The 57671-nt window shown below is 62.2% G+C and carries 47 protein-coding genes (2 of these 47 only partly in view); 23 read left to right on the plus strand and 24 right to left on the minus strand.

Annotation, left to right across the window (positions count from 1 at the left end; translation table 11 throughout):
* Positions 1 to 1087 carry the 3' portion of a Na+/H+ antiporter NhaC family protein gene (locus tag OQ248_RS20875; protein WP_085712531.1) on the plus strand. 233 nt of this gene lie to the left of the window's left edge, so the window shows 1087 of its 1320 coding nt (coding positions 234-1320); the start codon falls outside the window, past its left edge; it ends in the stop codon at positions 1085 to 1087.
* 92 nt (positions 1088 to 1179) lie between these two features.
* Positions 1180 to 2862, plus strand: a complete 1683-nt coding sequence (locus OQ248_RS20880) for a methyl-accepting chemotaxis protein (RefSeq protein ID WP_265813846.1) — start codon at positions 1180 to 1182, stop codon at positions 2860 to 2862.
* A 214-nt stretch (positions 2863 to 3076) separates the two neighbouring features.
* Here the strand turns inward: OQ248_RS20880 and OQ248_RS20885 are convergent, their stop codons facing one another.
* Positions 3077 to 4012: a LysR family transcriptional regulator gene (locus tag OQ248_RS20885; RefSeq protein ID WP_265813847.1), complete on the minus strand. Its 936-nt coding sequence runs from the start codon at positions 4010 to 4012 to the stop codon at positions 3077 to 3079.
* A 111-nt stretch (positions 4013 to 4123) separates the two neighbouring features.
* On the opposite strand from OQ248_RS20885, the gene OQ248_RS20890 reads away from it, so the two are divergent.
* The 3 genes from OQ248_RS20890 to OQ248_RS20900 all read left to right on the plus strand — a co-directional run bounded on the left by OQ248_RS20890 (position 4124) and on the right by OQ248_RS20900 (position 5309).
* Positions 4124 to 4612: a DMT family transporter gene (locus tag OQ248_RS20890; RefSeq protein WP_265813848.1), complete on the plus strand. Its 489-nt coding sequence runs from the start codon at positions 4124 to 4126 to the stop codon at positions 4610 to 4612.
* A 4-nt stretch (positions 4613 to 4616) separates the two neighbouring features.
* Complete coding sequence (locus OQ248_RS20895; RefSeq protein WP_265813849.1) at positions 4617 to 5072, plus strand: DMT family transporter; 456 nt, start codon at positions 4617 to 4619, stop codon at positions 5070 to 5072.
* Between the two features lie 69 nt (positions 5073 to 5141).
* A complete protein-coding gene (locus OQ248_RS20900) occupies positions 5142 to 5309 on the plus strand; it encodes a metallothionein (RefSeq protein WP_085686659.1) in 168 nt (55 codons plus the stop codon).
* A gap of 23 nt (positions 5310 to 5332) precedes the next feature.
* Here OQ248_RS20900 and OQ248_RS20905 read toward each other — a convergent pair whose 3' ends face one another.
* Both OQ248_RS20905 and OQ248_RS20910 read right to left on the minus strand, forming a co-directional pair.
* Positions 5333 to 5605, minus strand: a complete 273-nt coding sequence (locus OQ248_RS20905; RefSeq protein ID WP_265813850.1) for a hypothetical protein — start codon at positions 5603 to 5605, stop codon at positions 5333 to 5335.
* Between the two features lie 38 nt (positions 5606 to 5643).
* Positions 5644 to 5871 carry a DUF6555 family protein gene (locus tag OQ248_RS20910; RefSeq protein ID WP_064597962.1) on the minus strand — a complete coding sequence of 76 codons (228 nt, stop codon included), beginning with the start codon at positions 5869 to 5871 and terminating at the stop codon, positions 5644 to 5646.
* Between the two features lie 137 nt (positions 5872 to 6008).
* Between OQ248_RS20910 and OQ248_RS20915 the strand changes: the two genes are divergently transcribed.
* The 3 genes from OQ248_RS20915 (at position 6009) to OQ248_RS20925 (ending at position 8047) form a co-directional block, all read left to right on the plus strand.
* Entirely contained in the window at positions 6009 to 6797 is a 789-nt protein-coding gene (locus OQ248_RS20915; RefSeq protein WP_265813851.1) for a helix-turn-helix transcriptional regulator, read from the plus strand.
* 89 nt (positions 6798 to 6886) lie between these two features.
* Complete coding sequence (locus OQ248_RS20920; RefSeq protein ID WP_085712525.1) at positions 6887 to 7060, plus strand: DUF1427 family protein; 174 nt, start codon at positions 6887 to 6889, stop codon at positions 7058 to 7060.
* Positions 7061 to 7090: 30 nt separating this feature from the next.
* Positions 7091 to 8047: a zinc-binding alcohol dehydrogenase family protein gene (locus OQ248_RS20925; RefSeq protein WP_119428509.1), complete on the plus strand. Its 957-nt coding sequence runs from the start codon at positions 7091 to 7093 to the stop codon at positions 8045 to 8047.
* Positions 8048 to 8050: 3 nt separating this feature from the next.
* Here OQ248_RS20925 and OQ248_RS20930 read toward each other — a convergent pair whose 3' ends face one another.
* Together OQ248_RS20930 and OQ248_RS20935 are read right to left on the minus strand one after the other, a co-directional pair.
* Positions 8051 to 9073 (minus strand): purine nucleoside permease, encoded by a 1023-nt coding sequence (locus OQ248_RS20930; RefSeq protein ID WP_119428510.1) that lies wholly within the window; start codon positions 9071 to 9073, stop codon positions 8051 to 8053.
* Between the two features lie 14 nt (positions 9074 to 9087).
* Positions 9088 to 10047 carry a nucleoside-specific channel-forming protein Tsx gene (locus OQ248_RS20935; protein ID WP_265813852.1) on the minus strand — a complete coding sequence of 320 codons (960 nt, stop codon included), beginning with the start codon at positions 10045 to 10047 and terminating at the stop codon, positions 9088 to 9090.
* A 408-nt stretch (positions 10048 to 10455) separates the two neighbouring features.
* Here OQ248_RS20935 and OQ248_RS20940 point away from each other — a divergent pair, with 408 nt between their 5' ends.
* The 3 genes from OQ248_RS20940 (at position 10456) to mnmH (ending at position 23212) form a co-directional block, all read left to right on the plus strand.
* Positions 10456 to 20976 (plus strand): autotransporter-associated beta strand repeat-containing protein, encoded by a 10521-nt coding sequence (locus tag OQ248_RS20940; RefSeq protein WP_265813853.1) that lies wholly within the window; start codon positions 10456 to 10458, stop codon positions 20974 to 20976.
* 98 nt (positions 20977 to 21074) lie between these two features.
* Positions 21075 to 22109 (plus strand): selenide, water dikinase SelD, encoded by a 1035-nt coding sequence (selD, locus tag OQ248_RS20945; RefSeq protein WP_265813854.1) that lies wholly within the window; start codon positions 21075 to 21077, stop codon positions 22107 to 22109.
* The gene (gene mnmH, locus OQ248_RS20950) at positions 22109 to 23212 is read left to right on the plus strand and encodes a tRNA 2-selenouridine(34) synthase MnmH (RefSeq protein WP_265813855.1); all 1104 of its coding nucleotides are present in this window, start codon (positions 22109 to 22111) and stop codon (positions 23210 to 23212) included. The genes selD and mnmH overlap by 1 nt, the downstream gene beginning before the upstream one ends.
* Positions 23213 to 23350: 138 nt before the next feature.
* On the opposite strand, the gene OQ248_RS20955 is transcribed toward mnmH, so the two are convergent.
* The gene (locus OQ248_RS20955; protein WP_085712518.1) at positions 23351 to 24025 is read right to left on the minus strand and encodes a histidine phosphatase family protein; all 675 of its coding nucleotides are present in this window, start codon (positions 24023 to 24025) and stop codon (positions 23351 to 23353) included.
* Positions 24026 to 24309: 284 nt separating this feature from the next.
* Between OQ248_RS20955 and OQ248_RS20960 the strand changes: the two genes are divergently transcribed.
* Together OQ248_RS20960 and hemB are read left to right on the plus strand one after the other, a co-directional pair.
* On the plus strand, positions 24310 to 25008 hold the full coding sequence (locus OQ248_RS20960; protein ID WP_248743268.1) for a glutathione binding-like protein: 699 nt from the start codon (positions 24310 to 24312) through the stop codon (positions 25006 to 25008).
* 144 nt (positions 25009 to 25152) lie between these two features.
* On the plus strand, positions 25153 to 26127 hold the full coding sequence (gene hemB / locus OQ248_RS20965; protein ID WP_265813856.1) for a porphobilinogen synthase: 975 nt from the start codon (positions 25153 to 25155) through the stop codon (positions 26125 to 26127).
* A 4-nt stretch (positions 26128 to 26131) separates the two neighbouring features.
* Here the strand turns inward: hemB and OQ248_RS20970 are convergent, their stop codons facing one another.
* Positions 26132 to 27667: an FAD-dependent oxidoreductase gene (locus OQ248_RS20970; RefSeq protein WP_265813857.1), complete on the minus strand. Its 1536-nt coding sequence runs from the start codon at positions 27665 to 27667 to the stop codon at positions 26132 to 26134.
* Positions 27668 to 27851: 184 nt separating this feature from the next.
* On the opposite strand from OQ248_RS20970, the gene OQ248_RS20975 reads away from it, so the two are divergent.
* Positions 27852 to 28940, plus strand: coding sequence for a DUF1615 domain-containing protein (locus OQ248_RS20975; protein ID WP_265813858.1), 1089 nt, complete (start codon positions 27852 to 27854; stop codon positions 28938 to 28940).
* Between the two features lie 79 nt (positions 28941 to 29019).
* Here OQ248_RS20975 and OQ248_RS20980 read toward each other — a convergent pair whose 3' ends face one another.
* From OQ248_RS20980 to OQ248_RS21020, 9 genes are all read right to left on the minus strand, one after another.
* Positions 29020 to 29421: a hypothetical protein gene (locus OQ248_RS20980; protein ID WP_265813859.1), complete on the minus strand. Its 402-nt coding sequence runs from the start codon at positions 29419 to 29421 to the stop codon at positions 29020 to 29022.
* A 110-nt stretch (positions 29422 to 29531) separates the two neighbouring features.
* Positions 29532 to 31142, minus strand: a complete 1611-nt coding sequence (locus tag OQ248_RS20985; protein ID WP_265813860.1) for an ABC transporter ATP-binding protein — start codon at positions 31140 to 31142, stop codon at positions 29532 to 29534.
* 14 nt (positions 31143 to 31156) lie between these two features.
* Positions 31157 to 32179 (minus strand): ABC transporter permease, encoded by a 1023-nt coding sequence (locus OQ248_RS20990; RefSeq protein ID WP_085733580.1) that lies wholly within the window; start codon positions 32177 to 32179, stop codon positions 31157 to 31159.
* Positions 32179 to 33243: a microcin C ABC transporter permease YejB gene (yejB, locus tag OQ248_RS20995; protein WP_085733581.1), complete on the minus strand. Its 1065-nt coding sequence runs from the start codon at positions 33241 to 33243 to the stop codon at positions 32179 to 32181. The genes OQ248_RS20990 and yejB overlap by 1 nt, the downstream gene beginning before the upstream one ends.
* 1 nt (position 33244) lies before the next feature.
* A complete protein-coding gene (locus tag OQ248_RS21000; RefSeq protein ID WP_085733582.1) occupies positions 33245 to 35116 on the minus strand; it encodes an extracellular solute-binding protein in 1872 nt (623 codons plus the stop codon).
* Between the two features lie 110 nt (positions 35117 to 35226).
* Entirely contained in the window at positions 35227 to 37932 is a 2706-nt protein-coding gene (locus tag OQ248_RS21005; protein ID WP_265813861.1) for a TonB-dependent receptor, read from the minus strand.
* A 207-nt stretch (positions 37933 to 38139) separates the two neighbouring features.
* The gene (locus OQ248_RS21010) at positions 38140 to 38541 is read right to left on the minus strand and encodes a biopolymer transporter ExbD (protein ID WP_007959059.1); all 402 of its coding nucleotides are present in this window, start codon (positions 38539 to 38541) and stop codon (positions 38140 to 38142) included.
* Positions 38541 to 39245: a MotA/TolQ/ExbB proton channel family protein gene (locus tag OQ248_RS21015; RefSeq protein WP_007959058.1), complete on the minus strand. Its 705-nt coding sequence runs from the start codon at positions 39243 to 39245 to the stop codon at positions 38541 to 38543. The genes OQ248_RS21010 and OQ248_RS21015 overlap by 1 nt, the downstream gene beginning before the upstream one ends.
* Before the next feature lie 49 nt (positions 39246 to 39294).
* Entirely contained in the window at positions 39295 to 40077 is a 783-nt protein-coding gene (locus tag OQ248_RS21020; RefSeq protein ID WP_265813862.1) for a TonB family protein, read from the minus strand.
* Positions 40078 to 41156: 1079 nt separating this feature from the next.
* On the opposite strand from OQ248_RS21020, the gene OQ248_RS21025 reads away from it, so the two are divergent.
* The gene (locus tag OQ248_RS21025) at positions 41157 to 41780 is read left to right on the plus strand and encodes a glutathione S-transferase (protein WP_265813863.1); all 624 of its coding nucleotides are present in this window, start codon (positions 41157 to 41159) and stop codon (positions 41778 to 41780) included.
* A 12-nt stretch (positions 41781 to 41792) separates the two neighbouring features.
* Here OQ248_RS21025 and OQ248_RS21030 read toward each other — a convergent pair whose 3' ends face one another.
* Positions 41793 to 42233: a CBS domain-containing protein gene (locus tag OQ248_RS21030; RefSeq protein WP_085712511.1), complete on the minus strand. Its 441-nt coding sequence runs from the start codon at positions 42231 to 42233 to the stop codon at positions 41793 to 41795.
* Between the two features lie 188 nt (positions 42234 to 42421).
* Between OQ248_RS21030 and OQ248_RS21035 the strand changes: the two genes are divergently transcribed.
* Positions 42422 to 44782 (plus strand): DNA polymerase II, encoded by a 2361-nt coding sequence (locus tag OQ248_RS21035; RefSeq protein ID WP_265813865.1) that lies wholly within the window; start codon positions 42422 to 42424, stop codon positions 44780 to 44782.
* Here the strand turns inward: OQ248_RS21035 and OQ248_RS21040 are convergent.
* From OQ248_RS21040 to OQ248_RS21050, 3 genes are all read right to left on the minus strand, one after another.
* Complete coding sequence (locus OQ248_RS21040; RefSeq protein WP_265813866.1) at positions 44747 to 45217, minus strand: DUF1810 domain-containing protein; 471 nt, start codon at positions 45215 to 45217, stop codon at positions 44747 to 44749. The two genes, OQ248_RS21035 and OQ248_RS21040, sit on opposite strands and share 36 nt — an antisense overlap.
* 29 nt (positions 45218 to 45246) lie before the next feature.
* On the minus strand, positions 45247 to 46068 hold the full coding sequence (locus tag OQ248_RS21045) for an aldo/keto reductase (protein ID WP_085732241.1): 822 nt from the start codon (positions 46066 to 46068) through the stop codon (positions 45247 to 45249).
* 90 nt (positions 46069 to 46158) lie between these two features.
* On the minus strand, positions 46159 to 47307 hold the full coding sequence (locus OQ248_RS21050) for an aldose epimerase family protein (protein WP_265813867.1): 1149 nt from the start codon (positions 47305 to 47307) through the stop codon (positions 46159 to 46161).
* A gap of 245 nt (positions 47308 to 47552) precedes the next feature.
* Here OQ248_RS21050 and OQ248_RS21055 point away from each other — a divergent pair, with 245 nt between their 5' ends.
* The 5 genes from OQ248_RS21055 (at position 47553) to OQ248_RS21075 (ending at position 51589) form a co-directional block, all read left to right on the plus strand.
* Positions 47553 to 48302 (plus strand): hypothetical protein, encoded by a 750-nt coding sequence (locus OQ248_RS21055; RefSeq protein ID WP_265813868.1) that lies wholly within the window; start codon positions 47553 to 47555, stop codon positions 48300 to 48302.
* Positions 48303 to 48383: 81 nt separating this feature from the next.
* A complete protein-coding gene (locus tag OQ248_RS21060; RefSeq protein ID WP_265813870.1) occupies positions 48384 to 49598 on the plus strand; it encodes an MFS transporter in 1215 nt (404 codons plus the stop codon).
* A gap of 102 nt (positions 49599 to 49700) precedes the next feature.
* Positions 49701 to 50486, plus strand: coding sequence for a sulfite exporter TauE/SafE family protein (locus OQ248_RS21065; RefSeq protein WP_085732239.1), 786 nt, complete (start codon positions 49701 to 49703; stop codon positions 50484 to 50486).
* Positions 50487 to 50499: 13 nt separating this feature from the next.
* A complete protein-coding gene (locus OQ248_RS21070) occupies positions 50500 to 50844 on the plus strand; it encodes a hypothetical protein (RefSeq protein ID WP_265813871.1) in 345 nt (114 codons plus the stop codon).
* 181 nt (positions 50845 to 51025) lie between these two features.
* Positions 51026 to 51589, plus strand: coding sequence for a DUF4174 domain-containing protein (locus OQ248_RS21075; protein ID WP_265813872.1), 564 nt, complete (start codon positions 51026 to 51028; stop codon positions 51587 to 51589).
* A gap of 171 nt (positions 51590 to 51760) precedes the next feature.
* Here the strand turns inward: OQ248_RS21075 and OQ248_RS21080 are convergent, their stop codons facing one another.
* A complete protein-coding gene (locus tag OQ248_RS21080) occupies positions 51761 to 52909 on the minus strand; it encodes an AAA family ATPase (RefSeq protein ID WP_347710547.1) in 1149 nt (382 codons plus the stop codon).
* A gap of 542 nt (positions 52910 to 53451) precedes the next feature.
* Here OQ248_RS21080 and OQ248_RS21085 point away from each other — a divergent pair.
* Entirely contained in the window at positions 53452 to 53724 is a 273-nt protein-coding gene (locus OQ248_RS21085) for a hypothetical protein (protein ID WP_265815121.1), read from the plus strand.
* 60 nt (positions 53725 to 53784) lie between these two features.
* Here OQ248_RS21085 and ampC read toward each other — a convergent pair whose 3' ends face one another.
* Entirely contained in the window at positions 53785 to 54951 is a 1167-nt protein-coding gene (ampC, locus tag OQ248_RS21090) for a class C beta-lactamase (RefSeq protein WP_265813873.1), read from the minus strand.
* A 160-nt stretch (positions 54952 to 55111) separates the two neighbouring features.
* Between ampC and OQ248_RS21095 the strand changes: the two genes are divergently transcribed.
* Positions 55112 to 55987: a LysR family transcriptional regulator gene (locus tag OQ248_RS21095; RefSeq protein ID WP_265813874.1), complete on the plus strand. Its 876-nt coding sequence runs from the start codon at positions 55112 to 55114 to the stop codon at positions 55985 to 55987.
* A 118-nt stretch (positions 55988 to 56105) separates the two neighbouring features.
* Here OQ248_RS21095 and gudD read toward each other — a convergent pair whose 3' ends face one another.
* Both gudD and OQ248_RS21105 read right to left on the minus strand, forming a co-directional pair.
* Positions 56106 to 57449: a glucarate dehydratase gene (gene gudD, locus OQ248_RS21100; protein WP_207983349.1), complete on the minus strand. Its 1344-nt coding sequence runs from the start codon at positions 57447 to 57449 to the stop codon at positions 56106 to 56108.
* 14 nt (positions 57450 to 57463) lie between these two features.
* Positions 57464 to 57671 carry the 3' end of an MFS transporter gene (locus OQ248_RS21105; RefSeq protein WP_265813875.1) on the minus strand. Its footprint extends 1139 nt past the window's final position, so the window shows 208 of its 1347 coding nt (coding positions 1140-1347); the start codon falls outside the window, past its right edge; the stop codon is at positions 57464 to 57466.

A 57671-nucleotide genomic window follows, 5' to 3' on the forward strand; every position in this document is an offset into this window, starting at 1 on the left:
TGCGCTGGCCGACAAGGCGCTGGCAATGGTCGATCGTCAGCACGCATCCGGTGGCGGCAGCGTCAAATGGCTGCTGATCGGCCTGCTGTGGGTGGTGGCGATCGCTTCGCAGAACATCCTGCCGATCCACATTGCGTTCATTCCACTGCTGGTGCCGCCGCTTCTATATGTGCTGACCAAACTGCAGCTGGATCGCCGGCTGATCGCCTGCGTCATGACCTTCGGCCTGATCACGCCGTACATGGTGTTTCCGGTGGGTTTCGGCAACATCTTCCTCAACCAGATCCTGCTGGCCAACGTCAGCAAGGCCGGTGTCGACATCAGCCAGGTCAACGTCATGCATGCGATGGCCATTCCGGCGGCGGGCATGGTGTTTGGTCTGTTGATGGCGGTGTTTTTCAGCTACCGCAAAAAGCGTGTCTATGATCTGGAGAAGATCGAGCAGGTTGAACAAGTCAGCGTCGCCTACAACCCGATGACCATTGGCATTGCCGGTCTGGCCATCGCTGCTGCGTTCATTATTCAGTTACTGCTGGACTCGATGATTATCGGGGCGCTGGCCGGTTTCCTGATTTTCTCGGCGTCGGGCATCGTCAAGTGGCGCGAGACTGACGGGCTGTTCACCGAAGGCATGAAGATGATGGCGATGATCGGCTTCATCATGATCGCCGCCTCGGGTTTTGCCGAAGTGCTGAAGGCCACCGGCGAGGTGCGCACGCTGGTCGAAAGCGCGGCGGCGCAGATCGATCACAGCAAGGCCATTGGCGCGCTGCTGATGCTGCTGGTGGGGCTGATGGTGACCATCGGCATCGGTTCGTCCTTCTCCACGGTGCCGATCCTGGCGGCGATTTTCGTGCCGCTGTGCGTGCAACTGGGTTTCAGCCCGATGGCGATCGTCTGCATCGTCGGCACTGCCGGGGCCCTGGGCGACACCGGTTCGCCGGCCTCGGACTCGACCCTCGGCCCGACCTCCGGCCTGAACATCGACGGCCAGCATCACCACATCTGGGACACCGTGGTGCCTACCTTCCTGCACTACAACTTGCCGTTGCTGGCGGCCGGCTGGATGGCCGCGATGGTCCTGTAGGCCTGCCACCTTCACGGGGCTCACTCAACTTTTGCTTTCGCGTGCCGTTAACGCCTTTAACCACGCCAATAAAACCAAAAGAGTGAGCCCCCATGCGCCTGAGTCTCAAGGCTAAAGTCCTGTCCCTTGCCGTCCTTCCGGTCTTGCTCTTTGCGCTGGTGATCAGCCTGACCACGCTGTTCATCCTCCAGGAACAGGCGCACAAGGAAGTCGAACAGACCCGCGAACGCCTGCTCGGTGATGCCAAGGCCACTCTGGCCAGCTATGTCGCGGTGGCCATGACCACCATCAAACCGCTTTACGACGCTGCCGCCCCCGGTGACATCGAGGCACGGGCGCAGGTGATCAAGCTGCTGTCGGGCATCAAGTACGGCAAGGACGGCTACTTCTTCGGCTACGATTCCGAGACCGTACGCCTGTTCAAGTCCACCGATCCCGAAGGCGTGGGCAAAAGCTTCAAGGACAACCGCGACCCGAACGGCGTCTACGTCAACCGCGACCTGGTGAAAGTGGCGAAGGACGGTACTCACTACCTGCAATACAGCTCACCGCTGCCGGGTAACGCCCAGGTGCTGGTGCCGAAACTCGGCTACACCGAATACCTGGCGAAGTGGGACATGGCGGTCGGTACCTCGGTCAACCTCGACGGCATCGAGGCGCAAGTCGCGTTGGTCCAGGCCCAGGTTCAGGAACGCATGGAAGGCGTGGTGCTGAGCATCGTCGGCGTGGCGGTGGTCGTGTTGCTGCTGATCGCGGTGGCGGGGCTGGTGCTGGCCAATACCATTCTGCGGCCGCTGAACCTGATGAAAGCCAACCTTGATGACATCGCGGCAGGCGAGGGCGACCTGACCCGGCGTCTGACTATCACCAGTCAGGACGAACTCGGCGAACTGGCCGGCTCGTTCAACCGTTTCGTCGACAAGATCCACGGCCTGGTGCGGCAGATCACCGAGATGACCACACAACTGACCGGGCTGGTGACGCAAGTCTCGGATCAGGCCCAGCGTTCCGATCAGGCCATGGAGCGTCAGCGTCACGAAACCGATCAGGTGGCCACGGCGATCAACGAAATGTCCGCCGCCGCGCAAGAAGTCGCCAAGAGCGCACAGAACGCCGCCGTCGCCGCGCAGCAGACCGACGAAGAAGGCCAGACCGCCAAGCGCGTGGTGGCCGGCAGCATCAAGCAGATTCATGCGCTGGTGGACGACATCCGCAGCAGCGGGGTGTCCCTCGACAGCCTGCAGCAGGATGTGTCGTCGATTGTCGGCGTGCTCGGGGTGATCCGCTCGATTGCCGAGCAGACCAACCTGCTGGCGCTCAACGCCGCGATTGAAGCGGCCCGGGCCGGTGAGGCCGGGCGGGGATTTGCGGTGGTCGCGGACGAGGTGCGGGCGCTGGCGTCACGCACGCAAATCAGCACGCAGGAAATTCAGGGGATGATTGATCGCTTGCAGGCGGGTACGCAGTCGGCGGTTGAAGCGATGCGTCGTTCCAGCGAGGCGGGTGACGGCACGTCGGCCCAGGCCAATCAGGCGGGGGCATCGCTGGATGCCATGGCGGATCTGATCGCCACCATTAACTCGATGAACGCGCAGATCGCCAGTGCCGCTGAAGAGCAGACGGCCGTGGCCGAAGAGATCAACCGCAGCGTGCATCAGATTGCGGTGGCGGTGGACAACGTGGCGGATGAGACCCAGTTGGGGGCGCAGACTTCGCGCAGCCTGGCGGATCTGGGGCAGCGGCTGGGCAAGTTGGTTGGCCAGTTCCGTATTTGATATTTGTGTGAATCCTCAGGCGGGCCCTCACCCTAACCCTCTCCCGGAGGGAGAGGGGACCGACCGAGTTGTCTTGCGCTAAACGCCGACCTGAAAGACCGAGTCGACTATGGATTCAAAGCAAATCTTTCAGGTCGGCGTACTTCTCCAATATCCCCCAATCGGTCCCCTCTCCCTCCGGGAGAGGGCTAGGGTGAGGGCTAGCTTTTGATCTTCAGGGGCGATCCCAATACGGCACCTCCCCAAAACACTCAACAAAGAAATCAATCACCGTCCGCACCTTCACCGACAACCGCCGGCTCCCCGGCCACAGCACCGAAATCTGCTGCGGCTCCACACTGTTCGACACTTGATAATCCCCCAACACTGGCACCAGCGTGCCCTCACGCACCGCCTCGCCAATCAGCCATGACGGAAACATCACCAGCCCCAAACTCTGTTCGGCAGCCTGGGTCAGGGTGTCGGCGTGGTTGCCGGTGATCGGGCCTTTGACCGAGTACGGCGTCCACTCGCCCTGATCCTGCCGGAAAAACCAGCGTTGCTGACCGGTCGCACCCTTGTAGGCCAGGCACTGGTGGCGGGCGAGGTCTTCGGGATGCTGCGGCGTGCCGAAACGCTTGAGATACGCCGGGCTGGCCGCGACCTGAAAGCGGTGCGGCGCGAGGATCCGTGCCTGCATGCTCGAATCGTGCAACGGGCCGATGCGGAACAGCAGGTCGGCGCCTTCCTGCAGCGGGTCGATGTAGTGGTCGGTCTGCTGGATGTCCAGTTGTAGCTTCGGATAACGCTCGCACAATTGGCCGAGCCATGGCGTCAGATGGCGCTGGCCGAACACCACCGGGGCGTTGATCCGCACCAGTCCGGTCGGTTCGCTTTGCTGTTCCTGCAACGCCTGTTCGGCCTCCTCCAGTTGCACCAGCACCAGCCGCGCGTGGTGGCCGAGCATGCGCCCGGCTTCGGTTGGTGTGACCGCGCGGGTGTGGCGGTAAAGCAGTTGCTGGTTCAGCGCTTGCTCCATCAACTGGATCTGCCGGGAAATCGAAGAGGGCGCCACGCCCTCGCGGCGGGCGACTTCGGAAAAGCTGCCGTGATCGAGCACGGCTACAAACAGCCTTAGCGCCTTGAATCCCAGTTCGTTGAGCCCGTGCATCGTCGATCCTGCTGTGCGAGTTGCGCAAAAGTGTTGTCAGGATGCTCCCATTTATCGCACAGCTGCGCCAGCCGATAATCCGCGCCATCGTTTCCTTCAGAGATTTTTCAGATGCAGTCGTTTGATGAAGTAAGTGCGGCGCCGGCCCCGGTCGCGCGGCCGGGTTTGCGCTGGTTGCTGTTGCCGCTGGTGATTCTGGCCGGCATGGGCTTGTCGGTGGAGGCCGGGTTGCTGGGGCCGCTGGGTGAGCAGGTCGGGCATCTGTGGGCGACCTTGAGCATCTTCGGGGTGGGCTCGGCGATTTTGTTTTTGCTGTTGCTGTTTGCGGGCCCGCAGAAGGGGCCGGCGCTGACGGATTTGCCGCGCTGGCAGTTGATCGGCGGGTTTCTGGGGCCGATGTATGTGGTGGTATTGACGCTGGCGACGCCGCATATCGGGATTGCGATGACGATGATTGCGATTCTGTCGGGGCAGGTTGGCAAGAGTGTGCTGATTGACCATTTCGGCTGGTTCGGGGCTACGCGCAAGAAGGTCAACGGCGAGCGCTGGCTGGCGCTGGGGTTGATTGTGGCGGCACTGGTTTTGATTGCGCGGGGTTGATGAGATGAGTCTGGTGATTTTGCTGGCGGTGGTGGTGTTGGCCGGTGCGGTGTTGAGTGTGCAGGCTGCGATCAACGGGCGGTTGGGGGAGACTGTTGGGGTGTTGCGCAGCAGCCTTCTGACGTTTGTGGTCGGGGCGGTTTCGACCGGATTGCTGATTCTGTTTTTCGAACCGGCGCAGGCGGTGAGTCTGCTTGAGGTGCCGAAATGGCAACTCAGTGGTGCGTTGTTTGGCGTGGTTTACATGATGGTCATGGTGGGAGCGGTGCCGCGCGTCGGTACGGCGGTGGCGACGGTGGCGGTGATTGTCGGGCAGTTGGGGATGGGGATGCTGATCGACAATTTCGGTTGGCTGGGGAATTCCGCCATTGAGCTGTCGGGGGCGCGGATTCTGGCGATGGTCTGTCTGGGGCTGGCGCTGGTATTCATGTATCGGAGCAGCGTGCGTCAGGTGGACTGACAGCTTCTACACTGGTGGTACGGCCTGGATATCAGGCCTCAGACAACCACCATCAAAGGAGTCTGTTCCATGGCCGATAGAAAATGCGATTGCCCGGGATGTAGCTGCAAGATCAAGGAAGGCGAGCATTCCTACGTGGCGCACGGCAAGCACTATTGCTGTGAGGCCTGCGCTCATCATCACAAGGGCGGTGAAGAGTGCTCCGGCAAGGGTTGCCATTGCGCGCACCCGAAATAACGGGCTGCATGAAAAAGTGGAGCCTAGTCAGGCTCCACTTGCAGTTTCAGGCTGTCGTCGTCCAGACGTTCGGTGTTGCGGACGGTGCCTTGCAGGCGTCGGCCTTCGACCCGGACGTCGATGGTAACGGCCTGTTCGAGGTCTTCCGGTTGTGGGGCCGGGACGCGCAGGGCGAAGCAGTAGGGATCGTTTTCGACGGGTTCCAGGCCAACCGGGCAGTCGATGCTTCGGGTAACCCGGCCGGTTGCGGTGTCCAGGCTGTAGTCCAGGTGCGCCGGGCTGCTGATGGTCGTCATGTGTGTTCCCCCGAAAGAGTCCCCGTCTGCGCGCAAGCTTAGCTTGCCGGTCGCCACGTGACGTTTTCCACGCCGAATTTTTCTGCCATCGGCTTGCTGGTCTTTTGCACTTTCTCCCGGCCGAAGCGCGGGATGCGGCCCACCCCGGCGTCGCAGCTTGCCCAGTGCCACGCCTCGGTGTTGTCCATTTTGTCCGAGCGGATAATGAACGACTTTGGCGTGCCGTGAAGGGTGTAATCGATAACGTACAGTTTTGCGTTGTTCATAAAGCCGTTCTTCCTCCCTGTGGTAATAGAAGGATCGCTGCGCACCGGGAAAATTCACTCGGATTGTCCGACGGTATCTATCAATGGCGAGCGAGGGGGCGGACTGGTTACCATGGCGCTTCCGCCAACCCCGATGAATGTTCGCCATGGCCCTCGCCGCGCCCCCCGATCTGAGTGATACCGATGTGCCGATGCAGCCGCTGGCGCGCACCTATCCGCGTGGGTTGTTCATTGAGCCGCACGAGCATGTCTGGGGGCAGTTGCTGTATGCGATGAGCGGGGTGATGTGGGTCGAGACCCCGCACGAGGCGCTGGTGGTGCCGCCGCAGCGGGCGGTGTGGTTGCCGCCGGGGGTGCCTCACGGGATTCGGGTGGTGTCGGATTTGCAGATGCGCAATATCTACCTGCGCCCGGCGCTGGCGGCGACGCTGGATCAGACGGTGCAGGTGATCGAGGTGGGTGGTTTGCTGCGCGAGCTGATCGTCGGGCTGGTGGCGCAGGGTGACAGCGGCGATACCGAATATTACGAAGCGCTGGTCGGGCTGGCGCTGCTGGAGCTGAAACGCGCAAGGCGTTCGCAGTTGAAGATCCCGTTGCCGGACGACGCCGACCGGCGGCTGATGAGCCTGTGTCAGGCGGTGATGGCCGCGCCATCGCTGGAGATTCCTTTCGAGCAACATGCCGAAAACGCCGGGGCCAGCGTGCGAACGTTGGCGCGGTTGTTCAAGGAAGGTCTGGGCATGGGCTTCGCCGAGTGGCGGCGGCAAGTGCAACTGGCGACGGCGGTTGCCGAGTTGATTCAGGGCGTGCCGGTCAGCGCGATTGCCCGGGAGCTGGGTTATTCGCCGAGCAGTTTCAGCGACATGTTTCGTCGTGAACTGGGTGTCGCGCCTTCGCAGTTCGGTGCCGGGCAGCTTCCGGGCTGATTTGGCCGAAATTCAGAAGTCCTTGGCCGGTGCTTTCGCACAGCCTTCCCTAGACTTTGCCCATTCCCTTTATGTGGCGGAGTGATCCCATGAACTACCTGATTTCCCTGGGCATCGGTCTGGGCGTCGGCCTGTTGTATGGCGCGCTGGATTTCCGTTCCCCGGCGCCACCGGCCATCGCGCTGGTCGGCCTGTTGGGCATGCTGGCGGGCGAGCAGTTGTGGCCGCTGGGCCGGCAACTGGTCAGCGGCTGGCTGTCCTGAATTTCCTTTTTTCATTCGGTGGATGAACTCATGAAAGCACTGCAATTCGATAAAACCGGCGACCTGTCTTCCCTGCGCTTCGTCGAGGTACCGACGCCTGTACCGGGCGCCGACGAGGTACTGGTGCAGATCAAGGCGGCGGGCCTCAATCCCAGTGACGTGAAGAATGTGCTCGGGCGTTTCCCTTACACCACGTTGCCACGCATTCCCGGTCGGGACTTTGCCGGTGTCGTGGTCGAAGGGCCGCAGGCGTTGATCGGTCAGGAAGTCTGGGGCACAGGGCGCGAGCTGGGCTTTTTCGCCGACGGCTCCCATGCGCAGTTCGTCAAACTACCGGCCAATGGTGTGGCGCACAAACCTTCGCACCTGAGTTTCACTCAGGCTGCCAGCCTCGGTGTGCCTTACACCACGGCGTGGGATGCGCTGGAACGCAGTCTGGTGAATGCCGAAACCCGTTTGCTGGTGATCGGCGGCGGGGCGGTGGCGACGGCTGCACTGGCGCTGGCCAAAGTGCGTGGCGCGCAGTTGCTGGCGGCGGCGCGGCGGCCGGAGCAGGTCAAGGATTTGCAGGCGCAGGGTTATCAGACGATCCAGCTGGACAAGCCTGAAGAGCTCGGCGCGCAGGTCAATGCGGTATACCGCGGCGGCGCCGACGTGATCTTCGACACCACCGGGTTCTGGCTGCCTGCCTCGGTGCCGGCGCTGGCACCGTTCGGACGCATTGCGATCATCGCTGCGCCGGTGGACGGCCATGTGCAACTGCCGGCGCTGGCCCTGTATCGCAAGGGTGGTTCCGTGGTCGGCATCAACTCGCTGCTGTACGGCGTTGAAGCCTGTGCGGCGATGCTCGAGCAGTTCGGCCGGTTCTTCGACGAAGACTTGCTGCCTCTGCCGCAAGGACTGGTCGAAGCACCGTTGGCCGAAGGGCTGGCGCGCTATGCCGATGTGAATCAGGGCAGTGGCGACAAGGTCATCCTGATGCCTTGATGCTTATGCGTCCGGCACGCCGTGCTCCCACGCCGACCAGTGTTTGAGGATGTCCTGCACCAGCGGATTCCCCGCGCGGTAGAGGTTTTCCAGTGCCGGTACGAATCCGCCCTGGTCGGCGTACTTGAGCAGGTTGTCCACTTCGCTGCCGCCCGGCGCCGGGCGGTCGAAGTCGGAGCCGGCGCGCACCACGGCCAGGCGCTGCACGTCCACCAGGCCCTCGCGGCTGGCGCGCAACAAAGCCTCGTAGGTGGAGTTGTCTTCCTGTTGGGTGGTGCAGTATTCACCCTTGTTGTCGGTGAGCAGTTTGGTCCAGACCTCGGCGCGTTCGCTCAGGCGGGTACCGGAGAACCAGGTGTTGCCTGCCAGTGTGTCGCAGCGGGTGACCACCGGCGGCTGATTGGCCGGTGCTGCCGGGTATTTCAGGCGCCACGCCGCCGATTCCTTGCTCTCGCTCAGTTCGACCTTGTGGCTGAGGGCGAAGGCCTTGGCCTGCAGTTTCGGGTTGAGTTCGAAGACCTCGGTCTTGTAGTCCAGCGGCGGTTTTTCGTTCGGGCCTTTGGTATTGATGCCGAGGTAACCGGTCGGCCAGCTCGAGGGCGCATCGCGTGAATCCAGTTCCCACTGGGTGCCGAATTCCACCAGATAGTGCGCCCAGGCGGCGGTGCCGATGGTTCCGTGTTTCGGGCTGATGCCGGCAATCCCGGCGATCAGGAAGTAGCTTTTGCGCAGGTCGAATTTCGGCGACAGGGCCAGTGCCAGGGTCGAAGCGGCGGCATTGGTCTGGCCCATGCCGGTGGTCATCAGGCACACCTGCTGTGTGTTGCAGCGGATGACCGGATACTCGGCCGACAGGCCCGGTACGCGGATTTCCTGCTTGAGTTCGAGGCGCTCGATCCAGTTTTGCGCCTCCGGGGCGAACATGGTGATCAGCACCACTTTCGGTTGAATCGGTGCCTCGGCCGCCCAGGCGGTGGAGGAGAGCAGGGCCGCAGCGGCCAGTGATACACGCGTCATTGCTTTCATGATGGCTCCTGGATTCAGAACTGATAACCGATGCCGGCGTAGTAACCCCAGCCGTTGGAACGGGCGCGGAAGTTGCCGTCGCCGAAGTTCAGCTCGCTGCCGTCCTCCCAGTTGCCGCCGTTATGGAAGTAACGACCGACCAGGGTGAAACGCAGGTGGGTGAACGAGTACAGCAACACGTTGGTCGCCACCGTGGCATTGGCGGTGCGCGCCGGGTTGTCCTTGTGCAGATCCGAGCCGAAATCGAAGTTGGTGAAACCAATGTAGGTCAGCGAGGCACCGTTGCTGAATTTGTCGATCGGCACGATGTACTTGAGCTGCGCGCGGTAGCCATCCCACGAATATTCATTGCTGGCGCCGTAGTTTTCCCACTGGTAGCGCCCGTACAGGTTGGCCGACAGGTTGACCCGCGAGTGGGTATCGATGTCGGTACCCAGGCCGCTGTACAGCGTGTTGGCGCGGTTCTCCTTGCGGCTGCCGTGGTCGTAGATCCAGTCGAACGCCACGTACCATTCCTTGAACGGCCCGATGGCCAGGCTGCGGCCGACGAGGTAGTCGATGGAGATGCGCGGTTCGTGCTCCATGAACACCGGCGAGCCGTGATCCCACACGCCTTTATCATGGCTGTTGCCGATGTTGAAGATCTTCGGAATGTCGATGTAGCCGTACAGCTCGAACGGCCCTTTGCGCCCGAAGTATTCGTATTCCAGGTAGATATCGTCGGCCGGTTGCGGGCCGAAGCTGATGTCCTTGCTGCCGATCAGCATCAGGTCCTGGTTGTACCAGTCCGACAGGTATGCGCCTTTTTTCGGCGGGCTGGCTTCGGGGCTGAGGGCTTCGCCCTGGGCGGATTCTTCGGGCAGGGCAGGTTGCGCCAGCGCGGTGTGGCTGAGAACTCCGGTAACGCCGGCCAGTAGCAGGGAAACAGCAAACGGTCGCGCACCACGACGGCGGCGGCAGGAAGAGACGTGCATTCAAAGTCCTTTTTGCGGATCAGGGCCCGAAAAGTTGGGGCCTGTACGGTTTTGTAACGAAAAGGTGGTCAACCACGATCCGCAAACGTTTGCACAAGCCGTACCAGTTTCGCAAGACGCTGAAAAACAGATCAATTCAGTGATTTACCTGGCCCTTCGGTCAGGCTGGCCCAAGCTCTTCCCGAAAACACTCAAGCTCTTGCTCAGAACGGCTCGGAGCATCGCTAAAGCGGCTTATCGCACAAAAGTATTAACACTATTTAACCGGTGCCCCATCGCAGGGCATCAACTAGCGTGTGTCTGGAATAGACGGTTTATCTGATGACCGTCATACGCTTGATACGCGTGTTGGATCTTGCCGCCTTCGCACGCCTTCAAGGATGAAATTGGCCACGAAAGGAGTAACCCGTGGAAGCAAGGTTTGGTGTCGCCCTCGTTTCGCGCTTTTCCCCACTTTCCCTTGCCGTGCACCTGAGCGTCGCCGGACTTCTGTTCGGCGGGGTCAGCGAGCAGGCGTTCGCCACCTGCTCGGCCGCGGGCTCCACGATCACCTGTTCGGGTGTTCCGACGCTGCCACTGTTTCTCAATGACTACAGCAGCGCCAGCAGCGGCGTGACGGTCAACGTCACCAACGGCGCGCAGATGAACGCGACGCTGGGCGGCAAGGTGATCAACCTGACCGGGGCCAACATCAACCTGAACAACTCCGGCACCATCGATCCGGCGTTGCTTGGCCTGGTTTCAATCCTCAGTGGCGGCGCGTTCATCGGCACTGGCGCGACCAGCACGGTGAGCATCGCCAACAACACCACCGGGCTCATTCGCGGCACCGGCATGCTGCTCGGCCTCAACCTGACCAGCATCGACGGTCTGGGGATCGCCGTGAACAACTCGGTGTCGGGCACGACGACCATCACCAACGACGGCACGATTACCTCGACCGGGCTGTCGGTCGGCGGGATCACTCTGGCCGATACCCCGGTGGTCGGGGTGTATGGCGGTTCACAAGTCAACATGACCAACAGCGCCAGCGGTACGATCAACGGCCGGGTCGCGTTCGAGACGTCGGTAGCGGGCAACACCTTCACCAACGCCGGTAACATCACCGGCGGCGTGTCGATGGGGGCGGGCAGCACCAACACGTTCTACGCAATCACCGGTTCCAGCGTTAACGTCGGTGACGGTGTGCAAGTCTCTGTCGGCCTAGGTGGCCTGATCGGCGTCAACCTGACCTTCGCCCCGACCGGCACGATCGATGGCGGCGCAGCCGGGACCAACACGCTGATCCTGCAAAACCCGATCGGCCTCGGCGGTGGCACCACCGGGACCGGCACGGCGTCCAGCGCGGTCTATGTCAACTTCAACAATCTGACCCTCAACAGCGGCACCTGGACCTTGCAGGGACCACTGGTCAGCGGTGCGACCACGCTCAATGGCGGTGTCGCGCAGTTCAACGACAACGGCGCGTTCGGCAGCGGAGTGCTGACGTCCAACGGCGGGATCCTCCAGGCCAGCAACGCCGGTTTGACCCTGGCCAACCAGATCAACCTCGGTGCCGGCGGTCTGACCTTGCAGGGCATCAACGGCACGACCCTGAACGGTGTGATTTCCGGCACCGGTGGCCTGACCAAGATCGGCAGCGGTCAGCTCAACCTCAACGGCATCAACACTTACACCGGCAACACCGTGCTCAACGGTGGCGTGGTGCTGGTGGGCAATAACCAGGCGTTCAGCACCGGCGGCATCACCGTCGGCGGCTCTTCGAGCATCTCGGCGACGGCACCGATTTCGCTGGCCAACGCGATCACGCTCAACAGTACCCTGACCGCGACCGGCACCGGTGCGCTGACCCTCGGCGGGGTGATCAGCGGCGCCGCCAACCTGACCAAGACCGGCAGCGGCAGCCTGACCCTCAACGGCATCAACACCTACACCGGGATCACCAGCCTCAGCGCCGGCACCCTGCGCGTGGGCAACAACAACGCGTTGGGCACCGGGGTCCTCAACACCAGCAACGGCACCAGTCTCGACAGCACCGGCAACGTGACCCTGGCCAACAATGTCGGCATCACCGGTGCGTTGAACGTGCTCGGCAGCAATGCTCTGACCCTGGCCGGCATCGTCTCCGGCACCGGCGCGATTACCAAGAGCGGCAGCGCCAGCCTGACCCTGACCGGCAACAACACCAACAGCGGCACCACCGCGCTCAACGGCGGCACCTTGTTCGTCGGCAGCAACACCGCCCTCGGCACAGGCGCATTGAACGCCGCGGCCGGCACCACACTGGATGCGACCACGGCGGTGACGCTGGCCAACGCTGTGGCGCTGGCGGGCGGGCTGACCATCGGCGGCACTCAGGCACTTGGCCTGAGCGGCGTCATCAGTGGCGCCGGCAGCCTGATCAAGGGCGGCACCGCGAACCTGACCCTCAGCGGCAACAACACCTTCTCCGGCGGTACGGCGCTGAATAACGGGACGCTGATCGTCGGCTCCAACACCGCGCTGGGGAGCGGCGCACTGACCACGGCGGCGGGCACCACCCTCGATGCCAGCACCACCGTGGCCCTGAGTAACGCCGTCGCCCTCGGCGGCAACCTGAACATCGCCGGCAACGCCAACCTGACCCTCGGCGGTGTGGTCAGTGGCAGCGGCGGACTGACCAAGAACGGCGCGGCCAACCTGATTCTCAACGGCGCCAACACCTTCAGCGGTGGCACCACGCTGAACGCCGGCACCCTGACCGTCGGCAACGCCGCCGCGCTGGGCAGCGGCGACCTGACCGTCGCCAATGCCGCGACCCTCGACAGCAACACCTCGGTCATTCTGAACAACAACGTCGCCCTCAACGGCAACCTGTCCATCGGTGGCAGCAACGGCCTGATTCTGGGCGGCGTGCTCAGCGGCGCCAGTCAGTTGATCAAGAACGGCACCGCCAACCTGACCCTCAACGGCGCCAACACCTTCACCGGCGGCACTGCGCTCAATGCCGGCAGCCTGACCGTCGGCAACGGCGCGGCACTCGGCACCGGCACGCTGACCGTGGGCGGAGCGGGCGCAACGCTCAACAGCAGCGCCAACGTTACGCTGAACAACGCCATTGCGCTGAACTCCAACCTCACCGCCGGTGGTGCCAACCCGCTGACCCTCGGCGGCGTGATCAGCGGCGGCAGTAACCTGATCAAGACCGGCTCCTCGACCCTGACCCTGACCGGCAACAACACCTACACCGGTTCTACGTCGCTGAACGCCGGGACACTGATCGTCGGCTCCAACAGCGCCCTCGGCACCGGCATACTCAACGCCGGCAACAACACCACGCTGGACGCCAGCACCGCGACCAGCCTGGCCAACAACGTCAACCTCGGCGGCAACGTGACCATCGGCGGCAGCAACGCGCTGACCCTCGCGGGTGTGGTCTCCGGTGTCGGCGGCCTGACCAAAAGCGGCCCCGCCGACCTGATTCTCAACGGTGCCAACACTTACTTCGGCAACACCGCACTCAACGTCGGCAAGCTGATTGTCGGCAGCAATACCGCGCTCGGCAGCGGCGCATTGAACGCCGCGGCCGGCACCACGCTGGACACCAACACCGCCGTCACCCTGGGCAACCAGGTCAACCTGGCCGGTGCGATGAACGTGGGTGGCAGCGCAGACCTGACCCTCACCGGCACTGTCGCCGGAGCCGGCAGCCTGGTGAAAAACGGCGCGGCCAATCTGAACCTCAACGGCACCAACACCTACGTCGGCGGTACCACGCTGAACGCCGGTACGGTGACCGCCGGCAACAGCTCGGCCCTCGGTACCGGTGCCTTGACCGTCGGCGGCGCAGCAACCCTCGACAGCAGTTCGCCGTTGGTCAGCCTGGCCAACGCGGTCGTGCTCAATGCGGCACTGAGCGTCGGCGGCACCCAGGACCTGACCCTCGGCGGTGTGATCAGCGGCGCCGGCCAGTTGATCAAGAACGGCGCGGCCAACCTGACCGTCAACGGCACCAATACCTACAGCGGTGGTAGCACCCTCAACGCGGGTACGCTGACACTGGGCTCGGCCGCTGCGTTGGGCAGTGGCGGCCTGACCGTCGGTGGCGCTTCGACGCTGGACACCAGCACCGGCATGAGCATCGGCAACAACATCACACTCAACGCCGGCCTGACCCTGGCCGGCAGCAACACCCTGAACCTCAGCGGCGTGATCGATGGCGCCGGCAGCCTGACCAAGGACGGCTTCGGCGACCTGACGCTCAGCGGCAACAACACCTTCACCGGTGCGCTGAATATCGCCTCCGGTAGCGTCACCACCGTGAGCAGCGGAGCGCTGGGCAACACCTCTGGCGCCAACATCAGCGCCGGTGCCAATCTCAATCTCAACAGCAGCGCCAGCCTCAACGGCTTGAGCGGCAGCGGCAGTGTGCAGATCGCCGGCGGCAACACCCTGACCGTGGGCGGCGTGAACAGCACCAGCACCTTCGACGGCGACCTTGGTGGCAGCGGCGCCCTGACCAAAGTCGGTACCGGCACGCTGAACCTCACCGGCAGCAGCGGCATTACCGGCAATACCAACGTCAACGCCGGTACGCTGAATCTCACCGGATCGCTGACCAGCACCCAGCTCAACGTCAACAACGGCGCCACGCTCACAGGTACCGGTTCGGCGCTTGGCGTCATCACTGTCAACAGCGGCGGTCATCTGGCGTTGTCCTCGGGCAATACCTTGTCCACCTCGTCGCTGATCCTGACCGCCAACAGTAACGTCGACGCAAGCCTCGCCACGCCATCGACCAGCTCGCTGATGAACATCGGCGGCAACCTGACCCTCGACGGTAATCTCAATGTCACCGATGCCGGCGGTTTCGGTGTCGGTGTCTATCGGCTGTTCAACTTCATCGGTGCACTGACCGACAACGGCCTGACCGTGGCCGGCGTGCCGGTGGGTTACGGCCTCGGCGACATCCTCGTGCAGACCCTGGGTAATCAGGTGAATCTGGTAGTGTCGGCGCCGAACACCAACCTGCGTTTCTGGGACGGCAGCCAGACAATCCCGAACGGCACGGTGGATGGCGGCACTGGCACCTGGGATGCCGGCGGCACCAACTGGACGAATTCCAACGGCACGCTGAACCAGACCTGGGCCGGCGACTTCGCGGTGTTCCAGGGCACGGCGGGCACGGTGTCGGTCAACGGCACGCAACTGTTCACCGGGATGCAGTTCCTCACCAATGGCTACAACGTGGTCAACGGTACGTCGGGTCTGCTGACCGCCGTCAACGGCAGCGGTGGCACCACGGCGATGCGGGTCGATCCGGGCGTGACCGCCACGGTCGGTGTGAACATCGACGGCAGCGGCATTCTCAACAAACTCGACGCCGGCACCCTGGTGCTCAATGGCGCCAACAGCTACACCGGCGGCACGCAACTGGACGGCGGCGCGCTGGTGGTTGGCAGCAACACCGCGCTGGGCACTGGCGCGTTGATCGCCAATGCCGGCACGCAACTGGACAGCAACACCGCCGTGACCCTGGCCAACGCGACCACGTTGAACGGTAACCTCACCGTGCTCGGCAGCAATGCCCTGACCCTCAACGGTGTCATTTCCGGCACCGGCGGCTTGATCAAGAATGGTACGGCCAGCCTGACCCTCGGTGGCAACAACGCCTTCCTCGGGCCGGTGGCACTGAACGCGGGCGGTCTGATTCTGGCGTCGAACAGCGCGCTGGGCTCGGCCACCCTGAACGCGGCCAACGGCACCACCCTGGATGCCAGCGGCGCCTTCAGCGCGGCCAACGCAATCAATCTGGCGGGCAACCTCGCTATCGTCGGCAGCAACGACCTGACATTGTCCGGCGCGATCAACGGCGCCGGCAGCCTGACCAAGAACGGCGCGGCCAATCTGATTTTGAGCGGAGCCAACAATTTCCTAGGCGGCGTCACCCTCAATGCCGGCACCCTGACCGCCGGCAGTAACGGCGCCCTCGGTCTGGGCAACCTGATCGTGGCCGGTGCCTCGGCGCTGGACAGCAACACCTCGGTGTCGCTGGGCAACAACGTGGTGCTCAATGCCAATCTGACCAACACCGGCAACAGCGACGTAGCCATCAGCGGCGTAGTCAGCGGCACCGGTGGATTGATCAAGAACGGCGCCTCGAACCTGACCCTCAATGGCATCAACACCTACAGCGGCGGCACCACGCTGAACGCCGGCACCGTGACCCTCGGCACCTCGGCGGGCCTCGGCTCCGGCACGGTGACCGTGGCGGGCGCATCGACCCTCGACACCACGGCGCCACTGGTGCTGGCCAACAACCTCAACGTCAATGCCAACCTCAGCGTGGCGGGCAACAACAACCTGACCCTCGGTGGCGTGATCGCCGGCGCGGGCACCCTGACCAAGAACGGTCTGGCCGACCTGACGCTGACCGGCAACAACACCTTCAGCGGCACCTTTGATGTGCAGTCCGGCAGCCTCACCACCCTGGGCAACTCGGCACTGGGCAGCAACGCCGGGGTCAATCTCGGCGCTGCGGCGACCCTCAACCTCGGCGGCTCCGGCAGTCTCGCCAGCCTGACCGGCAGCGGTACAGCGCTGATCGGCGGCGGCAACACCCTGAGCATCGGCGGCAACAACGCCAGCAGTATTTTCGACGGCGTGCTCGCCGGCACTGGCGAACTGAGCAAACTCGGCACCGGAACGCTGACCCTGACCGGCCTCAACAGCCTGACCGGCAACACCACGGTCAACGCCGGCACTTTGAACGTCAGCGGTTCGCTGGACAGCGCCAGCGTGCTGGTCAACAGCGGCGGCACCCTGACCGGCGGCGGCTCGCTCGGCGGGGCGGTGACCGTGGCGGATGGCGGTCATCTGGCCGGCGCCACCGGCAGCACGCTGTCGGTGAATTCGCTGGTGTTCAACGCCAACTCCAACTTCGACGTCGGCCTTGGCGCACCGGTGTCCGGTGGCGGCAACGCGCTGGTCAACGTCGGTGGCAACCTGACCCTCGACGGTACCCTCAACGTCAGCGATATCGGTGGCTTCGGCAGCGGCGTGTATCGCCTGATCAACTACACCGGCGGCCTGACCGACAACGGCATGCTGATCGGCACCGTGCCGGGCAGCGTCACCCCGGGCGACCTGACCCTGCAAACCGCGCTGGCCAACCAGATCAATCTGCTGGTCAGCGCACCGGGCGTTACCGTGCAGTTCTGGGACGGCAACCAACTCGTCGCCAACGGTTCGGTGGATGGCGGCAGCGGCACCTGGGGCACCGGCACCACCAACTGGACTGATGTGAACGGCACCACCAACCAGGCCTGGACCAACAGCTTCGCGGTGTTCCAGGGTGCGGCGGGCACCGTGACCGTCAACGGCGCGCAAACCATCACCGGCATGCAGTTCGTCACCGATGGCTACAGCCTGCAAAACGGTACGGCAGGATCGCTGAATCTGGTCAACGGTTCGCTGGGCAATGCCACCGTGCGGGTCGATCCGAACGTCACCGCCACTGTGGGCGTTGCGCTCAACGGCGCCGGCACGCTGGGCAAATATGACACCGGCACTCTGGTGCTCAACGCCGCCAACGGCTACACCGGCGGCACCGCGCTCAACGGCGGCAAGATTGTGGTCGGCAACAATGCGGCCCTTGGCACCGGCGTATTGACCGCCGCCAACGGTACGGCGCTGGACAGCAACACGGCGGTTAGCCTGGCAAACGATGTGGTGCTCAATGGCGGGCTCACCGTCGCCGGCTCCAACGCCTTGACTCTCGGCGGCGTGGTCAGCGGCAGCGGCAGTCTGATCAAGACTGGCGCATCGAGCCTGACGCTCAATGGCAGCAACACCTACAGCGGCGGTACCCAACTCGCTGGCGGTACGCTGATTCTGGGCAACAACAGCGCGATCAGCAGCGGTGCTCTGACTGTGTCGGGCAATGGCACCCTCGACAGCACCTCGGCGCTGCAACTGGCCAACGCCATCAACCTGGGTGCGCAACTGACCCTGGCCGGAAACCAGAACACTACGCTGATCGGTGCGATCACCGGCAGTGGCAGCCTGGTGAAAAACGGCAGCGGCGATCTGTTGCTCAGCGGCGCCAACACCTACAGCGGCGGCACCACGCTGAACGGCGGCAGCACCCGTGGCGACACCAGCAGTCTGCAAGGCGCCATCATCAACAACGCGACGCTGACCTTCGAGCAGAACAGTGACGGCAGCTACACCGGCAATCTGACCGGCGCCGGCATCCTGAACAAAACCGGCACCGGCGCCTTGCTGCTGACCGGCAACAACACCTTCACCGGCAACACCTCTGTTCAGGCCGGCACATTGAACGTCAACGGCGTGCTCAACAGCGCCAGCGTCAATGTCGCCAGCGGCGCGAAGATCGGCGGCAGCGGCCAGTTCGGCGGGGCCGTGCAACTGGCCAGCGGTGCGACCCTGCTGGGTGGCGGCAGCGCGACGCCGTTGTCGGTCGGATCCCTGGCGTTGTCTTCGGGGACCAATCTGGACTTCACTCTCGGCTCGGCCAGCAGTTCCACAACCGTGGTCAATGTCGCCGGCAACCTGACCCTCGACGGTACGCTGAACATCACTAACGCCGGCGGCTTCGGCACCGGTGTGTATCAACTGTTCAGCTACGGCGGCACGCTGACCGACAATGGTCTGGTCTACGGCAGCCTGCCGGTCTCGGCGGCCAATCTGACCCTGCAAACCGCGCTGGCCAATCAGGTCAACCTGCTGGTACAGAACACGCCGGGCGAGGTGCAGTTCTGGAACGGCGGCAAGACCAACCCGGACGGCAGCATCGGTGGCGGCAACGGCGTGTGGGGCCCGAGCACCAACTGGACCGACCCGACCGGCACTCAGGCGCTGGGCTCCAATGGCCAGTTTGCGGTGTTCGGCGGGCAGGGCGGGACGGTCACCGTGCAGGGCAATCAGAACTTCACCGGGCTGCAATTCCTCGTCAACGGCTACAGCCTGGTACCGGATGCCGGCGATACGCTGACCCCGGTCAACGGACCTGGCGGTACTCCGGCACCGATCCGCGTCAATGCCGGCGCCACCACGCAAATCGATGTGCCGCTGATTGGCACTGGCGGGATCGAGAAACTCGACTCCGGCACCCTGATTCTCTCCGCAGCCAACACTTACAGCGGTGGCACTACCGTCAGCGGCGGTACGCTGATCGGTAACTCCACCAGCCTGCAAGGCAACATCATCGACAACGCTTCGCTGGTGTTCCAACAGAACACCGATGGCCAGTTCAACGGTCGACTGAGTGGCGTCGGCGCACTGGCCAAACGTGGCGCAGCGCGATTGCTGTTGACCGGCGACCAACCGTTCAGCGGCACCGTGTCGGTGGATCAAGGCGTGCTGCAAGTCGGCAGCCCGCTGGCGCGCGCCTCTCTGGGCGGACAAGTGACCGTCGCCAACGGCGCCGCCCTGAGCGGTAACGGCAGCGTCGGTTCGGTGGTCAACCACGGTGTGGTGGCCTCCGGCGGCGGTGACGGCACCCTGAGTGTGGCGGGCAACCTGACCAACGCCCCGGACGGTGTGCTGGCCCTGACCGTTAGCTCGCCTACCGCTACGCCTCTGGCCGTCGGTGGCACGGCAACCCTGGGCGGTGGTCTGCAAGTGAACAGCCTGGCGCCGTTTACCGGCAACACCGTGTACTCGCTGATCACCGCCGGCGGTGGCGTGAACGGCACGTTCAGCGCCGCCGATCTGCCTCAGTACGCGTTCCTCGACACGGCGCTGGTGTACAGCCCGGACGCGGTGAACCTGGTGGTCAGCCGTAACGGCAATTCGTTCGCCGACGTCGCCGCCACCCGCAACCAGCGCAACACCGCTTCGGCGTTGATGCGTAACGGTCCGGCGGGCGCTGCGTTGCAGAATGAAATCGTCAACCTCAGCGTGGCCGGTGCGCGTCACGCCTTCGACAGTCTGTCCGGGGAGATCCATGCCAGCACCGCCAGTGCGGTCCTTGAGGATTCACGTTTCGTGCGTGAAGCGGTCAATGACCGGATGCGTCAACCGACTTGCAGCGCGTCGGACGATCCACGCCGCACCCTGGCACCGAGCGACACCCAGTTGAGCAGCAACGGCTGCCACGGTGAAATGGTCGGCTGGGCCCGTGCCATCGGTGCCTGGGGCGACATGGGTGGCGACAGCAACACGGCGAAAGTCGATCGCAGCCTCGGCGGTTTCATGCTCGGCACCGACAAGCAACTCGACGATCAATGGCGCGCCGGGATGGCCGCGGGCTACACCCGTGGCAACCTCAACGCCCACGATCGCAACTCCGATGCCAAGGTCGACAGCTACCACCTGGCGGCGTACTTGAGTTCGCAGTTCGATGCACTGGCCGTGCGCCTTGGCGCGGCTTACAGCTGGCACAGCATCGAAACCAAACGCGACGTCAGCGTCGGTGCCTACAACGACCGTCTGAAGGCTGACTACGATGCCCGCAGTGCCCAGGTGTTCGGTGAAGTGGGTTACGCCATCAATGCGGCCGGCGTAGCCATCGAACCGTTCGCCGGCCTGGCCTACGTCAACTACGACAGCGACACCGCCAAGGAAAAAGGCGGGGTGGGGCGCCTGAAAGGCGATGCCGATCAGGACATCACCTACTCGACCCTCGGTGTGCGTATCGGCAAGTTGGTGACCCTGGCCAACGGCAGTCAACTGACCCCGCGCGCAGCCATCGGCTGGCGGCATGCCTACGGCGACACCAAGCCGGATGCCGATCTGACCTTCATCGACGGCGGTGCGTCGTTCAGCACCCAGGGCGTGCCGATCGCCAAGGACAGTGCGCTGCTCGAAGCCGGCGTGGACTTCCAGATCAGCCCGACCGGCAAGCTCGGCATCGGCTATTCGGGCCAGGTGTCCAGCGACAACAACGACAGCGCAATGACCATCAGCTTCAGCCAAAGCTTCTGATCGTGGTCGAAGCACTTTGACCGCCCGCAAGGGCGGTTTTTTTTGCTCGGCAATCCCCTCTGCTAGAATCCGCCCCATTCCCAGCCAGAGGTTGCCCCATGAGCGAACCCATCCGTCTGACCCAATACAGCCACGGTGCCGGTTGCGGCTGCAAGATTTCGCCGCAGGTGCTGGAAGTGATCCTTGCCGGCAGCGGCGCGCAGAACCTCGACCCGAAACTGTGGGTCGGCAACGCCTCGCGCGATGACGCGGCGGTGTATGAGATCGATGCCGAACGCGGTGTGGTGTCGACCACCGACTTCTTCATGCCGATCGTCGATGACCCGTTCGACTTCGGTCGTATCGCGGCGACCAACGCCATCAGCGATATCTACGCCATGGGCGGTGACCCGTTGATGGCCATTGCCATCCTCGGCTGGCCGGTGAACGTGCTGGCGCCGGAAGTGGCGCGGGAAGTGATTCGCGGTGGTCGTGCGGTGTGCGACGCGGCGGGTATTCCGTTGGCCGGTGGCCATTCGATCGATGCGCCGGAGCCGATCTTCGGCCTGGCCGTCACCGGTCTGGTGGAAAAGCGCTTCATGAAGCGCAACGACACCGCCACCGCCGGATGTCTGCTGTACCTGACCAAACCGTTGGGCATCGGCATCCTCACCACCGCAGAAAAGAAGGGCAAGTTGCGTAACGCCGACATCGGCGTGGCCCGGGACTGGATGTGTACGCTGAACAAACCCGGCAGCCGTTTCGGCAAACTGGCCGGCGTCACCGCGATGACCGACGTCACCGGTTTCGGCCTGCTCGGGCATCTGGTGGAAATGGCCGACGGCAGCCACCTCACCGCGCGCATCGCCTATGACCGCGTGCCGCGTCTGGACAGCGTCGAGTACTACCTCGATCAGGGCTGTGTCCCCGGCGGCACCTTGCGCAATTTCGACAGTTATTCAAGCAAGCTCGGGCGTGTGCAGGAGCTGCACAAGCGGGTGCTGTGCGATCCGCAGACCAGCGGCGGCCTGCTGCTGGCCGTGACCCCGGAAGGCAACGCCGAGTTTCTCGCCGTGGCCGCGGGGCTGGGCCTGAACCTGGCGCCGATCGGCGAACTGGTCGAGCGACAGACCCACGCAGTCGAGGTGATTTGATGCTCCGCGACTGCACCGATTACCGTGACATTTTCCTCAACGACCGGCCGCTGATGGATGCCCGCGCGCCGGTCGAGTTTCACAAGGGCGCGTTCCCCGGCGCGGTCAACCTGCCGCTGATGAATGACCTCGAACGGCAAAAGGTCGGCACCTGCTACAAGCAGCATGGCCAGCAGGCCGCGATCGAGCTGGGCCACCATCTGGTGTCCGGCGCGGTGAAGGCCGAACGCATCGAGGCCTGGGCTGAATTCGCCCGGGCTCATCCTGACGGTTATCTCTATTGTTTTCGCGGTGGCCTGCGCTCGCAGATCACCCAGCAGTGGCTCAAGAGCGAGGCCGGGATCGACTATCCGCGCATCGGTGGCGGCTACAAGGCACTTCGCAACTTCCTGATCGACACCCTCGAACAAGCGGTGACCCAATGTGATTTCGTGCTGTTGGGCGGCATGACCGGCACCGGCAAGACCGAACTGCTGGTGCAATTGCGTAACGGTCTGGACCTGGAAGGCCACGCCAACCATCGCGGCTCCAGCTTCGGCAAGCGCGCCACCGGCCAGCCATCGAACATCGACTTCGAAAACAGCCTGGCCATCGACCTCCTCAAGAAACGCGACGCCGGTATCGACCAGTTCGTCCTCGAAGACGAGAGCCGGGTGGTGGGCAGTTGCGCGCTGCCGCTGCCGTTGTATCAGGGCATGCAGCAATACCCGATGGTCTGGCTGGAAGACAGCTTCGAGGATCGGGTGCAGCGGATCCTGCGCGATTATGTGGTGGACCTGTCGGCCGAGTTTTCGACGGTGCATGGCGAGCAGGGTTTCGAGCTGTTCTCCGAACGCTTGCTCGAGAGCCTGAACAATGTGCAGAAACGTCTGGGCGGCGAACGCCACCGACGGATGCTGCTGTTGATGGAAGACGCACTGGCCGAGCAGGGGCGCAGCGGTTCGGTGGACTTGCACCGGGGCTGGATCGAAGGCTTGCTGCGTGAATATTACGACCCGATGTATGTGTTTCAGCGCGAGAAGAAGGGCGCGCGGATCGAGTTCGCGGGGGAGCAGAAAGCAGTCCTTGAATATCTGCATGATCGCCTGAATCAGAAGGCTTGATGCTGTATTCAGCGGCCTATTCGCGGGCAAGCCCGCTCTCACAATGGAAATCAGCTGAACCCGTCATTTGAGTTCGGTAAAAGATTGAATGTGGGAGCGGGCTTGCTCGCGAAAGGGGTAGAGCAGACAGCACAACACTCAAGTCGGGCAGGTGACCTTGCCGTTGTCCAGCCCCTGCTTGTAGCTGTGGCTCTGCAGACTGGCCTTGCCGTTGTGCCAGGTCAGGGTCAGCACATACAGCGAGTCATAGTCGCCGGACGCCCAGTCTTCGGTGATGGTCTGTTTCTCGCCCACCGCCTTGCCGGCGACCTTGTTGATCAATTCCGGCAGGTAACCGTGGGACCACGCGGTGTAGATGATCGAATTGTGGTACTTGTCGGCGATCAGTTCCCGGGCCAGGTCGCTGGTGTCATTGGCCGAGAACTCGATGTTCACCGGCAGGCCGAGCTTGATCGCGGCGGGACTGATGGTCATCAGCGGGCGGATGTAGCTGTAGGAGTTGTCCAGCTCGCCTTCCTCGACATTGCGCGTCGGGTTGGCGGCAAACACGTAGTCGGCCTTGCCGAATTTCTCCGGGAGCAGGGTCGACAACTCGATGGCGCGATTCAGGCCCTGGCAGTTGAGCTGGCCGAGGCCGCCGGCAGGTTTTTCCCCGTGGCGCAGGAAGATCAGAGTCTGGGTGCCGTCCACCGGTTGCGCACGGCTTTCGCTGGATTCGAGGGACAGGAACAGCGCGCTCATCGCCAGCAGCGAGGGCAGGGCAACGTAAGCGCGATGTTTGAAGCGTCTGGCGACTTTCATCAAGTTCGTCATGAGATAAGGATTCTTCAGCGTGTTTGGTTAAGGCTGACAAACCTCTGCACCACGGGCTGCCGGAGCCGGGTGTCTTCCCTGTCTTGATTGGCTTTCTTGGAGCCCTCACAGGCCTTTTGGTTCGATCCGATTGCCGGGACGCACTCTAAAGGCAACGCTGAACGGCTTGAGTGGAGGTTAGCGACAGGATGTTGCGGAATTAAGAAAGCGACAAAAAGAACCCGAGCCAGCGCGGAAAACGTGGATTATGCTCAGGCCTTTCATTTTGTGACTGGATGCTACACATGACCGATCTGTCCGCGTTCCCGATCACCCAGAAATGGCCGGCGCAGTACCCTGACTGGATTCAGCTCTATTCCCTGCCGACCCCCAACGGCGTCAAGGTCTCGATCATGCTCGAAGAGATCGGTCTGCCCTACGAGCCGCACCGCGTGGGCTTCGACACCAACGATCAGATGTCCCCGGAATTCCTGTCGCTGAACCCGAACAACAAGATTCCGGCGATCCTCGATCCCCACGGCCCGGATGACAAACCACTGCCGTTGTTCGAGTCCGGCGCGATCCTGATTTACCTCGCCGACAAAAGCGGCCAGTTGCTGGCCCAGGAAGGCGCGCTGCGTTACGAAACCATTCAGTGGCTGATGTTCCAGATGGGCGGCATCGGCCCGATGTTCGGCCAGCTCGGTTTCTTCAACAAATTCGCCGGCAAGGATTACGAAGACAAGCGTCCCCGCGACCGCTACGTCGACGAAAGCAAACGCCTGCTCAGCGTCTTGAATACTCGCCTGGAAGGACGCGACTGGATCATGGGCGAGCGCTATACCATCGCCGACATCGCCACGTTCCCGTGGGTGCGCAACCTGATCGGTTTCTACGAGGCGGGCGATCTGGTCGGCATCAAGGACTTCCCGAACGTCACCCGGGTGCTGGAGCGCTTTCTGGCGCGGCCGGCGGTGGTGCGTGGGTTGACCATTCCTTCATAAGTCGGTGTGAGCCGGGTGCGCACATTATTGCGCGCCCGGTAATGCACTGTTGATTGATCCAGGTTTGTACCCCGTCCCCCGCAAGGCATAAGCTTCGCCCCCTACGACTTTCGTCTCATCTGCCCGTTTTTCAGGAAAGGCCCCATGTCCAGTCAGTTCCCCGAAGCACGTCCACGCCGTCTGCGCCGCAATGCGAGCCTGCGCAGCCTGTTCCAGGAAACCGAGTTTTCGCTCAACGATCTGGTACTGCCGATTTTCGTCGAGGAAGAAATCGACGACTTCGTGCCGATCAAAAGCATGCCCGGCGTGATGCGCATTCCGGAGCGCAAACTGGCCAGCGAGATCGAGCGTTACGCCCGTGCCGGGATCAAGTCGGTGATGACGTTTGGCGTGTCCCATCACCTGGACGCCAACGGCAGCGACACCTGGCGTGAAAACGGTCTGGTGTCGCGCATGTCGCGGATCGCCAAGGACGCCGTGCCGGAAATGATCGTGATGTCCGACACCTGCTTCTGCGAATACACCGACCACGGCCATTGCGGCGTGATGCACAACCACGAAGTCGACAATGACCAGACCCTGATCAACCTCGGCAAGCAAGCCGTGGCCGCCGCCCGTGCCGGTGCCGATGTGATCGCGCCGTCGGCGGCAATGGACGGTCAGGTGCGGGCGATTCGCCGCGCATTGGACGATGCCGGCTTCACGCAGATTCCGATCATGGCCTACTCGACCAAATTCGCCTCGGCGCTCTACGGCCCGTTCCGCGAGGCCGGTGGCAGTGCGCTGAAGGGCGACCGCAAAAGCTATCAGATGAACCCGATGAACCGCCGCGAAGCCCTGCGCGAATCGTTGCTCGACGAGCAGGAAGGCGCCGATGCGCTGATGGTCAAACCGGCCGGCGCGTACCTCGACATCATCCGCGACATCCGCGAAGCCTCGAACCTGCCGCTGGCGGCGTATCAGGTCAGCGGCGAGTACGCGATGATCAAGTTCGGCGCCCAGGCCGGTGCCATCGACGAAGATCGCGTGGTGCGCGAAAGCCTCGGTGCGATCAAGCGCGCGGGTGCGGACCTGATCTTCACCTACTTTGCGATGGACCTGGCGCTGGCCGGGATCTGACCCTTCAGGGGCAATTGAAAAACGGCCGGATCCCGTGATCACGAAAGTACCGTTCGATCACCTTCGGATCCGCGCTGTTGTCGGCAATCGCCACGTAAGTATCCGGGCGCAACAGGTAAAAGCCGTTGCGCCCCAGTCCCGCCGTTTCAAACGCCGGGCGCCAGTCGAACACGTGCAGCGGCAGGTGATGCTCATTGCACCAGGCGATCATCTCGTCGCTGGTGTCGCCGTATACATGCACCTGCCAGCACGGATGGCGCAACGGTTCGTAATTGTCCCCCTCGCCATCATGGGCCCACGGCAAGCGGTCGCCGCCGTGGACATGCCCGGCCACGCCTTCGCTCAACGCCATGCCCCGATAGTTGACGGTGATTTGCGACACCGTGCGAAACAGGAATTCGCGGCTGGTCTCGAATGAGGCCATTTTCGGGATCACGAACGGTGCCAGCCGCGTGCGCAACAGGTCGGCCATGCGGCCCTCGGCAGTCACAAAACTGAAGACTTTGTCGGTGGTCGACACCAGCCGTCGGGCGAAGGCGATGCGCTCGGTTTCGTAGCTGTCGAGCAGCTTTGGCGTGGCTGCGCCGCCGAGCACCGCCGCGAGTTTCCAGGCCAGGTTGATCGCATCGCCGATGCCGGTGTTCATGCCCTGACCGCCGGCGGGGCTGTGCACGTGGGCCGCGTCGCCAAGCAGAAACGCCCGGCCTTTGCGAAAGTGATCCGCCACCCGGTGATGTACGCGATAGGTGGAGAACCAGTTGACGTCCTCGATGTGCACGTTCAAGTGCTCGATGGCGCGGCTACTGACATCGGAAAACTCCAGGGTTTCGGCACGATCCGCACGTTCGTCGCGCACGGTGCCGATCAGTCGCGCGCGACCTTCGCCGGCCAGCGGGAATACCGCGAGAAAGTCCGCCTCATCCAGATCCAGATGCAATTCGCCGTTGAGCGCCGGGCCGCTGGCCTTTACGTCGGCGACGTAAAAGATCTGCTGATAGGTGCCACCGGGGAAACCGGTGTCGAGGGTCTTGCGCACCACCGACCGGGCACCGTCACAACCCGCCAGATAACAGGCCTGGCAAATCTCCTGCTCGCCATCCGGCAGACGCAAATGGGCGGTGAGGCCGTCGCCGTTTTCCGTGAAGCTCTCCAGTGTCGTGTTGCGCTCGACCGTCACGTCGTAGTCTTCGAGGCGGTCAATCAGCAACCGTTCGTGTTCGTCCTGCGGGTAGATCTCCAGGAAGGCGTAAGGCGTCAGGCCTTCGCCGATGCGGTTGAGCGGCAGTTGCGCCACGGGTTTGCCCTTGACCCAGAAATTCGCCGCCGCCACCCGATGCCCGTTGCGCACCACGGCTTCGGCGAGGTCCAGTTGCCGGTACAGCTCAAGCGTTCGCGCCTGCACCGCCAGTGCTCGCGAGGTGGTGCCGGGGCCGGAGGTCTTGTCGAGGATGCGTACGCGCACGCCCAGTTTGCTCAGCCACAGGGCCAGTACCAGTCCGGTGGGACCCGCGCCGATGATCAGAACGTCACTGCGGTTCATGGTCTGTCCTCCTCGCGTGCCCTTTGCCACTGAGTGTGCAGCAAGAAGTATGGATCAGTGGGCGGACACGGCCAGTTCGCCTGCCAAACGGGGCGATGGAACAGCGTCGCCGGCCCGCAGTCCTATCCTGCAACCCGGGATTGGGCGTAGGGTAAACCCGGCTCAACGGACTTTATGGAGCGTTATGCAAAGCCCTCGATTATTTTTCAGCCTCGCCGCGTTGCTGGTGCTGGCCGGTTGCGCCGGGCAGCGCAACCAGGAACCGGCCCCGCGCCCGCCGGCCGAGGTCAAGGCGCAGATCGTGCGCCTGCTGCCGACGAAAACCGCCGACCGCCAGGGCTGGGCCACGGATATCTATACCGCGTTCGCCGCCCAGGGCATCAGCCCGACCACGCAAAACCTGTGTTCAGTGCTGGCCGTCGCCGAGCAGGAGTCCAACTTTCAGGTCGACCCGCCAGTGCCCGGCCTGGGCAAGATCGCCCGCGACGAGATCGACCGGCGCGCCGCCAAAGTGCACATTCCGAGCCTGTTGGTGAGCGGCGCCTTGCAGGTGCGCTCACCCAACGGCAAGAGCTACAGCGAGCGCCTGAGTGCAGCACGTACCGAGAAAGACCTGAGCGCCATTTTCGATGACTTCATCGGCATGGTGCCGATGGGGCGCACGCTGTTTGGCGGTTTCAACCCGGTGCACACCGCCGGGCCGATGCAGGTCAGCATCGAGTTCGCCGAGCAGCACGCCAAGGGGTATCCGTATCCGGTCAACGGCACGATTCGCCACGAAGTGTTCACCCGCCGAGGCGGCATGTACTTCGGTATCGCCCATTTGCTGGGTTACCCGGTGAGTTATCGCGAACCGCTGTACCGTTTCGCCGACTTCAACGCCGGGTGGTACGCCAGTCGCAACGCGGCGTTTCAGAATGCAGTCAGTCGTGTGTCGGGTGTGCCGCTGGCGCTGGATGGCGACCTGATCCGCTACGACTCGATCATGCCGGGTACCACCGAACTGGCGGTGCGCAAGCTTGGCAAGTCATTGGGCATGCGCAATCCGGTGATCCGTGAGCAACTGGAGAAGGGCAACACCCTGGGATTCGAGGAGACCAAACTGTATCAACGGGTCTTCGAACTGGCGGACAAGGCCGAAGGCAAATCATTGCCCCGGGCGGTGCTGCCGGGGATTGTCCTGCAAAGCCCGAAGATCACCCGCAAACTGACCACGGCGTGGTTCGCCAAGCGGGTCGATGAGCGCTATCGGCGTTGCATGGCCAGGGACTGACGAGGAAAAAAAAAGGCGTAAAAAAACCCGACTGACGGGAGCCGGGTTTTTTCTGGATTGCTGCGGTGGAGCCCTTCATTCAGGCAACGCGGCGTTCGATCAGACGATCCGAGCCACCTTCAGCGACGCGACGCTCTTGCAGACGATCCGAACCACCTTCGGCAACGCGACGTTCTTGCAGACGATCCGAGCCACCTTCAGCAACGCGACGTTCTTGCAGACGATCCGAACCACCTTCGGCAACTCGACGTTCCAGCAGACGATCCGAACCACCCTCGGCAACGCGACGTTCTTGCAGGCGATCCGAGCCACCTTCGGCAACACGGCGTTCCAGCAGGCGATCCGAACCACCTTCAGCGACGCGCTGTTCGATCAACCGATCCGAACCGCCTTCAGCGATCATGGTGTGGGCAGGTTTGGCGGCAAAAGCGTTGAAGGCCAGAACCGAAAGGGCAATGCTGAGGATGACTTGGCGTTTCATGATTTTGTGCTCCGGGGTGTTATTGGTTGGTATGGAGCCGATGTTACGCCCGGGATTTTTTATGAGAACTTCATTGACGTGATGGTGAACATCGACACCGATGATGGTTCTCAAAGCACAGCCATTCGCTCGGCACTCTGTACCTGTACCAAACCCGAAGCCTTGAGCAACGCTTGCGTATAAGCGTGCTGCGGCGCTGCAAAAATCTCTCGCGATGATCCCTGTTCCACCACTTTTCCATCCTTGATCACCATCAAGTCGTGCGCCAGCGCATGCACCACCGCCAGGTCATGGCTGATGAACAGGTACGTCAAGCCGTGACGGATCTGCAATTGCCGCAACAATTCCACCACCTGTTTCTGCACCGTGCGATCCAGCGCCGAGGTCGGTTCGTCGAGCAGTATCAGCGCCGGTTCCAGCACCAGTGCCCGGGCGATGGAAATGCGCTGGCGCTGGCCGCCGGAGAATTCGTGGGGATAGCGATGGCGGCTCCGTGGGTCGAGGCCGACTTCCTCCAGCACGCGGATCACCGCCGCCTCACGTTCCTCGGCCGTGCCGATACCGTGGGTCAGCAGGCCTTCGGCGATGATCTGCTGCACCGACATCCGTGGGCTGAGGCTGCCGAACGGGTCCTGGAACACCACCTGGATCTGCCGGCGCAACGGGCGCATCAAGCGCTGATTGAACAGGTTCAATTGCTTGTTGCCGAACCGAATGTCGCCTTCGGATTCCACCAGCCGCAGAATCGCCTGGCCCAGCGTCGACTTGCCCGAGCCGGACTCGCCGACAATGCCCAGGGTCTTGCCCCGTTGCAGGCGGAAACTCACGCCGTCCACGGCCTTGATGTATTCCTGGGTGCGGCTGAACAACGCCTTGGGCAGCGGGAACCAGACTTTCAGATCGTCCACTTCCAGCAGGTTGTGATCGTAGCAACTCGGCACTGGTGCGCCCGACGGTTCCGCCTCGATCAGCAGGCGGCTGTAGGGATGCTGCGGGGTGCGGAACAGCGTTGCGCAGTCGGCCTGTTCGACGATTTCCCCGTGGCGCATCACGCACACCCGCTGGGCGATGCGCCGCACCAGGTTGAGGTCGTGACTGATCAGCAGCAGCGACATGCCGAGGCGTTGCTGCAACTCGATCAGCAGCTCGAGAATCTTCTGTTGCACGGTCACGTCCAGCGCTGTGGTCGGCTCATCGGCGATCAGCAATTCAGGCTCGTTGGCCAGGGCCATGGCGATCATCACCCGTTGCCGCTGGCCGCCGGAGAGCTGGTGCGGATAGGCCTTCAAACGCTGCAACGGTTGGCGGATGCCCACCAGTTCCAGCAGCTCCAGAGTGCGCTGGCGCGCGGCGCGGCCCTTGAGCCCCTTGTGGATCTCCAGCACTTCGCTGATCTGTTTTTCCACCGTGTGCAGCGGGTTCAGCGAAGTCATCGGCTCCTGGAAAATCATCGCGATGCGGTTGCCGCGCAAGCCGCGCAGCTGTTGTTCGCTAGCGTGCAGCAAGTCCACGCCGTTGTAGCGGATACTGCCCGTGCTGCTGACGGTCTTGGTTGGCAGCAAACGCAGAATCGAGTGCGCCGTCACCGACTTGCCCGAGCCGGATTCGCCGACCAGTGCCAGGCACTCGCCACGGCGGATGTCGAGGTTCACGCCGTGCACCACTTCATGCCCGGCGAAGGCGACGCGCAGGTCGCGAATTTCAATCAGGTTGTCGGTCATTTCAGCTCCGGGGATCAGGATCGCGGATCGAATGCGTCACGGCAGGCTTCGCCGATAAACACCAGCAAGGACAGAATCAGCGCCAGGGCAAAAAACGCCGTCAGCCCCAGCCACGGCGCTTGCAGATTGCGCTTGGCTTGGCCGATCAGTTCACCCAGCGACGCGGTGCCGGCGGGCATGCCGAAGCCGAGAAAGTCCAGCGCGGTGAGGGTGGCGATGGCGCCGGTCAGAATGAACGGCAGGTAGGTGAGGGTGGAGGTCATGGCGTTGGGCAGAATGTGCCGGCGCATCAGCTCGCTGTCCGTCAGGCCCAGGGCCCGTGCGGCCTTGACGTATTCCAGGCTGCGCCCGCGCAGGAACTCGGCGCGCACCACGTCCACCAGTGCCAGCCAGGAAAACAGCGCCATTATCCCCAGCAGCCACCAGAAACTCGGCGAGACGAACCCCGACAAAATAATCAGCAGGTACAGCACCGGCAGCCCCGACCAGATCTCCAGCACCCGCTGCCCGAGCAAGTCGACCCAGCCGCCGTAATAACCCTGCAACGCCCCGGCCACGATGCCGACCAGCGCACTGACGGCGGTGAGGATCAGCGCAAACAGAATCGAAATCCGTGTGCCGAAAATCACCCGCGCCAACACGTCCCGCGCCTGATCGTCGGTGCCCAGCCAGTTGCTGGAGGATGGCGGGCTCGGCGCCGGTTCCGTAAGGTCGTAATTGACCGTGTCGTAGCTGAACGGGATCGGCGGGAACAGCATCCAGCCGCCCTGATCCTCGATCAGTTGGTGCACGTAATTGCTGGCGTAATCCGGTTGGAACGGCAATTCGCCGCCGAAATCGGTTTCCTGATAATCGCTGAGGATCGGGAAGTAAAAAGCGTCGTGGTAGCGGATCACCAGCGGTTTGTCGTTGGCGATCAGTTCGCCGCCGAGGCAGATCAGGCACAGCCCGACGAACAGCCACAGCGACCAGCGCCCGCGACGGTTGGCCTTGAATTGCGCGATGCGCCGCCGGCCCATAGGGGAAAGTGTGAACATCAGGCAGTCCTCGCCGAGAAGTCGATGCGCGGGTCAAGCAGGGTGTAGCAGAGGTCGCCGATCAGCTTGATCAACAGGCCGAACAGGGTGAACAGGAACAGCGTGCCGAACACCACCGGGTAGTCCCGTGACACCGCCGCTTCGTAGCTCATGCGCCCGAGGCCATCGAGGTTGAAGATGGTTTCGATCAGCAGGGAACCGGCGAAAAACACCTCGATCAATGCCGACGGCACACCAGCCACCACCAGCAGCATCGCATTGCGAAACACATGGCCGTAGAGCACACGTCTTTCGGTCAGGCCCTTGGCGCGTGCGGTGATCACGTACTGACGGCTGATCTCGTTGAGGAAGCTGTTTTTGGTCAGGATCGTCAGCGTCGCAAAACCGCCGATCACCAGCGCCGTCACCGGTAACACCAGGTGCCACAGGTAGTCGCCGACCTTGCCCCACAGGCTCAGGCTGTCGAAGTGGTCCGAGACCAGCCCCTGTACCGGAAACCAGTTGACGTAACTGCCACCGGCGAACACCACGATCAACAGAATCGCGAACAGAAACGCCGGCATCGCGTAACCGACGATGATTGCCGTGCTGCTCCAGACATCGAACGCGCTGCCGTTTTTGATCGCCTTGCGGATCCCCAACGGGATCGAAATCAGGTAGGTGATCAAGGTCGCCCACAGGCCGAGGGACAGCGACACCGGCAGTTTCTGAACGATCAGATCGGTCACCTTCGCACCGCGAAAGAAGCTGCTGCCCAAGTCCAGTTGCGCGTAGTTCTTGAGCATCAGCCACAGGCGTTCGTGCATCGGTCGGTCGAAACCGTAGTGGTGCTTGATCTCTTCGATCAGCGCCGGGTCCAGGCCTCGGCTGCTGCGCCCGGCACCGCCGATCGCGGTCACTTCGCTGGCGCCGCCCATGCTGTGCCCGCCGAAGCCTTGCAGGCGAGCGATGGCCTGCTCCACCGGACCGCCGGGCGCCGCCTGCACGATGACGAAGTTGACCACCAGAATGCACAGCAGCGTCGGGATGATCAGCAACAGACGTCGACTCAGATAACGCCACATGTCACTGGCCCCCCGCGAGTTGGTGCAGGGCACTCATCTGCTGGTTGGTCAGCGGCTTGGCCGAGACCTCCCACCAGGTGTCGAGGCCTTCGCTGTAAATCGGTTGCACCGACGGCCTGCCGAAGCGGTTCTGATACACCGTCGGCGTGCCTTTGGAGTAGTAGTTGGGAATCATGTAGTCACCCCATTGCAGCACCCGGTCGAGGGCGCGGGCGTAACGCACCATGGCGTCGCGGGTATTGGCCTGGACGAGGCCGTCGATCAGCCGGTCTACCGCCGGGTCCGCCAGCACCATCGAATTGGAGCTGCCGACTTGTGTGGCGCTCTGCGAGGCATACAGGCTGTACAACTCGCGGCCCGGCGAGACGATCGGATCGCCGCTGCGGGGGAAACTGGTGACGATCATGTCGTAGTCCCGGGCGTTGAGCCGGTTGATGTACTGCGCCGAATCGATGCGCCGCAGATTCAGGGTGATGCCGATCTGCGCCAGGGTGCGTTTGTAGGGCAGCAGCATGCGGTCGAAGCCGCCCTGGCCGTCGAGGAAGGTGAATTCGAATGGCTCTCCGGCGGCGTTTACCAGGCGGTTGTTTTTCGGCGTCCATCCGGCCTCCGCCAGCAGTTTCAGCGCCTGCAACTGCTTGTCGCGGATGTAGCCGCTGCCATCGGTTTTCGGCGCCTGATAGACCCGGTTGAAAACTTCGTCCGGGATCTGTCCGCGCAGCGGCTCGAGAATCGCCAGTTCTCCGGCGTCGGGCAGGGCGGTGGCGGCCATTTCACTCTTCGGCCAGTAGCTGTTCTGGCGCACGTAGAAGCCGCGCATCATCTGCTTGTTGGTCCACTCGAAATCCCACAGCAGGCTCAGCGCCTGACGCACGCGGCGATCCTTGAACAGCGGGTTCTGCAGGTTGAACACAAACCCCTGGGCGCTGGTCGGTTTGTCCGGGGCGAGAATCGCCTGTTGCAGGCGACCGTCGCGCAGGGCCGGGCTGTCGTAACCGACCACGTAGCCGGATGAAGAAAACTCGCGGTTGTAGTCGAACGCCCCGGCCTGCAGCAGTTGTCGGGCGACGTCGGTGTCGCCATAGAAGTTCACGGTCAGGCTGTCGAAATTGTACATCCCGCGACTGACTGGCAGGTCCTTGCCCCACCAATCAGGATCGCGCTGGAAACCGATGCTGCGCCCGGCGTCGACCTTGCTCACCCGGTACGGGCCGCTGCCCAGTGGTGGTTCGAAGCCGCCGCCGTTGGCGAAATCACGGGTTTTCCACCAGTGCTCGGGCACTGGCCGCAGCGATGCCAGATCCAGCGCCAGGGTGCGGTTGAGGTTGTTCTTGAAGGTGAAGCGAATCTGTCGCGGACCTTCGATCAGCACGTCCTGCACATCGGCGTATTGCTGGCGATAACTCAGACTGCCCTTGGTCATCAGCAGCTCGAAGGTGTAGCGCACGTCCTCGGCGGTGATCGGTGTGCCGTCGGCGAAACGTGCCTCGGGATTGAGGTTGAAACGCACCCAAAGACCGTCGGTATCGCGCTCCATGGTTTGCGCCACCAGACCATAGACGGTGTAGGGCTCGTCCAGCGAGCGGAACGCCAGCGGCGAATACACCCAGTCGTTGACCTGCACCACGGAAATGCCCTGATCGGCATACGGGGTGATGTAGTTGTACTGACCGATTTCCATCGAGGCGCGGCTGAGCGAGCCGCCCTTCGGGGCGTCGGGATTGACGAAATCGAAGTGCTGGAAACCCGCGGGGTATTTTGGCGCCTCGCCATACACTGTCATCGCGTAGCTGCCGCCGGCCAGCGCGGATGCCGCGTTGCACAGCAGCGCACTGCCGAGCAGCAGGCCGGCCATGTTGCGCATGATTGTCATGAAGTCGTTCCTCTGAGCGGGAAAAACCCGAAGCGGCGGGTGGCCGCTGCGGGATGCGAATTCGCAAGGGGAAGGGGCCGGCCGGAGTCTTGCGCGGCCCCGACCGGGACTCAGAAGTGGTACGTCATGCGCGCAAACAGCGTGCGGCCCAGCGGATCGGTGTAGCGCGGGTCATAACCGCTCTGGAAGTTGTAGGCCTGGTTGGTGAACGGCGGATCGCGGTCGAACAGGTTCTTCACTCCCGCATCCACGTCCAGCACCTTGTCGAAGGTGTAGCCGGCCGACAGGTCCCACACCGAGTACGACGCGACTCGTGCGTTGGTCTCGCGGTCGTAGTCGTTGTAGCCGGTGGTGAAGCGGTTGGTCAGCGCCGCGCGGGCCGCGCCGAAAGTCCAGGAACCGGTGAGGTTGTGTTTCCAGCGGGCAATCACACCGTCGCCCTTGAAGTCGCCGACCTTGTCGGTGAACGGGCCCTTGATGGTGCTCTGAAAGTCGTACTCGTCGACATAAGTGCCTTGCAGGCCCAGACCGAACTGACCGTACGGCGTGTTCGGGAAGCGATAGTCCAGCGACACGTCAACGCCGTTGGTTTCGACGATGCCGAGGTTGGCGTTACCGGTGACGATGTAATTGAGCGTGCCGTCGGCGTTGCGCACGAAGCGGTCGGGGTAGCTGCCGGCCTGATCGAACACGGTGGACTCCGGGAACGGCTGGATCTGGTTGGAGATGTGAATCCACCAGAAGTCCAGTCCCACGGACAGATTGTTGACCGGCTGATAAACGAAGCCCAAGGTCACGTTGCGTGCTTTCTCCGGTGCCAGGTCTTCGTTGCCGCCGATCTGGTTGAGGAACTGCTGACCGCAATCGCGCCCGCCGTTGCCGCCCGGTTGCACCACGCCGCCGGTACACAGCACCGGGTCGTTGTAGTAGCCCTGGGTGTAGGTGATGCTGCGCGGTGAATACAGCTCATACAGCGACGGTGCGCGGAAGCCTTCGCTGTAGGCACCGCGCACCACCAGTTCCTTGAGTGGCTGATAGCGGAACGAATATTTCGGGTTGGTGGTGCTGCCGAAATCGCTGTATTTGTCGTGACGCACGGCGGCGGACAGTTCCAGGCTGTCGAGCACCGGCACGTTGATTTCCGCGTAGGCGGCTTTCACGCTGCGGTCGCCCTCGACGCTGCCGGCCGGGTCGATGCCCAGGCTCTGGATATCACCGGCGAACGACTCGAAATCCTGATGGAATTTCTCTTTGCGGTATTCGCCGCCCAGTGCCAGACCGGCCGGGCCGGCGCCGAACCAGTCGCCGATCTCGCGGCTGATCCGCCCGTCGAAACCGGCGACCCGACCGACTGCCGTGGAATAGGCACCGTGGTACATGGCTTGGTCGATGTACTGCTGACCGGCACTGGTCTGCGGGCCGAACGGGTTGAGCAGGCCGCTGGCCAGACCACTGATCATCGCCTGATCGCTGACGTAGCCGCTGGTGACGCTGGAGACGATCTTGTTCTGGTTGTACGAGGCGCCGACGTTGTAGTCCCAGCCGCCGACCAGACCGTCGAAGCTCAGCAAAAAGCGCTGGCTGGTGTTCTGGTCTTTCGATTCGCGGGGGCCGGCGGCGGTTTCGCGCCAGTTCACGTCCACCGGTTGCGTCGGGTCGAGGGCGAAACCGGTGGGCGCCGGGGTGATGCCATTGCCGGGGTAGTAGGGCGAGGACGAATCCAGGCTCAGGCCGGTCAATGGCGCAGGTCCCACGGCGGTGGCGTTGTTGTTGCGCGACCAGAAGTATTCGAGGTTGACGTTGTGATCGTCGGCCAGTTTGGCGGTGGTCTTGCCGAAGAACGAAGTCTTCTCTGTCTGCGGCACCAGGTCGATGTATTCGCGGGTGCTGAAGCGGCAGAGGCCGTCACGGGCCACCAGGTTGGGGCCGTTGCAATTGCTGTTGGCCAGTGGATTGGTGGCGTTGCCATTCTGGCTGTAGTTGCCGGGGAACGCGGTGCCTGAGGTCTGGTCCAGGCCACGGCCGGGCACGTAGTCGCGGGCGTAGGAGCGGTCGTTGGCGTCGAGGTTCTGCTGCTTGTTGTAGTTGAACACGCCGAGCACGTTGAAGCGGTCCTGCTCCAGGTCGCCGTAGCCCCAACTGGCGCTCATGTCCTTGGTCGCACCGCCGCCGCTGTGGGTCGGGGTTTCGCCGCCGAGGGTGAGCTGGCCGTCGGTCATGGATTTTTTGGTGATGAAATTGATCACGCCGCCGATGGCATCGGTGCCGTACAGGGCCGAGGCACCGTCGCGCAGTACTTCCACGCGCTCGATCGCGGCAAACGGGATCATGTTCAGATCCACCGCGCCGCCGGCCGAGTTGGTGCCCGACAGCGCGTTGTTGGCCAGCCGGCGACCGTTGAGCAGCACCAGCGTCTTGTTCGCGCCGATGCCGCGCATGTCGGCGAACGAGGCGCCGCCGGTGGCCGCGCCGACCGAGCCAGCGCTGTTGTTGATCGACTGGCTGCCGGTGATGCGCTGCACCAGTTCGGCGGTGGTGGTCACGCCCTGTTTGCGCAGCTCATCGGCCTTGAGCACGGTGATCGGCACCGCCGTTTCCGCGTCGACCCGACGGATCGCCGAACCGGTCACCTCGACCCGTTGCAGTTGCGTGGTCGGTGCGACCACCGCAGCGGCGGCCGGGACGTTGTTGTCGTCCTCGGCCGCCTGAACCCCGGCGCCCATCCCCATGGCCACCAGGTACAACGGAACGAAACGGTGGCGGGAAATCGTCGCCACCAAGGGTTTGAGCGTGAAGCGTGGAGTGTTCATCAGCATGGTTGTTTCCGACTTTGTTAGACGTTTATCGAAATGGCCTTGTGAGCCCTCTTTGCGCGGAGCACGGTGGTGCCGCGCCGCGAAACCACTTTCTTCAAGCAAGCCGATCCCCTCCGAAGACGCGTTGCGTTTTTTCGGTCGGCCGATTGCGACGGGATTCAGCCAACGGTGCCGGGCGCGTCCCTCACTGCGCGCCCGGCACCGCCGTCAGCGGGTGGTCATCACCGATATCTTGGTGATGCCCGAGCGCTCGATGGACGCCATGGCTTTGGCGACCTGGCCGTAATTCACGGCGGAGTCGGCCTGCAGCTGCACGCGTACTTCGGCGTCCTTGGCCTTGACCTCCTTGAGGCTGGCCTCCAGTGATTCCGGCGCCAGCTCGGTCTTGGCCAGGAAGAACTTGCCGTCCTGATCCACGCTGACCACCACCGGATCTTTCTTTTCGGCGGGAGCGACGGCGTCGGTTTTCGGCAGGTTGACCTTGATCGCGTTGGTCATCAGCGGCGCGGTGACGATGAACACCACCAGCAGCACGAGCATCACGTCCACCAGCGGCGTGACGTTCATTTCGCTGAGCACTTCATCGCTGTCTTGAGTGGAAAAGGACATCAGCTGGCCTCCCGCACGGCGGCTGTGGATTTGGCGATAGCCTGGCGGCTGATGGAAAACGCGCTGCGCGAGGCGAGGGCATCGAAGTCGTGGGCGAAGTCATCCATGTCAGCCGAGGCCAGCTTCAGGCGCCGCAGGAAGAAGTTGTAAATCAGCACCGCCGGCACCGCGACGGCAATCCCCACACCGGTGGCGATCAGCGCATGGCCGATGGGCCCGGCCACGGTTTCCAGGCTGGCCGAACCGCTGGCGCCGATGCTTTGCAGGGCTTCCATGATTCCCCACACGGTACCGAACAGGCCAATGAACGGCGCGGTGCTGCCGATACTTGCGAGAATCGCCTGGCCGTTTTCCAGCGAGCGGCGTTCCTTCTGGATCTGTTGGCGCAGATTGCGTTCCAGTCGGTCGGAACGGTTGATGGTGTGCGCCAGTTGCTGGGTGGTGCGCGGGGACTCTTCCACCAGCAGGGCTTCGAAACCGCTGCTGGCGATTCGCGCGAGCGAGCCCGGATATTGGCTGGCGTGTTCGGCGGCGGTGAGCAAATCCGGCGCGCCCCAGAAGGCTTTGCTGAACTGCCGGTTCTGGGTTTTCTGGCGCAGGTATTGCGCCGACTTGACCAGCAGGATCGCCCAGCTGACCACGGAAAACAGCACCAGCCCCCAGAGCACGCCGGGGACAATCATCGAAGACAAAGAATCGTTCATGGCTACACCTCGCTTGCGTTAATCGGTTGTGAGTTCGGTTGTCGCGCCGTCATTGCGGCAATTTGAAATCGATGGTCTGGGTGGCGAAGCCGTCGATCGGTGTGTCGCCGCGTTTGGCCGGAATGAACTTCCAGGCCTTCACCGCCGTGACCGCTGCGTCATCCAGTTGCGGCTTGCCGCTGGACTTGGTCACCGTCACCGAGCCCGCGCGACCGTTGGCCAGCACCTGAATCCGCAGCACCACGCTGCCTTCCCAGTTGCGCCGCAGGGCCAGCGACGGGTATTCCGGCGGCGGGTTGCCGAGGCTGGCGAGGCCGGAAATCGCCGCCGTCTCTTTCACCGGACCCGGTGCCGCCGCAGGTGCCGGTGGCGCGCTCTGAGTGGCCGGGGTGGCAGGTGCAGTCGGTTGCGCAGGGGCGGGCGGCGCTTTCGGCGGCTCGATCTTTTTCACCGGTTTGGGTTTCTCCACCGGTTTAGGCGGCGGCTTGACCGCGTCCTCGTCTTCCACCGGTTGTTCCGGCTCGGGCGGGGGCGGTGGTGGGGGCGGCGGCTCCGGTGTCGGCGGGGCCGGAGGTGTCGGGCTGGTCAGCTCGACGGTCATTTCCGGAATTTCCGGTGGCGTCGGCAGCGGCTCGGCCCTGGCCTGCTGGAAAAACCACCAGGCGCCGCCGTGTATCAACGCCGACACCGCCACCAGCAACAGCATCTGCTGTTTGTTCAGGCCGCCGGGCTGCGAAGTGTTGGCCTTATAGACGGGCCGATCCGCCACCGACGCAAGCGCTGCGTTCGGTAATGGCCCCGGCGGTGTTCTGTGCTTTACCGCATCGTTCATTAAAGCTCCCTCGGGTGGATGAAGGGCAATAAGGTGCCGTTCGAACAACACAGCGTTGTTCGAGTGAGTGGTCGCAACTTTCATACAGGTGTGCAGAAGCCGATAGTTGAACTATCTATTGAACAGGGCTTGTGCAGCTTGTTGCTTCAGTAATACCGACTTCGATGATTCATTGATCCGGTCCGTGGCTGTTCTTTTATAAGTGAGTGTGCAATTGAGTGGCGAACATCATTCTTGCCCTCATGATTGATGCAATAGCAACCGCTGTGCCAAAGAGTGACCAATTGTGTAGCGGCTATTTCACGGATGATACCAATGTCGCATTTATATAAGTTTCATTGAGCACGCCGGTTTTCATGGGCGCATAACCTCCCGACGGCCCTGTTTGCAGGGCTTTTTTCGGGGCGAGACAGGCTTGGCGCGGTATCGCTCTGTTCAGCGAGATAGAGCGGCTGTTCTCGTGTCGGCCAGGACGCTTGATGGTGCGTGGCGGACTGATTTGGTGCGGGTCAGTGTTTTAGCGGGTCACAGGTGATGTTCCTTGTTCTTGTCTAAATAAAGTCGGGCTCGGGGTAATGATTGAAAGTGCAGTTTTGGTGCACTTTGAATATTAATGCCGAGCGGCGAAAGTTGTATCGGTGTGCTTTCCGGAAGTTATTGTCGAACAATGTGTTGTTGCATTCATTAATGCAGCGCGCACGCAATGGCTTCTTGCGTACTATTTAAAAAATAAATAGTGCAGGCGTTCAGGTAATAAAAGGAATGCACGGACTGTTCGCAGGACGAACACGGCGTAGGTACAGGGGTACGGAGGGAAAAGTGTGGCGCAGCAGATGAAGATTCACGCGGTGAACTCCTTGTTGCCAGCTCGGATACGCGAACTTTTGGTTCGGTATCGCACCTTACAAGAACGCAGGTAGCGTTCACTGATTGCTCTTGGTGCGGGATGGGCACCGCCAGCGCTGTTTTGCGAGATCAGGGATTCGCAAGTTGCGGTTGAATGCGCAATCCGTGCCAAATTCGATACAACGGCTATAAATAGGCTTGGAGAGGATGTCTTTCGAGATGGAGGAGGGGGTATGTATCAGCTCTACGGACATCGCAATTCAGGAGCGGCGGCCATCGAGGCAGCGCTCGAACTGTGCCAGGTCGCTTACCGGTTCATTGATGTCGAAGCCAGCGCGGAAGCCGCACAGGAGCTGGCCAGGCTCAATCCGCTCAAGCAGATCCCGACCCTGCAATTGCCTGATGGCAGCGCGCTCACCGAAAGCGCGGCGATCCTGATCCATCTCGGGTTGAGTTTTCCAAAGTCCGGTTTGCTGCCGGCCAACGCCGCCGATCGTGATCAGGCGATTCGCGGTCTGGTCTACATCGTCAGCAATTGCTACGGGGCCATCGGCGTCATCGACTACCCCGAGCGCTGGCTGGTGATGCCGGACGAAGCCTCGCGGCAGAACCTGATGACCGGCGCCCGGGAGCGATTGCACTGGATGTGGGAGGTGTTTGCCGACCAGTTCTCCGCCGAGCTGTATCTGGACGACGAAACACCGGGGGCGCTGGATGTCCTGGCCGCAGTGGTCACGCGCTGGGCCGGCACCCGCGAACACCTGCGCCAGGCCCGGCCGGGGTTTTATGCGTGGCTGCAACGCATCGACCGGCACCCGGTGCTGGCGCCGGTCTTCGCGCGGCATTGGCCTGCTTGAGACTTCGGTCGATCACTCTCCGCGAATGTACTGCTCCAGCTGTTTGATCAGCTCGGCCTGTTCGGCAATCGCTTCCTTGACCAGGTCACCGATCGACAGCAGGCCCAGCAGTTTGCCGTTTTCGACCACCGGCAAGTGACGCAGGCGCTTGTCGGACATGATGCTCAGGCAGGTGTCGACGGTCTGGTGGGTGTCCACCGTGATCACGTTTGCCACCATGATGTCGCGCACCGGGGTGCCGACTGACGAGCGCCCATGCAGCACCAGTTTGCGTGCGTAATCACGCTCGCTGATGATGCCCACCACTTTTTCGTCCTCCACCACGAGCAAGGCGCCGACGTTTTTCTCGGCCATCTTCATCAGCGCTTCGAGCACCATGTGATCGGGTTTGATCTGGTGCACTTCCTGATTTTTCTGATCTTTGAGCTTGAGCAGCTGGGCGACGGTTTTCATGGCGGTTACTCAGGTGTTGTCGTTGTTCTCCAAGCATCGTAGACCGTGGCGCACAGAGCAAGGTCGCAAAACGGCAGATAACACGCAAAAAACGTCATTTGAGGGTTTTTTCCTGGCGAGGCCTTTGCCACCGGAGGCGGCAATGCCGCGTAGAATGCCTGTCTGAATCAATTCTTGAGGTCGCAGTGGTGGATTTACAGCAGGGCTTCGTCCTGACCCGGCATTGGCATGACACCCCGGCCGGCACCGAAGTCGAGTTCTGGCTGGCGACCGACGCCGGGCCGCGCCGCGTGCGCCTGCCGCATCAACCGTCAGTGGCGTTCATCCCGGCGGCGCAGCGCGAACAGGCCGAGCGGGTGCTGGCGGACGAAAAGAACGTCGAACTGCGCCCCCTGGCCCTGCAGGATTTCGAACATCGCCCGGTGCTCGGGCTGTATTGCCAGCAGCACGGGCAGTTGATGCGCCTGGAAACGGCGCTCAACCGTCATGGTGTCGATGTCTTTGAAGCCGATGTGCGACCACCCGAGCGCTACCTGATGGAGCGTTTCATCACCGCGCCGGTATGGTTCAGTGGCACGCCCGATGCCGAGGGTGTGCTGCTCGACGCCCACCTCAAGCCTTCACCCGACTATCGTCCGCAACTGCGACTGGTCTCTCTGGACATCGAAACCACCGAGCAGGGCGAGTTGTACTCCATCGCGCTGGAAGGTTGCGGTGAGCGACAGGTGTACATGCTCGGCGTGCCGAACGGTGATGACAGCATCGTCGACTTCGACCTTGAGTACTGCGAATCGCGCACGCTGATCCTCAAGAAGCTCAACGACTGGTTCGCCCGTCACGACCCCGACGCGATCATTGGCTGGAACCTCGTGCAGTTCGACCTGCGCGTCCTCCATGAACACGCCCGACGCCTCGGTGTGCCGCTCAAGCTCGGGCGCGGCGGCGAGGAAATGCAGTGGCGCGAACACGGCAGCCGCAATCATTACTTCGCGGCCGCGGCGGGGCGGCTGATCATCGATGGCATCGAATCTCTGCGCTCGGCGACCTGGAGTTTCCCGTCGTTCAGCCTGGAAAACGTCGCCCAGACGTTGCTCGGCGAGGGCAAATCGATCGACAACCCGTACCAGCGCATGGACGAAATCAACCGCATGTTCGCCGAGGACAAACCGGCGCTGGCCAAGTACAACCTCAAGGACTGCGAACTGGTCACGCGGATCTTCGCCAAAACCGAGCTGCTGAAATTTTTGCTGGAGCGCGCCAGCGTCACCGGCCTGCCGGCGGATCGCAGCGGCGGTTCGGTGGCGGCGTTCACCCATTTGTACATGCCGTTGATGCACCGTCAGGGTTTTGTGGCGCCGAACCTTGGTACCAACCCTCCGCAGGCCAGCCCCGGCGGGTTTGTCATGGACTCGCAGCCGGGGCTGTACGAATCGGTGCTGGTGCTCGACTACAAGAGCCTTTATCCGTCGATCATCCGCACCTTCCTGATCGACCCGGTGGGGTTGATCGAAGGCTTGCAGCATCCGGATGACGCCGATTCGGTACCGGGCTTTCGCGGCGCGCGTTTCTCCCGCACCCGGCATTGCCTGCCGTCCATCGTCGCCCGGGTCGCCGAGGGCCGCGAGACCGCCAAACGCGAACACAACGCGCCGTTGTCCCAGGCGCTGAAGATCATCATGAACGCCTTCTACGGCGTGCTCGGTTCCAGCGGTTGCCGGTTTTTCGATACGCGGCTGGCCTCGTCGATCACCTTGCGCGGTCACGAAATCATGCTGCGCACCCGGCAGTTGATCGAGGCTCAGGGCCACGCGGTGATCTATGGCGATACCGACTCGACCTTCGTCTGGCTGCGTCGCCCCCACGGTCAGGAGGAGGCAGCGCAAATCGGCCGGGCATTGGTTGCGCACGTCAACGACTGGTGGCGCGAACATGTGCGCGAGCAGTACGGGCTGGAAAGCGCCCTCGAACTGCAGTTCGAAACCCACTACAAGCGCTTTTTGATGCCGACCATTCGCGGCGCAGAGGAGGGCAGCAAGAAGCGCTACGCCGGCCTGGTGACCCGCGCCGACGGCAGCGAAGAAATGGTCTACAAAGGCCTGGAAACCGTGCGCACCGACTGGTCGCTGCTGGCCCGGCAGTTCCAGCAGGAGCTGTACGAGCGGATCTTCCAGCGCAAGCCGTATCAGGATTACGTGCGCGAGTACGTGCGCAAGACGTTGGCCGGCGAGTTCGACGAGCGACTTGTCTACCGCAAGCGCCTGCGCCGCACCCTCGACGACTACGAACGCAACGTTCCGCCCCACGTGCGTGCGGCGCGACTGGCTGACGATTACAACGCAGAGCACGGCCGCCCGCGGCAATACCAGAACGGTGGCTGGATCAGCTACGTCATCACCTTGGCCGGGCCTGAACCGCTGGAGGTGCGCCGCGCGGCCATCGACTACGACCACTACATCACCCGCCAGCTGCAACCGGTGGCGGATGCGATCCTGCCGTTTGTCGACGACGATTTCTCAACCCTGATCGGGGGGCAACTGGGCTTGTTTTGAGTCCAGCAACTGCAGGGTCCATTCATCCTGAATACCGTGGAAGTAGCGCTCCAGTGCCTGATGCCAGAGGCTGTCGTCGTTCGCGAACTGGGCGAACAGGGTCATCGATGAGTGGAATTTCAGGTCGTCCGGGTGGCCGAAAATCTCGGCAATCGAACGCTGCGGCACATTCAGCACAAGCTGCGCGCAGGTGCGCAGCCGGGCGCCGAGCAGCTCATGGGCCAGATAGGCCCGGGCTTCACCGGCGGAGCCGATGGCGAAGCGCCGGGACATCTCGCTGCCGCCGAGCCCGGCGAACTGCGGGAACACAAACCACATCCAGTGGCTGCGCTTGCGGCCCTCGCCGAGCTCGCGCTGGACCCGTTCGAACACCGGGTCCTGGGCGAGCACGAAACGTTGCAGGTTGAATGGATCGTCCTGATCAGTGCTTCTCATGGCGAAGCCCTCTGTCAGTCGGCGGTGGCTCAGACCATGGCCAGCCGCTGCTTGCGTTGTGGCGCGTGAAACGCCTGGTCCAGCGCCGCCAGATCCCCGGCATCGAGTTGCAGCTGCGCCGCTTGTGCATTGAGCTGCACGTGTTCCGGGCGCACGGCCTTGGGAATCGCAATCACCCCATCCTGACGCAGAATCCACGCCAGCGAAACCTGTGCCGGGGTCACGCCGTGACGAGCGGCAATCTGTTTCAGCACCGGCTCGGCCAGCATCGCGCCACCCTGGCCGATCGGGCAGTACGCCATCAGTGGCATGCGCTGTTGCTGGCACCACGGCAGCAGGTCGAATTCGATGCCGCGCTCTTCCAGGTTGTACAGCACCTGATTGGTCGCGCACGCCGATGAAGACAGTTCTTCGAGGTCGTCCACGTCGAAGTTCGACACGCCCCAGCGACCGATCTTGCCGTCCTCGCGCAGGCGCTCGAAGGCCTCGACGGTTTCTTCCAGCGGATACTGGCCGCGCCAATGCAACAGATAGAGGTCGATGTAATCGGTATCGAGCCGGCGCAGGCTGCGTTCGCAAGCCTGGGGAATGCCTTTGCGGCTGGCGTTGTGCGGGTAGACCTTGCTGACCAGAAACACTTGATCACGCAGGCCGGCGATGGCTTCACCGACCACGCTTTCGGCACCGCCCTCGGCATACATTTCGGCGGTGTCGATCAGGGTCATGCCCAGCTCGATGCCGCTGCGCAGGGCCGCCACTTCACGCTTGTGCGCCGAGCGGTCTTCGCCCATGCGCCAGGTGCCCTGGCCAATCACCGGAACCTGCACGCCAGCCAGTTCGAGGGTACGCATTCAAACCTCCTTTCCGAAACGGTCGATACCTTGGTGGGCAGCAGGATAGCCCACGGGTTCCGTCCGGTTCCAGAAAGGAGGCGAGGGTGGCTATTTCGCGGAGAACTTCAACACCACGCTCTGGGTGTAGGTCTGGCCGGGATCCAGCCGGGTGCTCGGGAAGTTCGGCTGGTTCGGCGAGTCCGGATAGTGCTGGGTCTCCAGGGTGAACGCGCCCCAGTGCGGATAGACCTTGCCACCCTTGCCCTTGACCGTGCCGTCGAGGAAGTTGCTGGTGTAGAACTGCACGCCCGGTTCGTTGGTGAACAGCTGCAAATGCCGACCGGATTGCGGGTCGCTGACTTCGGCGGCAAGTTTGCTGACCTCACCCTTGGTGTCCAGCGCCCAGTTGAAATCGAAGCCACCGTGTTGCGGTTCGGCGAATTTCAGTTGCGGGTGATCGGCCTTGATGTGCAGGCCGATGGCGGTGGGCTTGGTGAAGTCCATCGGTGTGCCGGCCACGGGGGCCAGTTCGCCGGTCGGGATCAGTTTGGCGGTCACCGGGGTGTAATGGCTGGCGTGCAGGGTGGCGACCTGCTTGAGGATGTCGCCGTTGCCGGCGCCGGCGAGGTTGAAGTAGCTGTGGTTGGTCAGGTTGAGCACCGTGGGTTTGTCGGTGCTGGCCTTGTAGTCGATGCGCAGTTCGTTGCTGTCGGTGAGGCGGTAGGTCACTTCGGTGGTGAGGTTGCCGGGGAAACCCATTTCGCCATCCGCCGACAGGTAGGTCAGGGTCACGCCCACCGAGTCCTTGTCTTTGGTTTCCTGTGCCTTCCAGACCTTTTTGTCGAAGCCCTGAGTGCCGCCGTGCAAGGCATTGGTCTTGTCGTTCTGCGGCACTTGATAGCGTTTGCCGTCGAGCTCGAAGGCGCCATCGGCCAGGCGATTGCCGAAGCGTCCGATGGTTGCGCCGAAGTACGCGGTGCCTTTCTGGTAACCCTGCACATCGTCGAAGCCGAGGACGATGTCGTCGAGCTTGCCGTGTTTGTCCGGCACCTGCAGCGCCTGCAAGGTCGCGCCGTAGGTGATGACTGTGGCCTGCATGCCGTGGCTGTTGCGCAGGATGTATTGCTCGACGGGCGTGCCGTCATTGGTTTTGCCGAACGCTTTGTGTTCGCTGGACAGGCCGGCGGCCTGGGCGGTGAGGGTGGCGATCATCAGGGACAGTCCGAGGCCGCAGAGTGAGTGTCGGGATTGAAACATGGTTGACCTTCCTTTTTGTTGTTGTTTTCAAAATCACTAAATAGTCATGCTAATTATCGTTTGAGTGAAAATTTATAGACGATTAAACGCTTATTGCAAAAATAAAGTCGGACTAAATGGTGATTCGTCGAACGCCGAAAGTCGGGAAAAAGCTGCGGCACTGCACTTTTGCGCAATCCCCGGCTCTATCCATGGCCAGGTTGCGGTGACTCCCGCCGCACAGGAATGTGTCCGTCAAAGAATTCATGCCGAGAGTTTTGCCCCACATCGCTGCATTCATTCATCGCCCGTGCCTGTTGCTGGCCTGCCTGTCGACGCTGTTGCTCGGCGCTTGCAGCCATCAGGACAGCAACAATTTCATCAGCCAGATGCGCGAGGGCAGGCCTCAGGAATTTCTCCAGACCAGCGTCGATCGCATGGCCACCCTGGCGATGCGCGACAACCTCGACAGCCTCTATCGCCTGATGGGCAAGTTGTACCTGCGCAACCCGGACGAGTTGCGCAAATCCGGCTTCCTCGACATTCGCACGGCGGTCAAGCAAGTGCGGTTGGCCATCGAGCAGCAGCAACCGCTGCCGACCCTTGGCGGCAAAAAAGACCTGGCGGCACTGAGCTACGCCATGAGCCCGGAGTTTCTCGGTGACCGGGTCGGTGCCTTCATCTATGCCATCGGCAGCATGCTGGTCACTGCCCACGGCAACCGCATCGAGTTCTACATGACCGATGCGATCAACCCGACCTTCGTCAACAACGCGGCGCGCAACATCGAGAAAGCCACATGGATCCTTGCTCAGCGGCAGAACAAGGAAGGCCAGCCGCTGCTGTTCTCCAACGAAATTTCCGAGGAGGGCAGCAACCTGAGTTTCGCCACGGAGTTCGGCAAAGTCGTGGCGCGCCTCGATCTGCTGACCCAGATGCTCGACGAGCGCTACCGGCGCATCGGTTTGAATTACGCCCAGAGCCTGCTGTTTTTGAATTTTTTGCCCGTGCAGTAAGCCAGGTCGGGTAGAGTGGCGGACGACAAGTTTTGTATACAATCTGTCGTCCGATTTGACTCAAAGGGAGCTGCACCCGTCATGACCGACCCCGCAAGCGCCGAATACACGAGCCTGGAGCGTGCCACCCGCACCGACAAACTGCCTTACGCCGCGCTGCTGGCGTTTGCCATGACCGGCTTCATCGCCATCCTCACCGAAACCCTGCCGGCCGGTCTGTTGCCGCAGATCGGCGCCGGCTTGAACGTCAGCGAAGTGCTGGCCGGGCAACTGGTGACGCTGTATGCACTGGGCTCGATTGTCGCGGCGATTCCGCTGACGGTCGCCACCCGAGGCTGGGGGCGCAAGCGGGTACTGCTGATGACGGTCGGCGGATTTCTGCTGTTCAACACCATTACTACGTTTTCCACTCATTTCGGCGTGACCCTGGCCTCGCGGTTTCTGGCCGGGATGGCGGCGGGGCTGTCGTGGGGGATCATGGCCGGTTACGCCCGCGGAATCGTGCCGGTGCATCAGCAGGGCCGGGCGCTGGCGATTGCCATGCTCGGCACCCCGGTGGCGTTGTCGCTGGGCACGCCGGCCGGCACCTGGCTGGGCAATGTGATCGGCTGGCGGGCTTCGTTCGGGATCATGTCGGCACTGGCTCTGGTGTTGGCGGCGTGGATCGTCATCGCGGTGCCGGATCGTCCGGGTCAGGCCCGTGCCGAACGTTTGCCATTGATGCAGTCACTGCGCTTGCCCGGCGTGCGCCCGGTACTGTTCGTGGTGCTGACCTGGATGCTCGGTCACAACATTCTCTACACCTACATCGCGCCGTTTCTGATGCAGGCCGGCCTTGGCGAGCGGGTCGATCTGGTGCTGCTGGTCTTTGGTCTGTGTTCGCTGCTGGGAATCTGGATCATCGGTCTGCTGGTGGATCGCTGGTTGCGCGGACTGGCCCTGATCAGCCTCGCGGTGTTTGCCGTGACCGCACTGGTGCTGGCGCTGGCCGCACCGTCGCCGTGGCTGATTTATGCCTGCATGGCGGTGTGGGGATTGTCGTTCGGCGGCTCGGCGACGTTGCTGCTTACCGCCGCTGCGGACTCTGCCGGTGAACATGTCGATGTGGTGCAGGCGATGCTCACCACCTCGTGGAACGTGGCGATTGCCGGCGGCGGATTGTTTGGCGGGTTGCTGCTGGACTGGGCGGGGGCGATGTCGTTTCCGTGGGCGCTGTTGATTTTGTCGCTGATTGCGCTGGCCACGGTGTGGATCAATTCCACCCACAGTTTCAAACCTGGCCGGCGACAGCACTGAAGCATAAAATGGCATAACGATAGATCGGATCGATATAGGTGGTTATAAGAAAAATCGCTATGCTGCGGGCCAGATTTTTCCTGTCGTCTTCTGGATGTCTTCATGGAATTGGCAAATTTCGGCCTGGTGATTGCCGGGCTGGTGGTGGGCTTTATCGTCGGCATGACCGGTGTCGGCGGCGGTTCGTTGATGACGCCGATCCTGCTGTGGTTCGGTATCAACCCGGCCACGGCGGTGGGCACTGACCTGCTGTACGCCGCCATCACCAAATCCAGCGGTGTGCTGGTGCACAGGAAGAACAAGAACATCGATTGGGCCATCACCGGCTGGCTGACCCTGGGCAGTGTCCCGGCGGTGGCGATGACCTTGTGGTTCCTCAGCACCCTGCACACCGCACCGGATGCGATGAACGCCATCATCAAGCAGGCACTGGGCTTCGTGCTGTTCGCCACGGCGCTGGCAATTCTGTTCAAGAAGCGCCTGCTGGAATTCGCCCACAAACGTGCCGGCGGCAACTACAACCCCAGCGGCACTCGCTTGAACATCATGACCGTGATCACAGGTCTGATTCTCGGCACCATGGTCGCCCTGACCTCCATCGGCGCCGGCGCCCTCGGCACCGTCGCGCTGTTCATCCTTTATCCGCTGCTGCCGACCCGCCGTCTGGTCGGCACCGAAATCGCCCACGCCGTACCGCTGACCCTGGTCGCCGGCCTCGGCCACGCCAGCATGGGCAACATGGACTGGGGCGTGCTGGGCTTCCTGCTGATGGGTTCGTTGCCGGGCATCTGGCTCGGCAGTCACCTGACCGGTCGGGTCTCCGATGAACTGCTGCGTCCGTGCCTGGCGACCATGCTGGTGTTGATCGGTTACAAACTGGCGTTCTGATCGGCAGGCAGCCATGAGCGAAACAACATTCCATTGCAATGGCCGCCTCGCCATCACGGTCGAGCCCCGGGAAATGCGCATGAGTCACTGGCTCTACGCGCCACGGGTGGTCGATCAACAGCGCAATCAGACGCTGCTGGACTTGAGCGACAGCCAGTGGGATCTGATCTCCACCAGCGAGGAAAGCGACAACGGCATCGAACTGTTGCTGCGCAGGTATCCGGGCGACATGCCTGCGGTGACCTTGAGCGTCAGCCTCGCTGACGGAGCGCTGCGGCTTGAAGGCCGACGTGTCGATTCGTCCGGGCTGGAAGCGGCGCTGGATTCGGCACTGCTCCAGGCGAGCACTTCTGGCTGAATCGTCTTCCCGATACGGTCATAAAAGGTAATCAAATGCGCGACATGATCGAGCGCATGCGGTTGCGCAAAATCGTTGCTGACCTACGCTTTGAACAAGGCGAAACATATTTGCCGGGCAACCCCGGAACAATCGCCACAATGCGCAATCATTAGAGCGTGGATATCAAAAGGAGATGCGCATGCTCATCAGGTCATTGACCCTGACACTCTTGCTGGCGATTGCCGGCCCCTTGTTCGCCGGGGACAACGATTCCCCTCTGGATGTCGACAAAGGCAATTACCGCCCCTTGATCGTCATCGCCAGCAGTACGGTCGACCCGGTCTGGGTGAGCCTGAAAAAATCTCTTGAGGATCCCGCCAACAAGCAGGGGATCGCCGACCGCAAGCTCAAGGTCTACACCATCCTCAATATGGCCGGACAGCTTGACGGCAAGGATCTTGGCCAACAGGACACCATGGCGTTGCTGCGCTCGCTGAAGCTGGGTGCCGGGGCCTATCCGAAAGTCTTTCTGATGGGCAAGGACGGGGAAACCAAACTGTCGGCCGCCGGGGACGAGGCGAAGTCGGTGGATCTGAAGAAAGTCTTCGACACCATCGATGCATTGCCGGCCGCCGAGAAGGAGCTGGTCGCCGCGCCTCCACCTCCAGCGGCCACCGAGGCGGCACCGGCCAAGGGAACGAAGAACGGTAAGCCGGCAAAACCTGCGAAACCAACCAAGCCGCCGGAAATGCCGGATGATTGATGGCGGAGGGATCTGAATAAAAATGGCGAACGTTATCAAGCGTTCGCCATTTTTTTGCCCACGGTGTTTTGATCTGAAGATGACCGCAGGCGGTCATGGAGGACAATTCAGCACTGTTCTGCTGATGCCGGTTCCTGTGGTTTTGATCCACATCTGACTGGTATCGAATTTTCAAAGGCTATTGCGCTCGAAGAGCTCGTCGTCATTCAGAACGTAAACCAGTGCATTTTTTGCTTCGCTAACGACCAAGGGCGACTGGGTTGTCAGCACGAATTGGCAGTTTGGAAATGTTTTGCTCAATTGCTGGATAAGGTTGAACTGCCATTCCGGATGCAGGTGAAGATCCACTTCATCGATAAGTACGATGCCTTCGCCGTGGAGCGGATTGTCCAGTGACGGGTTCATCATGGCCAGTCGGCGGGCGATGTCACCGGTCAGTGCCAGCATCGACTTTTCGCCTTGCGACAGTTGGGCGACATTGAAAGTGACACCGTCCTTGTCGATCGCCATGTGCAGGCGAGGTTTTCGTTGTACTCGCAGGTTGGTAAAGCCCGGCATGAAGGCCGCGATGGCGGAGCGGACGGCCGTCAGTTGGGAGTCGCGGGACGAAGCTTTGAGATTGGATAACGTCTTCCAGGCTTCGCTCTCGGCACCAAGTTTTTGAGCTATTTCGTTCAACGCGGAATCGGAAATGCCGGACTCGTTTTCGCTGTCTTCACGCTCCCGAAACCATTCAAAGAAGCGGCGAAAGTCGGTGCTGTGTTTCAGTGAGTCGTCGTAGCCCGCCAGTTGATCGAAGGTTTGTCCGCTTTTGATTTTCAGCGGGATTTCTAGAACCGAACGCTCCACCGGATAGTAGGCGATCAGGGGAAGTGAGGCGTTGTACCCAGCTGTCAGCAGGGCGCGATAGTGGTCGGCGAGCAGATTTACGTCTTCCAAGGAGCTGCGCAGAGTAGCTTTCCCTTCCTGTTTGCTGTGTGACATGCCCCATACGAATACATCGTCTTCTTCATCGGGATCAGACTCGGCATTGACTCGGGGATGTGCAGGTTCTGCTACCGCGATCGAGACGATGGCAGCAGAAGTCCCGTTGCGAATGTCTTCCTCTGCGATATGGCTGCCATTGCCTTTTCGGGTGCGAATTCTCGCTATCAGCCAGCTCAGGCAGGTGGTGAGCGCTTTCAGCAGGGTGGTTTTGCCGGCGCCATTGATTCCCACGAACACGGTAACGTTGGAATGGGATCCGGCGACAGGAGCCAAATGAACGGTGATGTCATTGAACCGACCTACATTCGTGAGTTTGAGGCTGTCGATCTTCATTCATTCCCCTCTGTGTTTCAGTCGGTCAGGTGCTTGGCGAACGTCATTTCATCCGCGATAACCCGGCAATGCGGTGCAGTTTAGATGCATCTCTTTCAGCCGGTCACCTTTGAAAATCATTGCTGAATGTGCCCGGAAATTTACGCGGCAACACCCTTCAAATCCATCGGACGTTTCCTTCAAAACGCGGCGGCGTTGGTGAACTGGTGGCTTGCGTCGTACGCCGATAACCTCATCGTGCCGCTGCAAAATCAGCGGTCGGATGTGGAAGTCCGGTGAATCCCGAAAGCGCATGTGCGCCTGTAAACACTTGTTGGCGCCTTTTATGCCAACATTGTTTGCTTATGGCAGCTATGCGCAGGAGCACTCTTGAGTGCACCGGGTTTTTTGGGATCCCGGACTTCCACACCTGCGCAAAGCTGCCACCCTCTTGTGGAAGGGAGCTCGGCAGTTTTTTCTCTAACTGCACGAGATCTTCACGCATGAACAAATTTGATTCGAACGCAGCCGAAACTCCCACGAATTCAGATTCCCCCGAACACATCGCCAACCCCAAACCCCGCTACATCCCCATCACCGGCATCGACTGCCAGATTCCCTGTCTCCTGATCGACCGCGAAGCCCCGGTAGACGTACTCCACGGCACTGCCGCCTACCGATTGCGCAGCGTGACTCAACTGCTGGAAACACTTTCATTGAGCGACAGCATCGGCCACGACGCCTTGCTGCTGCAGGACTTCGCCCGAGTGCTGGCAATCCCTCTGCGCGACAGCTGCGACCTGATGGATGTACTGGGCTGGAAGCTACAGGCGTAGTTTTCAAGCCTGGAACAAAAACGGGCGACCTTCTAAGGCCGCCCGTTTTTTATGGCGTGATTACCGGGTCAACTCACCCAGAATCCTGTGCGCTATCTTCACCCGCTCTCCATTCGGGTAATTGCGGTTCGCCAGAATCACGATGCCGATTTTCTTCGACGGTACGAACGCGACATACGCGCCGTAGCCAGCGGTGGAGCCGGTCTTGTTCAGCAGCACGTTCGCCGGTTCCGCCTGTGGCGGATTCAGCCATTTGACCTTGTGCGGTTCCATGGCCATGGGCGTCGAGTTGCCGTCCAGCAGGCGCTCGAGACTGATCGGGTAGGCGTAGCGTTCCCAGCCCAGGCCCTGGGTCATGTCGCCGACGGTGTAGTAGCCGGTGTGGGTGAGGGCGATGGCTTTTTGCAGCGGGGTTTCGAGTTTGGCGCTGTCGAGGTTGGCCTGGACGAATTGCAGCAGATCTGAGGTGCTGGTTTTCACGCCATAGGCTTCGGAATCGAGGGCGCCGGGGCTGACTCGAATCGGTTTGTTGTTCTTGTCATAGCCTTGGGCATACTGATTTTGCTCAGACGCGGGCACCGACAGGAAGGTGTGCTTGAGCCCGAGTTTCGGCAGCAGGGTTTCGGTCATGATCTGATCGAACGGTTGGCCGAGGCTTTTTGCTGCCAGATAGCCGAACAGGCCGATGCTCGGGTTGGAGTACAGGCGCTGGCTGCCGGCCGGATAAGTCGGTTTCCACTGTTGGTAATAGCCGAGCATCTTGTCGGAAGAGTCCGCGGCATCCGGGAATTGCAGCGGCAGGCCGCCTGCGCTGTAGGTGCCCAGTTGCAGCAGGCTGATCTGGTCGAACGCGCTGCCTTTCAGCTCGGGCCAGTGCTGGCTGGCCTTGTCGGAGAATGCCAGTTTACCGCTGGCCTGGGCGTAGGCGCCGAGGGTCGCGGTGAAAGTTTTGCTTACCGAGCCGATTTCGAACAGGGTGTTTTCACTCACCGCTTGCCCGGTGCTCTTGTCGGCAACACCGTAGTTAAAGTAATGCGCTTTGCCATCGACGGTCACGGCCACGGCCAGACCGGCGATGTCCTGTTGCTGCATGACCGGGGTCACGGTGGCCTTGACCAGTGCCTGCAACTGATCGTCGGTTTGCGGGGCGGCCAGGCAGGTGGCGGCGCTGAAGAAAAGTCCGAAAGCGCTGTAGGACTTGAGTTTGTTCAGGTTGATCGAAGACATGCTTGATCCACTCTCCATGAGTGTTGATGGTGTTATCCCGCTACACTGCGAGCGTTTTCCGTCGGGCCGGCTGATCGGCGCCGCCAAATCTAGGCAGTCCGGCGTCTTTCGACAAACGATGAAAACTCGGACTAGCCATTAGAAAAATTTGGGACTGGGCATGATTCGACCTCAATTGCCTTTGAATGCATTACGCGCCTTCGAAGCTTCTGCGCGTCATTTGAGCTTCACTCGCGCCGCCGTGGAGTTGTGCGTGACCCAGGCCGCAGTCAGCCATCAGGTCAAAAGCCTGGAGGCGCAACTCGGCGTGATCCTGTTCAAACGCCTGCCCCGTGGGCTGATGCTGACCGGCGAGGGCGAAACCCTGCTGCCGGTGCTGACCACGTCGTTCGATCATATCGCGCAGATGCTCGAGCGTCTGGCGGGCGGGCAATATCGGGAAATGCTCACGGTCGGTGCGGTGGGCACTTTTGCCGTGGGCTGGTTGTTGCCGAGGCTGGCGGACTTTCAGGCGAAACATCCGCTCATAGATTTGCGGCTGTCGACCAACAACAACCGGGTGGACGTCGCCGCCGAAGGGCTGGATTACGCGATCCGGTTTGGCGCCGGGGCGTGGCATGGTATCGAGGCGACCCGTTTGCTGGAGGCGCCATTGACAGTGCTGTGCGTGCCGGAAATCGCCCGGCAATTGCACACGCCGGGGGATCTTTTGCAGCAGCGTCTGCTGCGTTCCTATCGCACCGATGAGTGGCCGGACTGGTTTCACGCGGCGGGTCTGGCGACCCATGCCGCGCCGCCTCAGAGCATCGTGTTCGACTCGTCGCTGGCGATGATGGAAGCGGCGTTGCAGGGCGGCGGAGTGGCGCTGGCGCCGCCGTTGATGTTTGCCCGGCAACTGGCGGCGGACCTGATCCGCCAACCCTTTGCCATCGAAATCACCACCGGCAGCTATTGGCTGACGCGGTTGCAGTCACGACCAGAGACGTCGGCGATGGCGGCGTTCAGGCACTGGCTGCTGGAAATTTCCGGCCAGTGAGAAACCTTGTGGGAGCGAGCCTGCTCGCGAAGACGGCTTCAAATTCGAAAAGTATATCGACTGATACTCCGTTATCGCGAGCAGGCTCGCTCCCACAGGGTGTTGAAGTGAATCCGGATCAGCGCATCAGGCAGGGCCGCTTGTTATCGAACGTCCAGCCCGGAATCAGAAACTGCATCGCCACGCTGTCATCCCGCGCGCCGAGTCCCATGCCTTTATAGAGTTCGTGGGCCTTGGCCACCTGATCCATGTCCAGCTCCACGCCCAGCCCCGGTTTCTTCGGCACCTGCACGCAGCCGTCGACGATTTGCAGCGGTGCCTTGGTCAGGCGCTGGCCGTCCTGCCAGATCCAGTGGGTGTCGATGGCGGTGATGTCGCCCGGCGCGGCGGCGGCCACATGGGTGAACATCGCCAGGGAAATATCGAAATGGTTGTTGGAGTGCGAGCCCCAGGTCAGGCCCCATTCGTGACACATCTGCGCCACGCGCACCGAGCCTTGCATGGTCCAGAAATGCGGATCGGCCAGCGGGATATCCACCGACTGCAACTGGATGGCGTGGCCCATCTCGCGCCAGTCGGTGGCGATCATGTTGGTGGCGGTTTTCAGGCCGGTGGCGCGTCGGAATTCGGCCATCACTTCACGGCCCGAATAGCCGTTTTCCGCGCCGCACGGGTCTTCGGCGTAGGCCAGCACATGATGCTGGTCGCGGCACAGACGGATCGCTTCTTTCAATGACCACGCGCCGTTCGGATCGAGAGTAATGCGGGCGTCGGGGAAGCGCTCGGCCAGTGCGGTTACCGCTTCGATTTCGGCGTCACCGCTGAGCACGCCGCCCTTGAGCTTGAAGTCCTTGAAGCCATAGCGCGCATGGGCAGCCTCGGCCAGACGCACCACGGCGTCGGCGGTCATGGCTTTCTCGTGACGCACGCGGAACCAGTCGTTGTCGGCATCCGGTTCGCTGCGGTAGGCGAGGTCGGTTTCCCGGCGGTCGCCCACGTAGAACAGATAACCGAGCATCTTCACTTCATCACGCTGCTGGCCTTCGCCGAGCAATGCCGCCACCGGCACGTCGAGGTGCTGGCCGAGCAGGTCGAGCAGGGCGGCTTCCAGCCCGGTGACTGCGTGGATGGTGATGCGCAGGTCGAACGTTTGCAGGCCACGGCCGCCGGCGTCGCGGTCGGCGAAGGTCTGGCGCACCTGATTGAGGATCTTCTGATACGTGCCGATCGGGCTGCCGACCACCAGGCTGCGGGCGTCTTCCAGCGTTTGGCGGATGCGTTCGCCGCCGGGCACTTCACCGACGCCGGTGTGGCCGGCGTTGTCCTTGAGGATGACGATGTTGCGGGTGAAAAACGGCCCGTGGGCGCCGCTCAGGTTGAGCAGCATGCCGTCGTGGCCGGCCACCGGGATGACTTGCATCTCGGTGATGATCGGGGCTTTGGCGATGTCGTGTGCGGTCATTTCGGATTGTCCTTTCAAGCGTGTTTCGGCGCGGCATCGGCCACGGCGATGTCAGGTGCGGATTTGGGTGTCATGCGGGCGGCGAACACGATGATCGCGGCGATGATCGAGGTCGCGGCCAGACCATAGAGGCCGCCCTGGATCGAACCGGTGTGTTGTTCCAGCAAGCCGAAAGTGGTGGGGGCGACGAAGCCACCGAGGTTGCCCACCGAGTTGATCAAC

It is taken from the genome of Pseudomonas sp. COW5 (assembly GCF_026240005.1).
In the GTDB taxonomy this organism is placed as follows: Bacteria; Pseudomonadota; Gammaproteobacteria; order Pseudomonadales; family Pseudomonadaceae; genus Aquipseudomonas; species Aquipseudomonas kribbensis.

Excerpts from the sequence above, each read along its gene's own strand:
- OQ248_RS21080 (WP_347710547.1), bottom strand. The coding sequence starts at position 52,909 with ATGAAGATCGACAGCCTCAAACTCACGAATGTAGGTCGGTTCAATGAC.
- OQ248_RS20880 (WP_265813846.1), top strand. The coding sequence starts at position 1,180 with ATGCGCCTGAGTCTCAAGGCTAAAGTCCTGTCCCTTGCCGTCCTTCCG.
- hemB (WP_265813856.1), top strand. The coding sequence starts at position 25,153 with ATGTCCAGTCAGTTCCCCGAAGCACGTCCACGCCGTCTGCGCCGCAAT.
- OQ248_RS20955 (WP_085712518.1), bottom strand. The coding sequence starts at position 24,025 with ATGACGAACTTGATGAAAGTCGCCAGACGCTTCAAACATCGCGCTTAC.
- OQ248_RS21095 (WP_265813874.1), top strand. The coding sequence starts at position 55,112 with ATGATTCGACCTCAATTGCCTTTGAATGCATTACGCGCCTTCGAAGCT.
- OQ248_RS21005 (WP_265813861.1), bottom strand. The coding sequence starts at position 37,932 with ATGCTGATGAACACTCCACGCTTCACGCTCAAACCCTTGGTGGCGACG.
- OQ248_RS21040 (WP_265813866.1), bottom strand. The coding sequence starts at position 45,217 with ATGAGAAGCACTGATCAGGACGATCCATTCAACCTGCAACGTTTCGTG.
- OQ248_RS20975 (WP_265813858.1), top strand. The coding sequence starts at position 27,852 with ATGCAAAGCCCTCGATTATTTTTCAGCCTCGCCGCGTTGCTGGTGCTG.
- OQ248_RS20960 (WP_248743268.1), top strand. The coding sequence starts at position 24,310 with ATGACCGATCTGTCCGCGTTCCCGATCACCCAGAAATGGCCGGCGCAG.
- OQ248_RS20895 (WP_265813849.1), top strand. The coding sequence starts at position 4,617 with ATGAGTCTGGTGATTTTGCTGGCGGTGGTGGTGTTGGCCGGTGCGGTG.
- OQ248_RS21020 (WP_265813862.1), bottom strand. The coding sequence starts at position 40,077 with ATGAACGATGCGGTAAAGCACAGAACACCGCCGGGGCCATTACCGAAC.
- OQ248_RS21010 (WP_007959059.1), bottom strand. The coding sequence starts at position 38,541 with ATGTCCTTTTCCACTCAAGACAGCGATGAAGTGCTCAGCGAAATGAAC.
- OQ248_RS21065 (WP_085732239.1), top strand. The coding sequence starts at position 49,701 with ATGGAATTGGCAAATTTCGGCCTGGTGATTGCCGGGCTGGTGGTGGGC.
- OQ248_RS20935 (WP_265813852.1), bottom strand. The coding sequence starts at position 10,047 with ATGCACGTCTCTTCCTGCCGCCGCCGTCGTGGTGCGCGACCGTTTGCT.
- OQ248_RS21055 (WP_265813868.1), top strand. The coding sequence starts at position 47,553 with ATGCCGAGAGTTTTGCCCCACATCGCTGCATTCATTCATCGCCCGTGC.
- OQ248_RS20925 (WP_119428509.1), top strand. The coding sequence starts at position 7,091 with ATGAAAGCACTGCAATTCGATAAAACCGGCGACCTGTCTTCCCTGCGC.
- selD (WP_265813854.1), top strand. The coding sequence starts at position 21,075 with ATGAGCGAACCCATCCGTCTGACCCAATACAGCCACGGTGCCGGTTGC.
- OQ248_RS20905 (WP_265813850.1), bottom strand. The coding sequence starts at position 5,605 with ATGACGACCATCAGCAGCCCGGCGCACCTGGACTACAGCCTGGACACC.
- OQ248_RS20920 (WP_085712525.1), top strand. The coding sequence starts at position 6,887 with ATGAACTACCTGATTTCCCTGGGCATCGGTCTGGGCGTCGGCCTGTTG.
- ampC (WP_265813873.1), bottom strand. The coding sequence starts at position 54,951 with ATGTCTTCGATCAACCTGAACAAACTCAAGTCCTACAGCGCTTTCGGA.
- OQ248_RS21000 (WP_085733582.1), bottom strand. The coding sequence starts at position 35,116 with ATGACAATCATGCGCAACATGGCCGGCCTGCTGCTCGGCAGTGCGCTG.
- OQ248_RS20990 (WP_085733580.1), bottom strand. The coding sequence starts at position 32,179 with ATGTTCACACTTTCCCCTATGGGCCGGCGGCGCATCGCGCAATTCAAG.
- OQ248_RS21025 (WP_265813863.1), top strand. The coding sequence starts at position 41,157 with ATGTATCAGCTCTACGGACATCGCAATTCAGGAGCGGCGGCCATCGAG.
- mnmH (WP_265813855.1), top strand. The coding sequence starts at position 22,109 with ATGCTCCGCGACTGCACCGATTACCGTGACATTTTCCTCAACGACCGG.
- OQ248_RS20985 (WP_265813860.1), bottom strand. The coding sequence starts at position 31,142 with ATGACCGACAACCTGATTGAAATTCGCGACCTGCGCGTCGCCTTCGCC.
- gudD (WP_207983349.1), bottom strand. The coding sequence starts at position 57,449 with ATGACCGCACACGACATCGCCAAAGCCCCGATCATCACCGAGATGCAA.
- OQ248_RS21070 (WP_265813871.1), top strand. The coding sequence starts at position 50,500 with ATGAGCGAAACAACATTCCATTGCAATGGCCGCCTCGCCATCACGGTC.
- OQ248_RS21015 (WP_007959058.1), bottom strand. The coding sequence starts at position 39,245 with ATGAACGATTCTTTGTCTTCGATGATTGTCCCCGGCGTGCTCTGGGGG.
- OQ248_RS20885 (WP_265813847.1), bottom strand. The coding sequence starts at position 4,012 with ATGCACGGGCTCAACGAACTGGGATTCAAGGCGCTAAGGCTGTTTGTA.
- OQ248_RS21045 (WP_085732241.1), bottom strand. The coding sequence starts at position 46,068 with ATGCGTACCCTCGAACTGGCTGGCGTGCAGGTTCCGGTGATTGGCCAG.
- OQ248_RS21060 (WP_265813870.1), top strand. The coding sequence starts at position 48,384 with ATGACCGACCCCGCAAGCGCCGAATACACGAGCCTGGAGCGTGCCACC.
- OQ248_RS20915 (WP_265813851.1), top strand. The coding sequence starts at position 6,009 with ATGTTCGCCATGGCCCTCGCCGCGCCCCCCGATCTGAGTGATACCGAT.
- OQ248_RS20930 (WP_119428510.1), bottom strand. The coding sequence starts at position 9,073 with ATGAAAGCAATGACGCGTGTATCACTGGCCGCTGCGGCCCTGCTCTCC.
- OQ248_RS21050 (WP_265813867.1), bottom strand. The coding sequence starts at position 47,307 with ATGTTTCAATCCCGACACTCACTCTGCGGCCTCGGACTGTCCCTGATG.
- OQ248_RS20910 (WP_064597962.1), bottom strand. The coding sequence starts at position 5,871 with ATGAACAACGCAAAACTGTACGTTATCGATTACACCCTTCACGGCACG.
- yejB (WP_085733581.1), bottom strand. The coding sequence starts at position 33,243 with ATGTGGCGTTATCTGAGTCGACGTCTGTTGCTGATCATCCCGACGCTG.
- OQ248_RS20980 (WP_265813859.1), bottom strand. The coding sequence starts at position 29,421 with ATGAAACGCCAAGTCATCCTCAGCATTGCCCTTTCGGTTCTGGCCTTC.
- OQ248_RS21075 (WP_265813872.1), top strand. The coding sequence starts at position 51,026 with ATGCTCATCAGGTCATTGACCCTGACACTCTTGCTGGCGATTGCCGGC.
- OQ248_RS20970 (WP_265813857.1), bottom strand. The coding sequence starts at position 27,667 with ATGAACCGCAGTGACGTTCTGATCATCGGCGCGGGTCCCACCGGACTG.
- OQ248_RS20890 (WP_265813848.1), top strand. The coding sequence starts at position 4,124 with ATGCAGTCGTTTGATGAAGTAAGTGCGGCGCCGGCCCCGGTCGCGCGG.
- OQ248_RS20900 (WP_085686659.1), top strand. The coding sequence starts at position 5,142 with ATGGCCGATAGAAAATGCGATTGCCCGGGATGTAGCTGCAAGATCAAG.
- OQ248_RS21030 (WP_085712511.1), bottom strand. The coding sequence starts at position 42,233 with ATGAAAACCGTCGCCCAGCTGCTCAAGCTCAAAGATCAGAAAAATCAG.